Consider the following 57519-nt stretch of genomic DNA (forward strand, 5'->3'; position numbering starts at 1 on the left):
CATGGCCTTCGCGCGGCTCTTCGTGAGCCGCGGAGCTGACCAGCCAGCGCTTGAGGTAGAACAGCGGCAGCGCCTTGTCCCGCACGATCACCACTTCCTGGCCGTCCACCACGTTGGTGGTCGACAGGTCGAGGTGGAAGATTTCGTTGACGTTCACCAGCGGGAACGCGAACGCCTGGTTGCCGAGCATCACCATCAGGGTCGGCATGATCGCCAGGGTCAGCGGCACCTTGATGACGATCTTCGAGCCCTGGCCCTTGGTCGAGTAGATGTTGATCGAACCGTTGAGCTGGGAAATCTTGGTCTTCACCACGTCCATGCCCACGCCGCGGCCGGACACGTCGGAGATCTCGGTCTTGGTCGAGAAGCCCGGGGCGAAGATCAGGTTGTAGCACTCGGTGTCGCTCAGGCGGTCCGCCGCATCCTTGTCCATCACGCCGCGTTTCACGGCAATGGAACGCAGGACGTTCGGGTCCATGCCCTTACCGTCGTCGGAGATCGACAGCAGGATGTGGTCGCCTTCCTGCTCGGCCGCCAGGATCACCTTGCCGCCGCGGGGCTTGCCCGACTCTTCGCGCTCTTCCGGCGACTCGATGCCGTGGTCGACCGCGTTGCGCACCAAGTGCACCAGCGGGTCGGCCAGCGCCTCGACGAGGTTCTTGTCCAGGTCGGTCTCTTCGCCGACCAGCTCCAGGTTGATCTCTTTCTTGAGCTGGCGCGCCAGGTCGCGGACCAGGCGCGGGAAGCGGCCGAACACTTTCTTGATCGGCTGCATCCGGGTCTTCATCACGGCGGTCTGCAGGTCCGCGGTGACCACGTCGAGGTTCGACACGGCCTTGGACATGGCTTCGTCGCCGCTGTTGAGGCCCAGGCGCACCAGACGGTTACGCACCAGCACCAGCTCGCCGACCATGTTCATGATCTCGTCGAGGCGCGCGGTGTCGACCCGCACGGTGGTCTCGGCTTCGCTCGTCGGTTTTTCCGGCGGCGGAGCGGCCGGGGCACGGGCCGGCGCAGGCGCGGCGGCAGCAGCCGGCTTCGGCGTTTCGGCCTTGGCCTCAGGCGCCTTGGCGGCCGGTTTCGGTGCCGCTGCCGGGGCCGGGGCCTTGGCAGCCGGCGCGGCAACCGCAGCCGCGCTGCCCGCCGTCACCGGCGCACCGGTGTTGACGTCGGTGAACTTGCCTTTGCCGTGCAGCTCGTCGAGCAGCGACTCGAACTCGTGGTCGCTGATCAGGTCGCTGCCGGCGGCAGCGGCGGCCGGGGCCGCAGCAGCCGGGGCCGGAGCCGACGCGATCGCCGATTCCAGCGCTTCGACGGCGAAGTTGCCCTTGCCGTGCAACTGGTCGAGCAAGGCTTCGAATTCGTCGTCGGTGATGTCCGAGCTGTCGCCCGCCGCCGGGGCCGCCGCAGCGGGGGCCGCCGGGGTGACCGCGTCCGGCGCGAACTGGCCTTTGCCGTGCAACTGGTCGAGCAGCGACTCGAACTCGGCGTCGGTGATTTCGTCGCTGGCCGCCTCGTCGCCCGCAGGCGCAGGCGCGGCGGCAGCCGCCGGGGCCTCGGCTTCGGCCTTGACGGCGCTCAGCGAGTCCAGCAGTTGTTCGAATTCGTTGTCGGTGATGTCGCCCGAACTGTCTTCGACGACCAGTTCTTCGATCATCTCGGCCACCGGCGATGCCGGCGCCTCATCGGCCGACTGCGGCTCGGCCAGGCGGGCCAGGGCCGCCAGCAGTTCCGGGGTGGCGGCGGTGATCGGGCTGCGGTCGCGGACTTCGCCGAACATGCTGTTCACCGAATCCAGCGCCTCAAGCACCACGTCCATCAGTTCCGCATCAACGCGACGCTCACCCTTGCGCAGGATGTCGAACACGTTTTCGGCGATGTGGCAGCACTCCACCAGCTCGTTGAGCTGAAGGAAGCCGGCGCCCCCTTTTACAGTGTGGAAACCGCGAAAAATTGCGTTGAGCAGATCTGCGTCGTCCGGCCGGCTTTCCAGCTCGACCAGTTGTTCGGACAGTTGCTCAAGAATCTCGCCGGCCTCAACCAGGAAATCCTGAAGGATCTCTTCATCGGCGCCGAAGCTCATTAAGGGGTGCTCCTAGGTCTAAAAACCCAAAAAAACTCAAAATCCAAGGCTGGATAACAAATCGTCCACATCGTCCTGACCGGACACAACGTCTTCTCGTTTATCGGCATGAATCTGCGGACCTTCACCCTGCGAGAGATGTTTTTGTGGATCTTTTTCGGCAAGCATCGCCGCACGGTCATGTTCGATGCCCGCAAAGCGGTCCACCTGACTGGCCATGAGCACGAGCTTGAGCAGATTGCTTTCGACTTCGGTGACCAGTTGGGTCACGCGCTTGATCACCTGACCGGTCAGATCCTGGTAGTCCTGGGCCAGCAGGATGTCGTTCAGGTTGCCCGACACCGCCCGGCTGTCCGCGCTGCTGCGCGCCAGAAAACCGTCGACCCGGCGGGCCAGTTCGCGGAACTCTTCGGCCCCGACCTCGCGACGCATGAACCGGCCCCAGTCGGCGCTCAGCGCCTGGGCTTCGTCGGCCAACGCGTTGACCACCGGCGTTGCGCTCTCCACCAGATCCATGGTGCGGTTGGCGGCGCTCTCGGTCAGCTTGACCACATAACCGAGACGCTCGGTCGCATCGGTGATCTGCGACACCTCTTCGGCCTGGGGCATGTGCGGATCGATATGGAAATTGACGATCGCACTGTGCAGCTCGCGTGTGAGCTTGCCCACTTCCTGGTACAGGCCGCGATCACGGGTCTGATTGAGCTCATGGATCAGTTGCACGGCCTCGCCGAACTTGCCCTTTTCAAGGCTGTCGACCAACTCGACCGCGTGTTTTTTCAGCGTCGACTCGAAGTCGCCCTGTGAAGACTCTTTATGCTCCATAGCTCCCCCGCGCGTTCATCAGCCGATGCGTTCGAAAATCTTCTCGATCTTTTCTTTCAGCGCCTGGGCCGTGAATGGTTTGACCACGTAGCCGTTGACGCCGGCCTGGGCCGCTTCGATGATCTGCTCACGCTTGGCTTCCGCCGTCACCATCAGGACCGGCAGGTGCTTGAGGCGCTCGTCGGCGCGCACCTTGCGCAGCAAGTCGATGCCGGTCATGCCGGGCATGTTCCAGTCGGTGACCAGAAAATCGAAGTGCCCGCTTTCCAGCATCGGCAACGCGGTGTTGCCGTCGTCGGCCTCGGCGGTGTTGGTGAACCCCAGGTCACGCAGCAGGTTCTTGATGATCCGCCGCATCGTTGAGAAATCGTCAACGATGAGGATTTTCATGTCTTTGTTCAATTCGACCTCCAAGCAGTCTTAAACGCGCCCGGCAACGGGACGCGCCATTTCATTCAATCCGGCAAGGCACTCTCGATGACTGTCTGGAGCACAACGGATCGAGACCGGTGCCGCTCACCACCGCACCAGCCTCGTTCGCAGTGTCCCCACACTGCCTTCAGCGCGCTCGCCACTCCCCCAAACGCCCCCGCAAACGGGCCGCGCACTGGCTGTGCAACTGGCTGACCCGCGATTCGCTGACGCCAAGGACCTCACCGATTTCCTTGAGGTTCAGTTCCTCGTCGTAGTACAGCGCCAACACCAGTCGCTCGCGCTCCGGCAAATTGGCAATCGCGTCCGCCAGCGCTGCCTGGAAGCGTTCGTCTTCCAGATCGCGCGACGGCTCAAGATGAGCACTGGCGCCATCCTCATGCAGCCCTTCGTGTTCGCCGTCCTGCAGCAGGTCGTCGAAACTGAACAGCCGGCTGCCCAGGGTGTCGTTCAAAATCCCGTAGTAATCGTCGAGACTCAATTGGAGTTCGGCCGCAACCTCGTGATCTTTAGCGTCACGGCCGGTTTTAGCTTCAATCGCGCGAATCGCGTCGCTGACCATGCGGGTATTGCGGTGAACCGAGCGCGGTGCCCAGTCCCCTTTGCGCACTTCATCAAGCATCGCGCCGCGGATCCGGATGCCCGCGTAGGTCTCGAAACTGGCGCCCTTGCTGGCGTCGTATTTGTTCGAGACTTCGAGCAGGCCGATCATCCCGGCCTGGATCAGGTCTTCGACCTGCACGCTGGCCGGCAGCCGCGCCAGCAAGTGGTAGGCGATGCGCTTGACCAGCGGCGCATAACGCTCGATCAGTTCGTACTGCGCATCACGCGCCGACTTCTTGTACAGGTTCATACCGCTGGCGGTCATAGCACAGGCCCTGCCGTTTGCTGCACGAGGCGCTCGACGAAAAACTCGAGGTGACCGCGCGGGTTGGCGGGCAGCGGCCAGGTGTCGACCTTTTGAGCGATCGCCTTGAAGGCCAGGGCGCACTTGGAACGCGGAAAGGCTTCATAGACCGCACGCTGCTTCTGCACCGCCTTGCGCACGCTTTCGTCGTAAGGCACCGCGCCGACGTATTGTAGGGCGACGTCCAGGAAGCGATCCGTGACCTTGGTCAACTTGGCGAACAGGTTGCGCCCTTCCTGCGGGCTCTGGGCCATGTTCGCCAGCACGCGGAAGCGGTTCATGCCGTAATCGCGATTGAGCAGCTTGATCAGCGCGTAGGCGTCGGTGATGGAGGTCGGCTCGTCGCAGACCACCAGCAGCACTTCCTGGGCGGCGCGCACGAAACTGACCACCGAGTCACCGATACCCGCAGCGGTGTCGATCACCAGCACGTCGAGGTTGTCGCCGATGTCGCTGAACGCCTGGATCAGGCCGGCATGCTGGGCCGGGCTCAGGTGCACCATGCTCTGGGTGCCCGAGGCGGCCGGCACGATGCGGATCCCGCCCGGGCCCTGCAGCAGCACGTCGCGCAGCTCGCAGCGGCCTTCGATCACGTCGGCCAGGGTGCGTTTGGGTGTGAGGCCCAGCAGAACGTCGACGTTCGCCAGACCCAGGTCGGCGTCCAGCAGCATGACCCGACGGCCAAGCTCTGCCAGCGCCAGGGACAAGTTCACTGACACGTTAGTCTTGCCGACGCCACCTTTGCCGCCGGTCACCGCGATCACCTGTACGGGATGCATGCTGCCCATGTTATTTCTTTACCTTGTCTTGCATAGACGGAGGCCACATTACTGGCTGCGCGTTCACAACCGGAACAATGCGTGGCAGGCCATCGATGTAGGTACAAAAACTGTTCATTACCTCAGCCGACCTGCTTGGTCGGGCTGTGGTAGATATCAGCGAACATGTCAGCCATGGCTTCTTCGCTGGGTTCTTCCTGCATTTGCACGCTGACGGCGCGGCTGACCAGTTGGTGACGGCGCGGCAGATGCAGGTCATCCGGGATCCGCGGGCCGTCGGTCAGGTAGGCGACCGGCAGTTCGTGGCTGATCGCCAGGCTCAGCACTTCGCCGAGACTGGCCGTCTCATCCAGTTTAGTCAGGATGCAACCGGCGAGCCCGCAACGCTTGTAACTGTGATAAGCGGCGGTCAGCACCTGTTTCTGGCTGGTGGTGGCCAGAACCAGATAGTTCTTGGAGCGGATGCCGCGGCCGGCCAGGCTTTCCAGCTGCATACGCAGCGCCGGATCGCTGGCCTGAAGGCCGGCGGTGTCGATCAGCACCACGCGCTTGCGCAGCAGCGGATCCAGCGCCTGCACCAGGGACTGGCCCGGATCGACGTGGGTCACCGACACATTGAGGATCCGGCCCAGGGTCTTGAGCTGTTCCTGGGCGCCGATGCGGAAACTGTCCATGCTCACCAGCGCGATGTTCTGCGCGCCGTACTTGAGCACGTAACGCGCCGCGAGCTTGGCCAGGGTGGTGGTCTTGCCCATGCCGGCCGGGCCGACCATGGCGATCACCCCGCCCTCTTCCAGCGGCTCGACCTCCGGCACGCCGATCATCCGGGCCAGGTGCGCCAGCAGCATGCGCCATGCCTGACGCGGCTCCTCGACGTCGCTGATCATCGCCAGCAGGTCGCGCGACAGCGGGCCCGACAGGCCGATGCGCTGCAGTCGGCGGTACAGGTTGGCCTGGGCTGGACGGTTGCCCTGCAACTGGTTCCACGCCAGGGTGCCGAGCTGGACTTCCATCAGCTCGCGCAGGCTGTTGAGCTCCGAACGCATCGAGTCGAGGGCGCGCGGATCGACACCGGCCGGGGCCGGCGCAGGCGCCGGTGCGGGACGGGCCGGCGCGGCGTAGGTCGGTTCCGACAGCGGTTCGGCGGCGGTCAGCGGCAGGCCCGCGGTCAACGGCAGCCCGGCGAACAGCTGGCGGTTGGTGTTGCCGTCGGCTTCGCCGCGCAGGCTCAGCTCGGCCTGGGCGGTGACGATGCGCGACTGGGTCTTGCGCAGCTCGTCTTCGAGCTCCATGTTCGGCACGCGCGGGGCCAGCGCCGACAGTTTGTAATCCAGCGCCGCAGTCAGCTCGACACCGCCGGCGATGCGGCGGTTGCCGATGATGGCGGCATCAGCGCCCAGCTCATCACGAACCAGCTTCATGGCCTGACGCATATCGGCGGCGAAAAAACGCTTAACTTGCATAAACCACTACCTCAGCCGTTGGGCCCTACTGTCGCAACGATGGTCACTTGCTTGTTGTCCGGAATTTCCTGGTAGGCCAGCACATGCAGTCCGGGAACTGCCAGGCGACCGAAGCGCGAGAGCATCGCGCGAACCGGGCCTGCCACCAGCAGGATCACCGGTTGGCCTTGCATTTCCTGACGCTGGGCCGCTTCGATCAGCGAGCGCTGCAGCTTCTCGGCCATGCTCGGCTCCAGCAGAACGCCCTCTTCCGAGCCTTGTCCTGCCTTTTGCAGACTATTGAGCAAAATTTGTTCCAACCTTGGTTCCAAGGTGATCACAGGCAGCTCGGACTCAGTGCCTACAATGCTTTGGACGATGGCGCGGGATACGCCGACCCGCACGGCCGCCACCAGCGCGGCGGTATCTTGACTCTTGGCGGCGTTGTTGGCGATCGCTTCGGCGATGCTGCGGATGTCGCGCACCGGCACGTGTTCGGCCAGCAGCGCCTGCAGCACCTTGAGCAACTGCGACAGGGTGACGACCCCCGGCACCAGCTCTTCGGCCAGTTTCGGCGAGCTCTTGGCCAGCAGGGTCATCAGTTGCTGCACTTCCTCGTGGCCGATCAGCTCGCTGGAGTGCTTGTACAGAATCTGGTTCAGGTGGGTCGCCACCACGGTGCTGGCGTCGACCACGGTGTAGCCGAGCGATTGCGCCTGGGCGCGCTGGCTGACTTCGATCCACACCGCCTCAAGGCCGAAAGCCGGATCTTTGGCGGTGATACCGTTGAGCGAGCCGTAGACCTGGCCCGGGTTGATCGCCAGTTCGCGCTCCGGGTAGATCTCCGCCTCGGCGAGGATCACGCCCATCAGGGTCAGGCGGTAGGCGCTCGGCGCCAGGTCGAGGTTGTCGCGGATGTGCACGGTGGGCATCAGGAAGCCCAGGTCCTGGGAAAGCTTCTTGCGCACGCCCTTGATCCGCGCCAGCAGTTGCCCGCCCTGGTTGCGGTCCACCAGCGGGATCAGGCGGTAGCCGACTTCCAGGCCGATCATGTCGATCGGCGTCACGTCGTCCCAGCCCAGTTCCTTGGTCTCCATGGCGCGGGCCGGCGACGGCAGCAGCTCCTGCTGACGCTTGACCTCTTCCAGCGCCTGCACCTTGGCCACGTTCTGCTTCTTCCAGAACAGGTAGGCGCCGCCGGCCGCCAGGGCCGCCATGGTCAGGAAGGAGAAGTGCGGCATGCCCGGCACCAGGCCCATGATGGCCATCAGGCCGGCCGCGACGGCCAGCGCCTTGGGCGAGGCGAACATCTGGCGGTTGATCTGCTTGCCCATGTCTTCGGAGCCCGAGGCACGGGTCACCATGATCGCAGCGGCGGTGGACAGCAGCAGTGATGGCAATTGCGCCACCAAACCGTCACCGATGGTCAGCAGGGCGTACACCTTGCCGGCGTCAGCGAAGGTCATGTTGTGCTGGAAGATGCCGACGGCCATGCCGCCGATCAGGTTGATGAACAGGATCAGCAGGCCGGCGATGGCGTCGCCGCGCACGAACTTGCTGGCACCGTCCATCGAACCGTAGAACTCCGCCTCCTGGGCCACTTCCGCCCGGCGGGCCTTGGCCTGGGTCTGGTCGATCAGGCCGGCGTTGAGGTCGGCGTCGATCGCCATCTGCTTGCCGGGCATCGCATCGAGGGTGAAACGCGCGCTCACCTCGGAGATCCGCCCGGCACCCTTGGTCACCACGACGAAGTTGATGATCATCAAGATGGCGAACACCACGATGCCGACCACGTAGTTGCCGCCGATCACCACCTCGCCGAAGGCCTGGATCACCTTGCCGGCGGCGGCATGGCCGTCCTGGCCGTGGAGCATCACCACCCGCGTCGACGCCACGTTCAGCGCCAGGCGCAGCAGCGTCGCCACCAGCAGGATCGTCGGGAACACGGCGAAATCCAGCGGCCGCAAGGCGTACACGCACACCAGCAGCACGACGATGGACAGGGCGATGTTGAAGGTGAAGAACACGTCCAGCAGGAACGGCGGCACCGGCAACATCATCATCGCCAACATGACCAGCAGCAACAGCGGCACACCCAGATTGCCCCGGCTGAGCTCCGACAGGTTGCTGCGGGCACTGTTGATTAACTGAGAGCGATCCACCGGTTTTCCCCGTTCCTTTCAAGCAAACTTTTGACGCCCGAAGCGGGCGCACGGCGGCTACTGCAAGAAGCCTTCCAACTTTTGCACGGGACTGAAACAGAAGGGTTTATCAGGTGATTTTCCGCATGCCCCGCGGCCTATGGCGATCCGCCTGACACCCGGAGGCCGAACACGCCACCGCCATCGCGAGCAGGCTCGCTCCCACAAGATCCTGCGGGGAACACCCATCGCGGGCGCCAGCCCGCTGGCGATGGCGCCCGTCAAGGCGCCGCAGAGCCGGCTCAGGAATCGCGCCGCAGGTCCGGCGGAATCGGCAGGTCGTCCTTGAGCGGCTCCGGCGGCTTGCCCTTGCCTGCGCGGTACTGGCGAATCTGGTAGACGTAGGCCAGCACCTGGGCGACCGCCAGGTACAACCCACCCGGGATTTCTTCTTCCAGTTCGGTGGAGTGGTAGATCGAACGCGCCAGGGCCGGCGATTCGAGCAGCATGATCTCGTTGGCCGTGGCGATCTCGCGGATCTTCAACGCCAGGAAGTCAGTCCCCTTGGCCAGCAGCACCGGCGCGCCGCCCTTGTCGGCGTCGTACTTGAGCGCCACGGCGTAGTGGGTCGGGTTGGTGATGACCACGTCGGCCTGGGGAATGGCCGCCATCATCCGCCGCTGGGACATCTCGCGCTGCACCTGGCGGATGCGCTGCTTGACCTCCGGCCGACCCTCCTGGTCCTTGTGCTCGTCGCGCACTTCCTGCTTGGTCATCTTGAGCTTCTTGATGCTCTCCCAGATCTGCACCGGCACGTCGACCGCCGCAATGACGATCAGCCCGCAGGCCATCCACAAGGTGCTCCAGCCCACCAGCAGCACGCTATGGATGATCGCCTTCTCGAGCGGCTCGTGAGCGATGCGCAACAGGTCGTCGACGTCGCCGGACAGCACCACCAACGCCACCGCCAGGGTGATCAGGAACTTGGCCAGCGCCTTGAGCAGCTCGACCACCGACTTGGCCGAGAACATGCGCTTGATCCCGGACAGCGGATTCATCCGGCTGAACTTGGGCGCCATGGAGCCGGCGGCGAACAGCCAGCCGCCGAGCGCGATCGGCCCCAGCAGCGCGGCGAGCAGCAAGGTGATCATGATCGGCTGGATCGCCAGCAGGGCCATCAGCCCCGAACTCATCAGGAACCGACCCATGGAACCCTGATCCATGATCACTTCCCGCGAGAGCGTGAAGTTCACCCGCATCAGTTCCATCAAGTCCTCGGCCAGCATGCCGCCGAAGATCAGCAGCGCGGCGGAGCCGGCGAGCATGATCGCCAGGGTGTTGAGCTCCTTGGAGCGCGCGATCTCACCCTTCTCACGGGAATCCTTCTTGCGTTTCTCCGTGGGGTCTTCTGTCTTGTCCTGACCGCTCTCGCTCTCAGCCATGGCTCAGCGTGCCCGTGCCAGTTCGCGCAGCAACTGCAAGGACTCGGCGGCCAGCGGTTGATACTGATTGAGAATGTCCGCAAGACCCACCCAGACGATGAACAGGCCGAGCACCAGGGTCAGCGGAAAGCCGATGGAGAAGATGTTCAGCTGCGGCGCCGCCCGGGTCATGATGCCGAACGCAATGTTGACCACCAACAGCGCCGTGACCGCCGGCAGCACCAGCAGCAGCGCCGCCCCGAGCACCCAGCCGAGCTTGCCGGCCAGCTCCCAGTAGTGGGCGGTCATCAGGCCGCCGCCGACCGGCAGCGTGGTGAAGCTTTCCGTCAGGACCTCGAACACCACCAGGTGGCCGCTCATCGCCAGGAACAGCAACGTCACCAGCATGGTGAAGAACTGCCCGATCACCGCCACCGACACGCCGTTGGTGGGATCGATCATCGAGGCGAAGCCCATGCCCATCTGAATGGCGACGATCTGCCCCGCCACCACGAACGCCTGAAAGAACAATTGCAGGGAGAAGCCCAGCACCGCACCGACCAGGATCTGCTCGGCGATCATCAGCAGACCGCCAAGGTCCAGCGGGCTGACCGCCGGCATGGGCGGCAGGTTGGGCGAGATCACCACGGTGATCGCCAACGCCAGGTAGAGACGGATGCGCCTGGGCACGAGGGTGGTGCCGAACACCGGCATCACCATCAGCATCGAACCGATGCGAAACAGCGGCAGCATGAACGTCGCCACCCAGGTGCTGATCTGGGTGTCCGTCAACTGAAGCAGCGACGACATGGCTCAGCCGATGACCAGCGGAATGTTTTTGTACAGCTGAGTGATGTATTCCATGAACGTCTGCACCAGCCAAGGCCCGGCGACGATCAGGGTGACCAGCATCACCAGCAGGCGCGGCAGGAAGCTGAGCGTCTGTTCGTTGATCTGCGTCGCCGCCTGGAACATCGACACCAGAAGCCCCACCAGCAGGCTCGGCACCACCAGGATCGCGACCATCATGGTGGTCAGCCACAGGGCCTCGCGAAAGATGTCGACCGCAACTTCAGGCGTCATGGCGATACACCTCCGAAACTGCTGGCCAGGGTGCCGATGATCAGCGCCCAGCCATCGACCAGCACGAACAGCATGATTTTGAACGGCAGGGAAATGATCAGCGGCGACAGCATCATCATGCCCATCGCCATCAGCACGCTCGCGACCACCAGGTCGATGATCAGGAACGGGATGAAGATCATGAAGCCGATCTGGAACGCGGTCTTGAGCTCGGACGTCACGAAGGCCGGCACCAGGATCGTCAGCGGCGCCTGCTCCGGCGTCGCGATGTCGGTGCGCTTGGACAGGCGCATGAACAGCTCAAGGTCCGTGGAGCGGGTCTGGGCCAGCATGAAGTCCTTGATCGGCACCTGGGCCTTTTCCACCGCCTGCTGGGCGGTCAACTTCTCCGCCAGGTAAGGCTGCAGCGCGTCGTTGTTCACCCGGTCGAACACCGGCGCCATGATGAACAGGGTCAGGAACAGCGCCATGCCGGTGAGGATCTGGTTCGACGGCGTCTGCTGCAGGCCCAGGGCCTGACGCAGGATCGAGAAGACGATGATGATCCGGGTGAAGCTGGTCATCAGGATGACGAACGCCGGAATGAAGCTCAGCGCCGTCATGATCAGCAGGATCTGCAGGCTGACCGAATACTCCTGTGCGCCCTCGGAGTTGGTGCCCAGCGTGATCGCCGGGATCGACAGCGGATCGGCGGCAAACGCCAGCGGCGCGGCCAGCATCAGGGCCAGGGTCAAGACGATGCGCAACGCACCCATTACTTCTTATCCTTCTGATCCTTGCCGAGCACCTTCAACAGATGCTGGGCAAACTCCGGAGTGGCCTTTTCGGCGGCGGCCGGCACGTCGACCGGCTCCTTGAGCACATGCAGCGCGGTGATGGTGCCGGGGCTCAGGCCAAGCAGGATCTGCTCGTTGCCGACCTGCACCAGCACCAGACGGTCGCGGGGGCCGAGCGCGCGGGAGCCGATCAGCTCGATCACCTGACCCTTGCCGGCGGGACCGGCCTGCTGCACCCGGCGCAGCAGCCAGGCGAGAAAGAAGATCAGGCCGAGCACCAGCAGCAGGCCGAGCACCAGTTGCGTCAGCTGGCCGGCGACGCCGCCGCTGACCGCAGGCGCGGCCGCCGTGGCGGCAGTCGCCGCCGGCTCGACCGCCAGCGCCGCGACCGGCAACGCCATTGCCAACAAGAAACCGAGCGCCTTGTTCACTCAGCGCAGCTTCTTGATGCGTTCGCTTGGGCTGATCACGTCGGTCAGGCGGATGCCGAACTTTTCGTTGACCACCACCACCTCGCCGTGGGCGATCAGGGTGCCGTTGACCAGCACGTCCAGCGGCTCGCCGGCCAGACGGTCCAGTTCGATCACCGAGCCTTGGTTGAGCTGCAGCAGGTTGCGGATGTTGATGTCGGTGCTGCCCACTTCCATCGAGATCGACACCGGGATGTCGAGGATCACGTCCAGGTTGGGGCCGTCCAGCGACACCGGCTCATTGTTCTTCGGGTGGCTGCCGAACTCTTCCATCGGCACACGGTTGGAGCTGGACACACCGGCGTCGGCCGCCAGCAGCGCGTCGATGTCGGCCTGGCCGCCCTCGCCGGTCTCTTCCAGGGCCGCAGCCCACTCGTCGGCCAGCGCCTGGTCGTCCTGGGTGTTCATATCGTCGTTCATCATTTGTCCTCGGCGGGCAAAAAAACCGGTAAAAACCAAAAGGGAGTGGAGGCGCGGCTCAGCGCCGCTCGATCGGCTCGATCACTTGCAACGCGAGGTTGCCCTTGTGCGAGCCCATCTTGACCTTGAAGGCCGGCACGCCGTTGGCGCGCATGATCATGTCTTCCGGCATCTCGACCGGGATCACGTCGCCCGGCTGCATGTGCAGGATGTCGCGCAGCTTCAACTGGCGGCGGGCGACGGTGGCGCCGATCGGCACCGCCACGTCGAGCACGTCCTGACGCAGGGCGTTGACCCAGCGCTCGTCCTGGTCGTCCAGGTCCGACTGGAAGCCGGCGTCGAGCATCTCGCGCACCGGTTCGATCATCGAGTACGGCATGGTCACGTGCAGGTCGCCGCCGCCGCCGTCCAGCTCGATGTGGAACGTGGACACCACGATGGCTTCGCTGGGACCTACGATGTTGGCCATGGCCGGGTTCACTTCCGAGTTGATGTACTCGAAGTTGACTTCCATGATCGCCTGCCAGGCTTCCTTCAGGTCGACGAAGGCCTGCTCCAGCACCATGCGCACCACGCGCAACTCGGTGGGGGTGAACTCACGCCCCTCGATCTTGGCGTGACGGCCGTCGCCGCCGAAGAAGTTGTCCACCAGCTTGAACACCAGCTTGGCGTCCAAGATGAACAGCGCGGTGCCGCGCAACGGTTTGATCTTGACCAGATTGAGGCTGGTCGGCACGTACAGCGAGTGTACGTACTCGCCGAACTTCATCACCTGCACGCCGCCCACGGCAACGTCCGCCGAACGGCGCAGCATGTTGAACATGCTGATGCGGGTGTAGCGGGCAAAACGCTCGTTGATCATCTCCAGGGTCGGCATGCGTCCGCGGACGATGCGATCCTGGCTGGTCAGGTCGTAGCTTTTGACGCTGCCAGGCTCGGCGGCGTTATCGGTCTGTACCAGACCGTCGTCGACGCCATGCAACAGCGCGTCGATCTCATCCTGGGACAGCAGATCCTGCACGGCCATGTCGTGTTCCTACTGCAATACGAAATTAGTGAAAAGCAACTGTTCGATCACCACTTTGCCCAGTTCCTTCTGCGCCACTTCCTGCACGCTGGCGGTGGCCTTCTGACGCAGCATTTCCTGACCGACCGGCGTCGCCAGGGTGGCGAAGTCCTGACCGGAGAAGAGCATCACCAGGTTGTTGCGGATCACCGGCATGTGCACCTTGAGCGCGTCCAGGTCCGCCTGGTTGCGCGCCAGCATGGTGATGCTCACCTGCATGTAGCGCTGACGGCCGTTCTGGTTGTAGTTGGCCACGAAGGCCGGCGCCATCGGCTCGAAGATCGCCGGCTGCTTGCCCGCCGGAGCCGCTTCGGCCGCCGGGGCAGGCTTGCTCTGCGCGCTGTGCATGAAGTACCAGGTCGCGCCCACGGAGGCACCGATCGCCAGCAGCAGCGCCACCACGATCAGGATGATCAGCTTGAGTTTGCCTTTGGTTGCGGGGTCTTTTACAGCTGCTGCTTCGCTCTTCGCCATGCCAATAATCCGTCATTAATCGGGTTTTCACAGTCGCACGGCAAGGCAAGAGCAAGTGTTATGCCAGAAGTGTCGGAGGGGAGAACGAGAGGGAATCGCGAGCCGATGCAAAACCCTGTGGGAGCTGGCTTGCCAGCGATGGCGATTTATCTGACACATTGGTTTTGAATGTGCCGCCGCTATCGCTGGCAAGCCAGCTCCCACAGGTCTCAGGGTGTTGCGTCAGGCGTAGTAGTCCACGGCGCTGGAGCCGATCACGTGAGTGGCCGTGGCCGCCGCTTCAGCGACGGTCGCCGGCGTCAACTCTTCTTCGGCCGAATCCAGACGCCCGCCGGCGGCGTTGGTACGACCGCCCTGCCCCTGCTGCGCCTGTTCCTGACCCTGCCAGCCACGGTTCTGGTCGGACACATTGACGTCGACCTGCCCCATCCCGTGCTGGGTGAACATCTCGCGCAGGCGGTGCATCTGACCGTCCAGCGCTTCGCGCACGCTCGGGTGAGCGCTCATGAACGTCACCTGGGTCTGCTGGTCCGGCACCATGTTCACCCGGATGTCGAGGCGGCCGAGCTCGGCCGGCTGCAGCTGGATGTCGGCCGCCTTGAGGTTGGCGCTCGACAGGTACATGACGCGGTTCACCACTTCCTCGGTCCAGCCGCTCTGGTGCATGGCGATCGGCTGGTTCACCGGCAAGGCGTTGGCGGTCTTCGGCGTGGCGGCCTGCGTCAGCGCCGCCAGACGGTTGGCGAAATCATCGACGCGGGTGTCGCTGCTGGCGGATTTCAGATCCTTGAGACCCTCGTCGAGCAGGCCGCTGAAGGCCTTCTCGCCGCCCTGGCTGGTGCTGTCCTTGTCCGCCTGCACATCGAGCATGTTGGCCATGCCGGCGGCGAAGTTCTGCGCGGCAGTCAATTCGCCGTCGGCCTGAGCCTGTGCCGGGGTCGGCGCAGCCTTGGGCTGGCTGGACGCGGAAATGTGGCCGCTCTGCTCCATCGCCAGGCGCACGGCCGGCAGGTTGTCGAGCGGATCGGCTTCCGGGTCGAAACCGCTGTCGGCGATCGGCGCCGGGGCCGGCGTCGGCAGCGCTGCCACCGCCGGGGTTTCGGCCTTGGCGGGTGCGGGCGTCTCCACTACGGGCGCAGGCTCGACCGGTACGGTCACGGGCGGCTGCACCGCCTCGACCAGGGCCGGATCCAGCGTCGGATCCACCGGCGGCGCATCCGCCACAGGCGTTTGAGGGGTTTGCGTCGAATCGTCGTCGCTGGCGCTGCGCTCGTCCGTCGCGCCGGAAGCCGGCTTGTCGGCGGGCAAGGGTTTGCCGCTATCGGCAACCGCAGGTTCGGGAGCGGCAGACTGATCCTTGCCGACGTCCTTTTTGCCGCCGCTGTCCGCGCCGCTGTCGCGCGCAGGTTTCACCGGCGCGGCGCTGGCGGCCGAAGCCTTTGCCGGCCCCTGGTCGGCAAACACTTGGGCGAAGCTGGAGGCCTTGTCCCCGGGCTCTGCGGCCAGGGCCGGCGCTTTGGCGGAGGCGGCTTGCGCCTTGGCCTGGGCGGCAGCCTGAAGAAGGATGTTGGGGGTTGCAGGCATGGTACGGTCTCCGCTGCACTGGGATCGTAGGTACAGTTGAGCGAGATGACTGCAAGTGCCGGGCCAGCTTTAGCCGCAGGGGCGAAAAAGCGCCGGACGGCAGGCTCAATGGGTCAGGGAACGCTGTCGTTCGGCTTCGTAGACGGGGCGCACATCGGCGAACTCGCTGTTGATGTCCGCCACCAGCTTGCTGATTTCGGCAGGGCTCTTGTTCTTGGCCTGCTGTTCGAGCTCACTGCAGAGCTCCGCGAGGCGGGTCGCGCCCATGTTGCTGCTGCTGCCCTTGAAGCTGTGGGCCACAACCGACAGCACTTCGGCGTCGACGGTCTTTTGCAGCTCCCGCAGCCGGTTCTCGGAATCCGCCAGGAAGATGTCCAGCAATTCCGGATAGCTGGCCTCCATGACTTCGGCCATCGAGTTCAGTACGTCGCGATCTACATGTTTGTCAGCCACTTGTTCACTCCTTGATCAAGAATGCGCGGATTATGCCAGAGCCTCCCAGGAAAACTCCACGCGGACACTGCGGCCGTCGTCCGACCAATGGGCGCTGCGCGTCAGCTGACGGACCAGGCTGACCCCACGCCCGGACAGGCGGATCCCGTCCGGGGGCCGGTCCATCACCCGCGCCACGTCGAACCCGTTGCCGCTGTCCTCGACCCGGATCACCAGGGTTCCGCCCGAGCCCTGCGGCACCACGTCGAAATGCACCCGCACATGGCCGTCCCGCAGGGCGTCGAGCCGGGCGTTGCGCAGCTCATAGTAACGCGCAAACCCGCTGGCATCGCGCTTGAGGCTGGAGTCGAGCCCCAGGACGCCGTGCTCCAGGGCATTGGAGTACAGCTCGGCCAGCACACTGTACAGCGCCCCGCTCTGCGCCCGCAGCCCGTGCACCTCCAGCAGCAGTTGCAGCAGGTAGGGCAACGGGTTGAAGCGTTTGAGTGTCGCGCCCCGGAACTCGAAGCTCGCCGACCAGTCGAGCGGACAGGACTGGCCGCTGTCGGAGTACACCGGCACCGGCGCATGCACCTGCGCCGCCTCCAGCAGGCTGATCTCGACCATGCTGACATCGTCCCGGGCCTCGCCACGGAATGCCTGGAGCGCTTGCTCGATGTCCTCGAAGAGCCGGTCCGGCTCACGGTTGGCCGCAAACACTTGCCGCAGCCGCTCGACGCCGAACAACTGATCATTGGCGTCGCAGGTGTCGATCACCCCGTCGGAGAGCAGGAACACCCGGTCCCCCACCGCCATCGGCAGCACCTCGGTGCAGTCGTCGAACGCTTGCGGGCTGAGCACGCCCAACGGCAGATGCCGTGCCGCCAGCGGCGTACGCTCCCCCGTGGCGATGCGGTGCAGGTAGCCGTCGGGCAGGCCGCCGTTCCAGTACTCCACCGAACGGCGCTGTGCGCTCAGGCACAGCAGGGTCGCGCAGCAGAACATATCCACCGGCAGGATGCGCTTGAGCTTGGCGTTCATTTCCCGCAGGGTCTCGGCCAGCCCGTAGCCCTTGGCGGTCATACCGTAGAACACCTCAGCCAGCGGCATGGCGCCGACCGCCGCCGGCAAGCCGTGACCGGTGAAATCCCCGAGCAGCACATGCATGTCGCCGGCCGGCGTGTACGCCGCCAGCAGCAAGTCGCCGTTGAACAGGGCGTAGGGAGATTGCAGGTAGCGGATGTTCGGCGCATTCAGGCAGCCGGAATGGGCGACCTTGTCGAACACCGCCTTGGCGACCCGTTGCTCGTTGATCAGGTAATCGTGATGCCGGGCGATCAGGTCGCGCTGCTCCAGCACCGTGGCCTGCAGCCGTCGCAGGCGATCCATCGCCTTGATTTTGGCGGAGAGGATCACCGGGTTGTAGGGTTTCGCCAGAAAATCGTCGCCACCGGCATCCAGACAGCGTGCCAGCGCCTCGCTTTCGGTGAGCGACGTGAGGAAGATGATCGGCACCAGGGTTTCCCCCGCCAGCGCCTTAATCCGGCGCGCCGCCTCGAAGCCGTCCATCACCGGCATCATCGCGTCCATCAGCACCAGTTGCGGATGATCGCGGCGGAACACCTCCAGCGCTTCCTCGCCGTTGCCGGCGGTCAGCACCTCATGCCCCTGGCGGCGGACGATGGTCGAGAGCAGCAGGCGGTCGGCGGCGCTGTCCTCGGCGATCAGGATGGTCAACGGCTCCTGCGGCTGCATGGCCGTCAAGCGATGTCGAACAACTTGTCGAAATTGGAAATGGCGAGGATCTTGCGCACGTCCGAATTGCTGTTGATCACCCGCACGTCGGAATGATCGCCGCCGGCGTGGTCGCGCAGCAACAGCAGCATGCCCAGGGCCGAGCTGTCGAGGTACGTGGCTTCTTTGAGATCCACCACAATGGAATCGGGTTTCTTATCGAGTCGCTCATAGGACTCGCGAAACTCCTGATGGCGACCGAAATCGAACCGACCCTTGATCGAGATCGTCAGCTTTTGCCCATCCGGAGAGAGATCTGTAACGACTGACATGCGCTGGCTTCCTTGTCATTGACGAACCTGTACAAGGTTTAGCACTTGCCGGGGGCGGCGGCAAGGCATGATGCCGCCGGCCGCTGTCAGCGATCGCCCCGTCAAAAGGCCTCGTGCCGCGGCAAACGCTGGGACAGTTCGTCCAGGAGCTTCTGCTCGCGCTTGTCTTCGGCCCGCTGCGCCTCGTCGCGGTAGCGCTGTACAAGCTTGCGCAGGCCTTCGACCCGCGCAAAGGCCTCTTGCCAGGTCTCGCGGGCCTTGTTCAGGTTGTTCTGATGCCAGTTCAGGCTCTGGCGCTGCTGGTCGACCGCGGTGTCGAGCTGGGCCAGGAAGCCCTGGAAGCCCAGCAGCCACTGCCCGGTCACGCCAGTGCTGCCCCGCACGATCCATTGCTCGGAATAGTCCAGGCGAAACGCCTGAAGGTCGGCGAGCTTGCTTTCGGCGACCTTGACCTGCCCCTGAAAGTAGCCCAGGCGCTGCACGGCGGTCTTCTCGGCCTTCTCGGCCATGTCCACCACCGGCGCCAGGCGCGCGGCTCGACTCAGGGCCATGACCGGTTACCCGCCGGCCGCCGGGGCGAACAGGGTTTCGAGGTAGGCTTCGCTTTCGCCCAGGCTGATGCTGTCGTTCAGGCCCTGACGCAAGTACCTGACCATTTGCGGCTGCAGCGAAATCGCAAGGTCGGTCTCGCGGTCGCCGCCGGCCACGTAGGCGCCGACGCTGATCAGGTCGCGGCTCTGCTGATAGCGCGACCACAGTTGCTTGAAGTACTGCGCACGGGTCATGTGCTCCGGCGACACCACCGCAGGCATCACCCGGCTGATCGAGGCTTCGATGTCGATGGCCGGGTAATGGCCTTCCTCGGCCAGGCGCCGGGACAGCACAATATGCCCGTCCAGCACGCCCCGCGCCGAGTCGGCGATCGGATCCTGCTGGTCGTCACCCTCGGACAGCACGGTGTAGAACGCCGTGATCGAACCGCCGCCCTTCTCCGCGTTGCCGGCGCGCTCCACCAGCTTCGGCAGCTTGGCGAACACCGACGGCGGATAGCCCTTGGTCGCCGGCGGCTCGCCGATGGCCAGGGCGATTTCCCGCTGGGCCTGGGCGAAACGGGTCAGCGAGTCCATCAGCAGCAGGACGTTCTTGCCCTTGTCGCGGAAATACTCGGCGATGCGCGTGCAATACATGGCGGCGCGCATGCGCATCAGCGGCGCATCGTCCGCCGGGGACGCCACCACCACCGAACGCTTGAGGCCTTCTTCGCCGAGGATGTGCTCGATGAATTCCTTCACCTCGCGGCCCCGCTCGCCGATCAGGCCGACGACGATGATGTCCGCTTCGGTGAAGCGGGTCATCATGCCCAGCAGCACCGACTTACCGACGCCGGTACCGGCGAACAGGCCCAGACGCTGGCCGCGGCCCACCGTCAGCATTCCGTTGATGCAACGGATGCCCACGTCCAGCGGCACGCTGATCGGGTCGCGGTTGAGCGGGTTGATCGTCGGGCCGTCCATCGGCACCCAGTCTTCGGCCTTCATGCCGCCCTTGCCGTCCAGCGCGCGGCCGGCGCCGTCCAGCACCCGGCCGAGCATGCTCATGCCCATCGGCAAGCGGCCGGCATCGGCCAGCGGCACCACCCGGGCGCCCGGCGCAATGCCGGCCACGCTGCCGACCGGCATCAGAAAGACCTTGTTGCCGGAAAAGCCCATGACTTCGGCTTCGACCTGGGACGGATGGTAGGTGTCGTCGTTGATCACCATGCAGCGGGTGCCCATGGCGGCCCGCAGCCCCTCGGCTTCGAGGGTGAGGCCGACCATGCGCAGCAGGCGCCCTTCGAGGATCGGCGCACCGGCAAGCTCGGTGGCCTCGGCGTAGGTGCTCAGGCGCTTGGCGAAACTGGTGCGTTCAAGGCGCATCGGGGGCGTCCGCGGACGGCTCGGCGGCGGGCGCCGGCTTGGCGTCTTCCGGCAGGTCCAGGCTCAAGTCCGGCGCGGCCGGATGCAGGGCCTGCTCGTGCAGTTGGTCGAACAGTTTGTCCATGACCTGGGCGATGCGGGTCTCGATGCTGGCGTCGATGCGACTGTGATCGGTCTCGACCCGGCAGCCGCCCGGCAGCAAGGTCTCGTCCTCGACGATGCGCCAGGTCTCTTCGTGGCGCTCGCGCAACGCTTTGACCTGGGCGAAATCTTGCGGATTGACGTACAGCCGCACATTGCCGACGCCCAGCGGCAGCAGCTTGAGGGCGTCGCGCATGACGCGTTCGATCTGCGTCGAGTCGATGGCCAGTTCGCGCTGGATCACCTGTTTGGCGATGTGCCGCACGAGGTCGACCAGCGACTTCTCGATCTGGGTGTCCTGCTCGGCGATCGGCTCGAACAGATGGCCCATCAGTTGCTCGAGGCTGGCGACTTTCGCCGCCAACGCCACCTCGGCCTCCTGACGCACCTTGAGGGTCGTGCTGTGGAAGCCTTCCTTCTCGCCGATGGCGAAGCCCTCGTTGTAGGCTTCCTGACGGATGCTTTCGAGCTCTTCCAGGGTCAGCGGCTGGACTTCCTCCAGCGGCACTTCCTCGATTTCCGGCGGTTCAGGCTCCGGCTCCGGCTCAGGTTCCGGCGGCGGCGGATCGAAGCTGGGCAGCGCCCAGGTATCGAAACCGCGGACATCCCGGGCGCGGATCAGATCCGTCACGTCGTCGTCATGCTTGTCCATGGGCTTAGATCATTTCCTCGCCGCCCTTGCCGCCGAGCACGATCTCTCCGGCTTCGGCCATACGGCGGGCGATGGTGAGGATTTCCTTCTGCGCGGTCTCCACGTCGCTGACGCGCACCGGGCCCTTGGCCTCGAGGTCGTCGCGCAGCAGTTCGGCGGCACGCTTGGACATGTTCTTGAAGATCTTTTCCTTGACGCTTTCGTCCGAACCCTTGAGGGCCAGCACCAGCACGTCGGAAGACACTTCGCGCAGCAGCGCCTGGATGCCGCGGTCGTCGACGTCGGCCAGGTTGTTGAACACGAACATGAGGTCTTCGATCTGCGTGGACAGGTCTTCGTCGACCTCGCGGATCGAGTCCATGAGCTGGCCTTCGATCGAGCTGTCGAGGAAGTTCATGATGTCCGCCGCACGCTTGATACCGCCCAGGGTGGTGCGCGAAGCGTTGGAGTTGCCGGAGAACTGCTTCTCCAGGATCTGGTTCAGTTCCTTCAGCGCCGCCGGCTGCACGGTGTTCAGCGACGAGACGCGCAGGATGATGTCCAGGCGCACCTTATGGTCGAAGTTGCCCAGCACCTCGCCGGCCTGGTCCGGATCCAGGTACGCCACCACGATCGCCTGGATCTGCGGGTGTTCGTAACGGATCACGTCGGCGACGGCGCGCGGCTCCATCCACTTGAGGCTGTCCAGGCCGCTGGTGTTGCCGCCCAGCAGGATGCGGTCGATCAGGCCGTTGGCCTTGTCCTCGCCCAGGGCCTGGGTGAGCATCTTGCGCACGTAGTCGTCGGAGCCCACGCCCAGGCTGGTCTGGTCGCCGACGATGTCGACGAACTCGCTCATCACCTGCTCGACCTGCTCACGGTGGACGTTGCCCATCTGGGCCATGGCCACACCGACCCGCTGAACCTCCTTGGGGCCCATGTGGCGCAGCACTTGTGCAGCATCGGTGGAGCCCAGGGACAGCAGCAGGATCGCGGCTTTATCGACCCGGGACAGTTTGGCGACGGCGGCTCGGTTATCACTCATCTGCGTTAATCCACTCTTTCACGACCTGGGCCACACGGCCCGGGTCTTCTGCCACCAGACTCTTGATTGCGTTCAACTGGGCGTCATAGCCTTCGCTCGGGCTCGGCAGCAGAATGCTCTGCGGACCGCCGAGGCTCACGCGGTCGTTGGCCAGCTCGCCGTCCAGACCGCCCATGCCGCCCAGCTCCACGTCGCCCAGGGCCGCCAGTTCTTTGCTCTTGCCGCCGCCGGTGATGTTGTTGAGCACCGGACGCAGCACGCCGAACACCAGCACCAGGATGAACAGCACGCCCAGCACTTGCTTGACGATGTCCCAGAACCACGGTTGCGAGTAGAACGGAATATCGGCGACCACTTCACCGCGGTCGGCGGAGAACGGCATGTTGATCACGCTGACGCTGTCGCCGCGGCTGGCGTCGAAGCCGACGGCGTCCTGCACCAGGCGGGTGAAACGCGCCAATTCGTCGGCGCTCCACGGCGCACGGGTGGTTTCGCCGTTGGCCGGATTGACCTTGACCTGATCATCCACCACCACCGACACCGACAGGCGGTTCAGGCGACCCTGCTGCTGCTTGGTGTGGCTGATGGAACGGTCGAGCTCGAAGTTCTTGGTGGATTGCTGACGCTTGTCCGCCGGGTACGGTGCGAGCATCGGCTGGCCGGTGGCCGGATCCATGATCTGCTGGCCGTTGGCGTCGACCAATGGCTGGCCCGGCTGCACCATGCCGGCGGCCGCTTGGGCGCCGCCGGTGGTCTGCGGCGCCGAGGCCGGCGACGGCGGCTGGTTGCTCAGGGCACCCGGCACGCCTTGCGGGCCGTTGCTGGCGGTGCGCTGTTCGTTGACCGACTGCTCGCTGCGCAGCGCCGGCTGATCCGGGTTGAACTGTTCGGCGGTGGACTCGACGGCGCTGAAGTCGATGTCGGCCGACACTTCGGCCTTGTAGCGGTCGTTGCCCAGCACCGGCTGCAGGATGTTGTGCACGCGCTGGGTGAGCATGCTTTCCATGCGGCGGCTGTAGTCGAACTGCTTGCCGGCCATGGTCATTTCGGAGTTTTCCGCCTGGTCCGACAGCAGGTTGCCCTTCTGGTCGACGACGGTGATCTGCGACTTGCTCAGCTCAGGAACGGAGGTCGCCACCAGATTGACGATGGCCACCACCTGGCCCGGCTCCAGGGAGCGGCCGGAATACAGCTCGACCAGCACCGAGGCGCTCGGCTTGCGGTCGTCGCGCACGAACACGGAGCTTTTCGGGATCGCCAGGTGAACACGTGCGCCCTTGACGTTGTTCAGGCTGGAGATGGTGCGTGCCAGCTCGCCTTCCAGGCCGCGACGGTAGCGGGTCGCTTCCATGAACTGGCTGGTGCCCAGACCCTGTTCCTTGTCCAGGATCTCGAAACCGATGTTGCCGTCGCTGGGAGTGACACCAGCGGCCGCGAGCTTGAGCCGCGCACGGGACAGGTCATCGGCCTTGACCAGCAAGGCGCCGGAGTTCGGCTCGACGGTGTAGGGAATGTCGGCGGAGGCCAGGGTGTCCATGACCTGCTTGGCGTCCATGCCGGCGAGGCTGCCGTACAGCGGCCGGTAGTCCGGCTGCTGCGACCACAGCACCACGGCGAAGCCGATCGCCACGCTCGCGGCCAGGCCGACCAACAGGCCCACCTGACGCAGCATGGTCATCTCGGAGAGGTTTTCCAGGAAGGACAGGCCGAACAGCGGCGGTTTGCCGTCTATCGGGGTGGCCTTGGCCGGAACGTTATCGGCGACTGCTTCTGCCATGACTCAATCTCGTCCTTAAACCGGCATCTGCATGATGTCTTGATAGGCCTGAACCAGCTTGTTGCGCACCTGGGTCAGAGCCTGGAACGACACGCTGGCCTTCTGCGAGGCAATCATCACGTCCGTCAGGTCGACGCCGCTCTTGCCGATCTCGAACGCATTGGCCAACTGGGTCGAGGCCTGCTGGGTGTCGCTCACTTTATTGATGGCCTGACCGAGCATGTCGGAAAAGCTGCTGCCCGCCATTTCAGGGACGGCGGCAGTCGATTTCGGCGCAGACATGGCGTCCATTTGCATGGCGCGCATATCCAGCATCAACCGATTAAATTCAATACCTTGGCTCATGGTCTACTCTCTTGGGCGGCCCGCAATTTTTTGACGCTCACTCGGCGGGTACACAGGTATTAGCAACAAGGGTGCCAGCTCACGGGCACCCTCTTCAGAAACCTTGCTTCAGACAAACGCAGCGCCGCTCACGTGGCGAACAGATACCCTTCGACATCCATACCCGCGTCACGCATCTGCGCCAGTTTGTAGCGCAGGGTGCGGGGGCTGATGCCGAGCTTTTCCGCCGCCTCCTTGCGCCGGCCGCGCTCGGCCCGCAGGGTGTCGATGATCATCTGGAATTCGTGGCGGCGCAGGTCGTCGCCCAGGGCGCCGGCCGAATCCGCCTCGATCTCGACGTCGCGCACCACAGGAGTCGCCACGGCAGCCGCCGGCGACGGGGCGAACGTCACGGGACCGGCCAGGCAGAAATCCTGCGGCTGGATCAGGCCGCCCTGCTGCAGGATCAACGCACGCTGGATCGCGTTGTCCAGTTCCCGCACATTGCCCGGCCACGGATAGGCGACCAGGCACGCCCGAGCCTCAGCCGAGAACTTCGCCGTGGCGTGTTTCATTTTATTGACGTGCTTGGCCAGCAGACGCTCGGCCAGCGGCAGGATATCGGCGGTGCGCTCGCGCAGCGGACGCCAGGCCAGCGGAAAAACCGACAGGCGGTAATAGAGGTCTTCGCGGAAACGCCCGGCAGCCACCTCCCCCGCCAGGTCGCGGTTGGTGGTCGCCACCACCCGGATGTCGAGGCTGATCGGCTTGCGCGCCCCGACCCGCTCCACTTCCCGCTCCTGCAGGACCCGCAGCAGCTTGGCCTGCAAGCCCATGGGCATCTCGGAAATCTCATCCAGCAGAATGGTGCCACCGTCCGCCTGCTCGAACTTGCCGGCCTGGGCCGCGATGGCGCCGGTGAACGAGCCTTTCTCGTGGCCGAACAGCGTGGCCTCCAGCATGTTGTCGGGAATCGCCGCGCAGTTGATCGCAATGAACGGCTGGCTGGCGCGGTGCGACTGCTGGTGAATGTAACGCGCCAGCACTTCCTTGCCGGTGCCGGACTCGCCGGAGATCAACACCGTGGAATCGCTGCGCGCCACCCGCGCCGCCAGGTCGAGCAATTGCGCGCTGGCCGGCTCGACCGCCACCGGGCCTTCGTCGTCCGCAGCCTCCAGCGCACCCGACGCATGCCGCGCCACCAGCGCCAGCAAGGCACCGGGCTCGAACGGCTTGACCAGGTAGTCCGCCGCGCCTTGGCGCATGGCGTCCACGGCCCGCTCGACCGCGCCGTGCGCCGTCATCAGCAGCACCGGCAGTTGCGGCTGACGGACGCGCAACAGACTCAGCAACTGGTGGCCATCCATGCCCGGCATGTTGACGTCGCTGACCACCAGACTGAACGGCTCGCGCTCAACGGCTTTCAGCGCTTCTTCGGCCGAACCCACCGCATGATGGTCGTGACCGGCAAGCAGCAGCGTGTCGGCCAGCGCTTCGCGCAACGAGCGGTCATCCTCGACCAGCAAAACCTTGATGCCCATGTCCTTCACTCAGCTCCTTGTCCTGCGGAAAACAACGGCAGGATCACCTGCGCGCACGTGCCGCGCCCGATGCGCGAGCGCAGCCGCAATTCTCCCTGATGCGCCCGGGCGACCGCCTTGACCACCGTCAGCCCCAACCCCGTGCCGGTGACCTTGGTGGTGAAGAACGGCTCGCCCAAGCGCTCCAGCACCGCCGGCTCGATGCCGCTGCCGCTGTCGCTGACGCACAGGCGCAATGTGTTGTCACGGGTGTAGCCGTGCACTTTCAGGCGCACGTCGCCGCCGCTGGCCTGAACCGCGTTTTCGATGAGATTGAGGATGGCCCCGACCAGGGTGTCGCGGTTGCACAGCAATTCGCCGGCATGGCTGTCGCACTGCCAGCGGATCGGCAAGTCCTGCACATGGGTCAGCGCCGCCGCCTGCAACGACTGCATCAAGGCATGGGGCGTGACCCGGTCGGTCAGCGGCAGCTCGCCGCGGGCGAACACCAGCATGTCGCGCACCTGGTGCTCCAGCTCATGCAGGCGCTCCTTGAGGCGCCCGGCGAAGCGCTGCTGGGTGGCGACCGGCAGTTCCTGTTCGGTCAGATGACTGGCGTAAAGCAAGGCGGCGGACAGCGGCGTGCGGATCTGATGGGCCAGCGACGCCACCATGCGCCCCAGGGAGGACAAGCGCTCGTGGCGCGCCAGCTGATCCTGCAGGTGACGGGTTTCAGTCAGGTCGTTGAGCAGCACCAACTGCCCCGGCTCGGCATCCAGCGAGCGGGTGGCGATCGACAGGCGCCGACCGTTCTTCAGGGAGATTTCGTGGCCGTCGTCTTCACGCGGCGCAAAGCAACGGGCAATGACATGGCGCCACAGCTCGCCTTCCAGCGGCAGCCCCAGCAGCTCGGTGGCCGCCGGGTTGGCTTCGCAGACAATGCCGTGGCCGTCGATGACGATCACGCCGCCGGGCAACAGGTCGAGGAGGTTCTGCAGACGGTTGGCCAGACGCTCCTTCTCCGCCAGCTCCTGCATGCGCTGGGCGCTGACCACCGCCAGCTCGCCCTTGAGCTCGGTGACCCGGGCTTCGAGCATGCTGTAGGAATCGGTCAGTTGGCTCGACATCTGATTGAACAGCGCAAACGCCTGCTCAAGCCCCTGCCGGCTCGCCTGCTCTACGGACGACGGTTGCCCCGAAGCGTTGGGGGCAGAAGACATCTGGGCGGCTTGGGGCATTGTGCTCTCTCGCATGGCTGACCGTCAGTTAAACGGAACGTTGCGAGGGCTGTAGCAATACCCGTGCCTAAAAAAAACCGCCTACAAATGAAGCACTTGAAAAACAGGCGTCAATCATCCGCCTGTTCGTCTCCGTCACGCCGGCTCATGCCGTACTTGCGCATCTTCTCCACCAGGGTGGTGCGACGGATGCGCAGACGCTCGGCGGCACGGGCGACGATGCCGTTGGCGTCATCCAGCGCCTGCTGGATCAGGCCCTGCTCCAGGCCACCGAGGTAGTCCTTCAGGTCCAGGCCTTCCGGCGGCAGCATGGCGTTGGCGGTGAAGTCCGGCGTGTGGCCGTTGATCGCGACGCGCTCTTCCAGGTCGCTGCGCAGGCTGTCGACCATCTGCTCGTCTTCGTCGTCGACGTAGCGGAATTTCTTCGGCAGCTCGGCCACGCCGATCACCCCGTACGGGTGCATGATCGCCATGCGCTCGACCAGGTTGGCCAGTTCGCGGACGTTGCCCGGCCAGCCGTGACGGCACAGCGACATGATCGCCGCCGAGTTGAAGCGGATCGAACCGCGCTTCTCGTGCTCCATGCGCGAGATCAGCTCGTTCATCAGCAGCGGGATGTCCTCGACGCGCTCGCGCAGCGGCGCCATCTCGATCGGGAACACGTTCAGGCGATAGTAGAGGTCTTCGCGGAAGGTGCCGATCTCGATCATGCTTTCAAGGTTCTTGTGGGTCGCGGCGATGATGCGCACGTCGATGCTTTGGGTCTTGTTGCTGCCCACGCGCTCGAAGGTGCGCTCCTGCAGCACGCGCAGCAGCTTGACCTGCATCGGCAGCGGCATGTCGCCGATCTCGTCGAGGAACAGCGTACCGCCGTTGGCCAGCTCGAAGCGGCCGGCACGGCTGGTGATCGCGCCGGTGAAGGCGCCCTTCTCGTGGCCGAACAGTTCGCTTTCCAGCAGCTCGGCCGGAATCGCGCCGCAGTTGACCGGCACGAACGGCGCGTCGCGGCGCTTGGAATGGTAATGCAGGTTGCGCGCGACCACTTCCTTGCCGGTGCCGGACTCGCCGAGGATCAGCACGCTGGCGTCGGTGTCGGCCACCTGCTGCATCATCTGGCGCACATGCTGGATCGCCCGGCTGGTGCCGACGAGGCTGCGGAACAGGTTGGGTTCGCGGTGACGGCCGCGCTCGCGGGCCTGGTCGTACATCTCGCGGTAGACCTGGGCACGGTGCAGGGAGTCGAGCAGCTTGCTGTAGCTGGGCGGCATTTCAAGGGTGGACAGCACGCGGCGGCGCTGGTCTTCCGGAAGGTCCACGGAAGAATTTTCGCCCATCAGCAAAACCGGAAGGAACTCATCCCAGGTTGAGAGTGTCTTTAACAAGCCCATCAGCGCACCCGGAGCATTGACCGTCCCGATCAGCACGCAAATGACCTCACGGCTCGACGACAAAGAGCCGACAGCCTGCTGCCAGTCATGGCTGCCGCAGGGCAAATTTTCTTCGCCGAGAAAATTCAAGATCACCGCCAAATCGCGGCGGCGGACGCTATCGTCATCGATCAGCAGAATTTTGGTTTCACGCCACATGCAATAGCAACTTCCCTAGTCAACTCAATGCCCGAAACGAGGGGCAAGCGAGACGCTTGCAGGACACCTTGTGCCCGTAGACGTCCGAAATCTGAAAACAGCCACTAGTTAAGTCAAAAAACCGTGCACAGTCAAATTTATGGCGCACACATCTGGATTAACTGAGGGTTAATTAACCAAACAGATGGTAAACCTTTGCCGCGTTCTTGGCTTGGTTGATCTGCGTCATCTCGTCGACTATAGCCTGACGCTCCCCCATCGCCACCTCCAGCAGATCCTTGTACACGTGCAGCAGTTGCTCAAGGTTGCTGCGCAACTCTTCCTCGTCCAGCGACGCTTCGCTCAAGACATCTTCCATGCAGGACCGGCAATCGAGGTCCAATTGCCCGATGGCCTCCCAGTTGCGCTCGGCCAGCGCGCTGACGAGCGCCATGCGGGTATCTTCGATTCGCTGCAACACAGGGCTCATGATGGCCTCCTCAGGGCTGCGCACCGGGCGCAGGCGCAATGGCGTCCCAGCCTTCCTTGACGGTGGTCAGCAGGCCTGCCACTTCGTCCAGGATGCGCGGATCGCTGCTGATGTTCGCCTCGGCCAGACGCTTCATCATGTAGATGTAAAGACCGTCCAGGTCGGCCAGCGCCTCGGCGCTGTTCTCAAGGTCCAGGCCTTCGCGCAGGCCGCTGACGATGCCGATCGCCTTGCTGATCGCCGTGCACTTGGCCGGGATGTCCTTGCGCTCGATGGCGCCCTTGGCCTGGGCGATGCGCGACAGGCCGCCTTCCATCAGCATCTGCACCAGACGGTGCGGGCTGGCTTCGGACGTCTGGGCGTGGGAGCCGACCTTCTGGTACTGCCGAAGGGCTAACATCGGATTCATGTTCTACCTCATTTGCCACAATGACTCGTATGGCCAATATATCGCCAGCGAGCCGGGAAACTTTAGACCATAAGACAAAAACCCGGCGCACGCTCAAGTGCGTAGCCGGGTTTTTGTCATTCTTGCGCGTTACTTCGCAGATTGCTGAGCGGTCAGCGACGTGAAGAACGACGTGATGTTGCTCGCCGTGGCTTTCATTTGCCCTACGAGCAAGTCCATGGCGTTGTATTTTGCGGTCAGCGTCTTGGTCAGGGCGGCCACCCGGATATCCAACGCTTTCTGCTGGTCGGAGATGTCCCGGGTATTGTTGTTCAGGATCGCGAGCCGCTGATCCAGCAAGCCCTTGGTCTTACCGTCGGCCGAAGCCTTGAGGTACGGATCCACGGACTTGCTCACCCGCGCCAGCAGACCGTTGGTGTCGTCGGTGCCGGTGAACAATAGCTGCACCTGGCCGGACGCCCCCGGAACCGCCATCGCCTTGTTGAAGGCGGTGGTGTCGAGCTTCAGGTTACCGGTGAGGGGATCGGTATTCACGCCGATTTCCGACAGGAACGAAATCTTGCCGTTGGTCTTCGTGTTGGTGAACTCGGCACGGATGCCGGCGATCAGCGAGCGCGGCAAGGAGTCGCCCGTGAAGGCGGCCTGCACGGTCAGTTTGCCGTCTTCGTCCGGCGTCGCCTTGGACAGGCTGTCGACAGTGCTCTTGAGCGTGTTGTAGGCGTCGATGAAGGTCTGGAGCGACGTCTGCAGGCCCTTGGTGTTGTTGTCGACGGTGATCGTGGTCGGCGTCGCGTTGGCGGCCACCAGGTTCAGGGTCATGCCGCTGATCGCACCGGAAACCGTGTTGCTCTTGCTGGTCACCGGCAGACCGTCGATGGTCAGCGACGCATCCTTGGCGAGACCGCCGACAGAGCCCGAGTCACCGGCCGCCGGAGTGGCCGACATGACCTTGGTGCCGTCGATTTCCAGGCCGGCGATGCCGCTGACACTCAGGTCGGAGCCCGCACCGGTCTTGTTCGAGCTGATCACCAGGCGCGAGGCGCCGCTGGCGTCGGTCACGATGTTGGCGGAAATGCCATTGCTGCCCTGGGCCGTGTTGATGGCGTCGCGGGTGCTCTGCAAGGTGGCGTTGGCCGGAATGGTGACATTGTAATCAGTGCCATTCTGACTGATTTTCAGGGTACCACTCGGAATGGCACTGGACGCACCGCCGGCGAAGGCCGCGCTGGCGACTTTCGAACCTGTGGCCAGATTGTTCACGACGACGCTGTAGGAGCCGGACACCGCGGTGTTGTCGGAGGTGACGGTCAGCGTTTCAGGCTTGCTCGACGTGGCCGTGTAACCGGCGAACGCAGGGTTGGTCTTGCTGCCCAGGGTGGCCAGCGTCGACTGGAATGTGGTCAGCGCGCTCTTGAGCGTGCCCACACCCGAAATCTTCAGGGTGTTGTTTTTTGTCTGGGTATCGAGCTGCGTCTGCTTCGCTGCCTTGTCGGCATTGACCAGCGCGGTGACGATCGCACCGATGTCCAGGCCGGAACCCAGGCCGGTACCCGGTAGAATTGGACTTGCCATGTGCATCTCCCTTCAGTTTGCTGCCGGTCTTTTGACCTTTGCCAGCGCCTAAGACACTTCAAACACTATTCATGCCAGTTGTCAGACTTTGGCGTCGAACAACACGTGGCTCGCGTTGGCTAGGCTGTCTGCCAGCTTGAGCGCCTCCGCGGAGGGGATCTGTCGAACGACCTCGCCCGTCTCGCTCGCGATCACCTTGACGATGACCTTCCCGGAGTTCTCGTCGATCGAAAACTCGAGGTTGCGCTTGATCGACTGCACGAACTTCTCGATCTCCTGCACGGCCAGCTTCAACTTGGTCTCCTCGGTTTCACGGGTCTTCTTGTCCGCGACGGGGGTGACTTCAGCCGCCTTGGCAGGCTCGGACGATTTTTCAGCAACGGTATTCGCTGGCTTGGGAGCCGGATAAGACACGTTAAGCTTGACGCTCATGTCCATGTCCATCACCTCCTAACGTGAAAAAGCGAGAGAGCACGACCAGCGCACTCCCCCGCCTAAACTCATTCCGAAATTACTGAAGCAGCTTCAGTACGGCGGAAGGCAGTTGGTTGGCTTGAGCCAGAACGGAGGTCGAAGCCTGCTGCAGAGTCTGCTGCTTGGTCAGGTTAGCAGTTTCCGCGGCGAAGTCGGTGTCTTGTACGCGACCTTGTGCAGCGGTGGTGTTTTCGTTGATGTTCTGCAGGTTCTGGATGGTGCTGGTCAGACGGTTCTGCGAAGCACCCAGGTTTGCACGGGTTGCACCGATGGTGGCGATAGCGGCGTCGATAGCGGTGATCGCGTTGTCGATGTTCTGTGCAGCGCCAGTTACGGTAGCACCGGTCAGAACCACAGTACCGCTGCCTACGGACAGGCTGGCGGCGTCGAACTTGGCGCTCAGCACCAGGTCGATGTGGTTGGCGGAGCCAGTGTTCGCGCCCACTTGCAGGGTCACAGTACCAGCCGAACCGTCCAGCAGGAACTTGCCGTTCAGGTTGGTGGACTGAGCGATACGGGTCAGTTCGTCAGACATCTGAGCGAATTCGGCGTTGGTCGCGGTCTGGTCAGCGGTGCCGTTGGTTCCGTTACGGGCTTTAACAGCCAGTTCACGCATACGCTGCAGGATGTCGGTCGAAGCTTGCAGAGCGCCTTCAGCGGTCTGGGCAACGGAGATACCGTCGTTGGCGTTCTGGATGGCCTGGGTGTTACCGCGGATCTGCGAAGACATGCGGTTGGAGATTTGCAGGCCAGCGGCGTCGTCTTTGGCGCTGTTGATTTTCAGGCCGGAAGACAGGCGCTGCATCGAAGTCGACAGAGCGTCGGAAGCGCGGTTCAGGTTTTTCTGAACGTTCAGCGACGTGGTGTTGGTGTTTACAGTTAAAGCCATGACGAATTCCTCGTTGGTTGGGTACTGCGGCTTCCGGCCCTGGCAACCGCCGGGTATGGCCTAGAGAACCTTCGTAATAGTTATCGTCGGGATCGCAGGTTGCTTGAGGGCTTTTTTCAAAAAATTTGCCATCAACCTGCCACCCCTCAGAAAACAAGGACTTAGCCGTCCTTTACCCACGAAAAAATGACGTCATAAAACCGTCCGCGGCGCAAACCTGCGGGCTAGCGCCTCCGCTGCCGTTCAGCCCGGCAGGTTTTGCAGAAGGTCGACCAGTTCACATTCCATGTAATCGGCCAGCCCCAGCCAATCCTGGCGCTCCTGGCACGCCAGGATGCGCGTCAGCACCTGCATCCACCCCTGCTGGTTTTCTGCCGTTGCGCCGACCATCAACCGCTGCGCTTTCTCGAACACATCGACCATCTCCAGCGCCGCTTCGACATCCCGCCCCAACCGGAACAGCCCGGCACATTGTCGACACTCGTCGACGCACTGCTGCAACGCACTCATTGCACGAACTCCTGGTTGAACCCCGTTCCGGCGATCCTCGCCCCCGCCCGGCTGCTGTTGAGGAATGTCACCTGCGGGTGTCGGGCGATGTAGCGCTCCAGCACACAGAGGTAGCCGCGGAAGTTGAGCTGGGTCTTGACCCGCTCGCCGTTGCCGTCATGCACCCAGTGCCGCGCCTGGTTGACCGACGGCCCCAGGTCGCCGTCGCCCCAACCGGCGTGGGTCTTGTTCATCGGAAAGGCGAAGTCGGCGCCGAACAGCGTGATGCTCGCCGCGCCCATCTTCACCGCCAGGTCCACGGCGGGATGGATCACGCTGCCGCCCACATGCAGCAAGGCCCGCGGGTGCCGCTCGCGCAGCTCGGCATAGACCGGGCTGAGCGAGTAGCCGCCGTAGCGCTTGCCCTTCCACGCCTTCAACACCTGCGGATCGCTCATCGGCAGGTACACCAGCGCAATGCCGTCGGAGCCTTCGAACGGCAAATGCCGGAAGCTGATGCGCTGATCGATGCTCACCACGAGATCCGGCACGATCCCGTGCTCGCGCAGCGGCCGGTAAGCGGTGTCGACGCAAATGAACAGTGGGCGCTCGACCCGTGCGCGAATCTGCGCCAACTGCTTAAAGTGTCCCTCCAGGGTCGGCCCGGTGGCGATCACATAGACCTCACGGCCGGCGCAGGTGCCGAACAGTTGCGCCACATCGTCGTCCGCCAGCAGCACCGGCAGACAATCCTGCAAGCGCTGGACAATGAACGGCGACTGCGGGTCGAACTCGCGGTTGTTGAAGCTCAGGTGCACTTCGCTGACCAGCCGATCGCGGATCTTCGCGTTGAAGTCGTCGGCCAGCAGCATTTCCGCGGGCAGGGCAAAGAACGGCGTGCAGATGTCGGAGAGATCCCCGGCGTACAACAGTTCCACCCGGGCATCGTCCAGCCAGTGGCGCTGATCGAGCAGTTGCAGCACCAGCGAGAACAGCGCGCCGTTGAGGATGTGCACGTACAGCCGCTCAAGCCCCGGGCGCTCCAGCAGCACCGCCGGCAAGTCCCCCAGGCCCGTGCCGTAGACATGCAGTTGCGCCTTGTCGGCCGGCAGGCTCGCCGCCTGGATCCGGGCCTCGTGCACGCGGTCGTGGCGGCTGGTGAGCTGGATGCCGGCCACGCTCAGTGTCGACCCCAGCCCCTGCGTCAACTCTGCCTGGATCGCTGAGCTGTCCTCGGCCATCAACCGCGCGGACAGCGCCGGCCAACGGCGTTCGATGACCTCGGCGTTATCCCGGAAAAACTCGCTCACTGGCACCTCGCATTTCGTTCAGGCAAAAAAATGGCGTTCAAGGTTAACCCTTGAACGCCATTTTTGTATCCGTTGTTTCCGGCCGGGCTCAGGGACGGTAGATGATCGCCGAACCCCACGACAGCCCGACGCCGAAACCGCTGAGCGCCACACGCTGCCACGACGAGTCCAGCGCATGCTTCTCCAGCAGCAGCGGAATGCTCGACGACACGGTGTTGCCGGTCTCGACCATGTCCTTGACGAACTTCTCCGGATCGCCCTCGAAGCGCCGCGCCACGGCATCGACGATGGCCGCGCTGCCCTGGTGGATGCAGAACGCGTCGATGTCGTCGGCCTTGAGGCCCGAATCGTCGAGCAGCTCATGCAGGTGCGCCGGCACCTTGAGCAGCGCGAAGTTGAACACCTGGCGACCGTTCATGAAGAACACGCCGTCGGTGACCTTCAGGTGCGGCGCGCCGGAACCGTCGGTGCCGAACTTGGCCTTGCCCAACGCCCAGGTCGGGTCTTCGCCCATCCAGGTGGCGGTGGCGGCGTCGCCGAACAGCATGGTGGTGTTTCGGTCTTCCGGGTCGACGATCTTGGAGTACGGGTCGGCGGTGATCAGCAGGCCGTTCTTCAGGCCGGCGGCTTCCATGAAGCCCTTGATCGCATAGATTCCGTAGACGTAGCCCGAGCAGCCCAGGGAAATGTCGAACGCCGCGACGTGGGTCGGCAGGCCCAGTTTGTCCTGGACGATGGCCGCGGTGTGCGGCAGGCCTTCTTCGTCGCCGTTCTGGGTGACGACGATCAGGGCGTCGATGGATTCGCGTTTCAGGTCAGGGTTGCCGGCAAACAGCGCATTGGCCGCTTCGACGCACAGGTCGGAGGTTTCCTGTTCTGCGTCCTTGCGCGGCAGGAAGGCCGAACCGATCTTGCCGAGGATGAACTCTTCATCCTTCTCGAATTTTGCACCTTGTGCGTAATTGTCCACGCCGGCTACAGGAACGTAGCTCGCAATGCTTTTTATGCCAATCATTACGGCTTCCCAATAATAAACAGCCCAATACCACCGCTCGCAAGGATTTCGAGGGGCGCCGACAAACAAAAAACGGCCGCCGCAAAGGGCAGCCACGGGGAGCGCAAAGGGCTATCACTGGAACCGAATCACGGGCCAGGCGCCATCTCCCCGGTCAATACAATACAGTGAAGATGCGCGTTATGACTCGCAGGTCACGCTATTTTGCCGAATCGGTGCGGATCAGGTCATTCGACCAAGGACCAGTCCAGCGGCGTGCCGCGTTTGATCGGCTGGCGCGCACGGCGCCCGAGGACGTTTTCGGCGTGCTTGGGCGCCAGGCCCAGGCCGGGACGGATGGCGCGCAGGTTGGCCGCCGTGAAGGGTTCGCCGGCCGCCATGTCGGCGGTGACGTACAGCGAGCGGCGATAGACCAGCGACTTGCGCTCGGCCTCGGTGACGCCGTAATGCACCTGGCCCAGGGCCTGCCAGGCGCGCTCGGTCTCCACCACCAGGCTGGCCAGTTCGGCCGGCTCCAGCGAGAAGCTGGCGTCCACCCCGCCGGCCGAGCGGTCGAGGGTGAAATGCTTCTCCACCACCGTCGCCCCCAGCGCCACGGCGGCGACGGACACGCCGACGCCCATGGAATGGTCGGACAGCCCCACCTCGCAGCCGAACAGTTCGCGCAGATGGGGAATGGTGCGCACGTTGCTGTTGAGCGGCGTCGCCGGGTACGTGCTGGTGCACTTGAGCAGCACCAGATCCTTGCAGCCGGCCTCGCGGGCGGCGCGCACGGTCTCGTCCAGCTCGGCGAGGCTGGCCATGCCGGTGGAGATGATCAGCGGCTTGCCGGTGGCCGCCACCCGGCGGATCAGCGGCAGGTCGGTGTTCTCGAAACTGGCGATCTTGTAGGCCGGCACATCGAGGCTTTCCAGGAAGTCCACCGCCGTGTCGTCGAACGGCGTCGAGAACGCGAGCATGCCCAGCTCCTTGGCCCGGGCGAAGATCGGCGCATGCCATTCCCACGGGGTATGGGCCTTTTCGTACAGGTCGTACAGCGAGGTGCCGGCCCACAGGCTGCCGGGATCCTTGATGAAGAACTCGCCTTCGGCCAGGTCCAGCGTCATGGTCTGGGCGGTGTAGGTCTGCAGTTTCAAGGCGTGGGCGCCGGCCTTGGCCGCCGCTTCGACGATCTGCAAGGCCACGTCCAGCGACTGGTTATGGTTGCCGCTCATCTCGGCAATGATGAACGGCGGCGCGTCGGCACCGATCAGGCGGTCACCGATCTTGAAACGGCTCATGGGCGGGATTCCTTCAGGACACGGGTGAACGCACAGGCACTCTGGGTGAACCCGGCGTCGCGAAACACATTCAATGAGGCCTGGTTGGCAGGCAGCACCTGGGCGGTGACGGCGGTCAGCTGCGGCCAGTGTGCGGTGACGAACGCTTCGCCCCGCTCCAGCAGCGCCCGCCCCCAGCCGAGACCGAAACGCCCCTCCAGCAGGTAGATCGACACTTCGGCCTCGAAACCGCGCAAATCATAGCGCAGCACGCCGACCGGGCCGTCGTCGGCCTCGGCGATCAGCAACAGACGCCGGGGATTGCTCAAGCTCGCCGTCAGCCAGTTCAGGTGCTGCGGCCATTCGATCACGCCGGACTCCAGCGACCAGCGCCGCACCGGCTCGGCATTGCGTCCGTCGAACAGCAATTGCGCATCGTCCGTCGTCGCCGGCCGCACCTTGAGCACCGCGCCGGCCAGCGCGGCCGCGACCCGCAGGGCACCGCGCCCGTCCACCAGTGTGCGCGAACGCTCGGCCAGGCTCTGGCGCAGGTAAGGGTTGTTCACCACAAAGCCGACCGCCTGGCGCAGCTGCTCGACGCTGACTTGCTCGCGGGCGCCCATGAACACATGCGCGCCCGCCGCCGCCATCACTTCGCCGTTGGCCTGCTGGTTGTTCGACACCGCGATGCAGATCGTCGGCAGGCCCAGGGCCGCCCGCTCCCAGCTGGTGCCGCCGCCGGCGCCGATGAACAGGTCGGCCTCGGTCATGCGTCGGTGGAAGTCACTGACGAAACTGTGCAGGCGCCAGTTCGGCCGCATCTCGGCCAATGCCTGCATCTGCGCCCAGGCCGGGTTGTCGGCGCCGGCGACGAAGTCCACGTCCAGCTCGGGAAAGTCCGCCAGCGCCAGCATCGCGTGATGGGTCTGCCGGGCCGCATCGAAGCCGCCGAAGTTCACCAGCACACGCTTGGCCACAGGCTTGATGGCGATGGGCGGGCAACTGAATTCCTCGCGCAGCATGGCGTAGCGTGGGCCGAGCAGCGTGCGGCAGTGCGCGGGCAGCAGCGGCCGGTAGTCTTCGTGCAGGCCGGAGAGGTTCTGGTTGAGCAGCAGGTCGACGCTGTAGCGGCGGGTCGCCAGGTCGTCCACCGCCGCGATCCGGTGCGCCCAGCGGCGGGCGGCGGTCTGCCAATGGTGGTCGAGGCCGTAATGGTCGGCGATGATCCAGTCGAACCCGGCCTGGCCTTCCAGCTGCGCGGCCAGCGCGTCGATGTCCGCCTGCCACGGCAGCATCGATTCGATGGCCTGGTGCGGGTCTTCGTCAGGGTAGCGCTCCGGCAGCTCGAAGGTTTCGAAACCCTCGGCCTGCAGAGCCTCCAGCCGATGGCCCGGCAACCGGCGGCAGGCGAACGCCACATGGCTGCCCTGAGCGCGCAGCACCCGGGCCAGCGGCAGGCAGCGGGCGATGTGGCCGCTGCCGATGGTCGGCGAGGCGTCGGCGCGGATCAGGACTCTCATGTCAGTTCTCCGCCGGCCTTGAGCGCGGCGTAGAGGTACTCGGCCCGCATCCAGTCTTCCGGGGTGTCGATGTCCTGCACCAGGTGCCGGGGCAGGATCACCGGCAGGCTGGCCGGCGAATACAGCACCTCGCCACGCAGCCAGGCCTCACGGCGGCCCCAATAGAACTGGCCGGCATCCTGAAACGCCTCGGGCAGATCCTGCGAACGGGTGTTGCGAAACTCAGGGTACAACGCCGTCAGGGCGCCCTGCCCGTCGAGGGTCAGCGCGCGCTGCACCGGAAAGCCGAAACCGCACACGGAAAAAGCAAACGACTTGTCCGGATGACGCTCCAGCGCCTCGAACCCTTCGCGCAGATAGCGCGCCTGCAACAGCGGCGCGGTGGCGTATACGCAGCAGGCGTAATCGAACGCCGGCAGTTGCCGCAACGCGTGTTCGATCACCGCAGCGGTGCCGGTGAAGTCATCGGCCAGGCTCGCCGGGCGCAAGAACGGCACCTGCGCGCCATGGGACTGTGCGACTTCGGCGATCTCCTGATCGTCGGTGCTGACGACGACCTGGTCGAACAGCCCCGATTCGAGCGCCGTGCGGATCGAACGGACGATCATCGGCACGCCGTCGAACGGCTTGAGGTTCTTGCGCGGGATGCGCTTGCTGCCGCCCCGGGCCGGGATGATCGCCACGTTGCTCAAGGGCGTTTTTCCAGCAGGAACCAGGTGATGTCATCCACCGGGAACTGCGGGTCGCGGTGGTAGGCAAAGCCGTAGTCCAGCAGGTGCAGGTCGGCGTAGCGGTCGAGCATTTCGCCGGCGAAGTCGCGCTTGAACAGCTTGCCGCTGTTGCCGCGGTAGGGCACCTCCACCGGCGCCGGGTTGTAGTACTCGGCGATCAGGATGTAGCGACGGCTCAGCCGATACAGCTGTTCGTAGGCATTCGCCAGCAATTCGGGCGCCAGATGGATCAGCACGCCCTTGCTCAGGGTCAGGTCGTAGCTGCGCTCGCAGGGGAAGTCGAACAGCGAGCCGTGCCAGATCTGCGCGATGTCCAGCGCCCTCGCCTGCTCGCAGGCGCTGGCGTTGATCTCGACGCCGAACAGCTCGCACCCCGGCAGCAACTGGCGCAATGCCTGCAGGTTGTTGCCGGCGTTGGTGCCCAGCTCCACCAGGCTGTCGATGCGCCCGGCGCGGGCCAGCGCCTTGGCGAACAGCGCCAGGTTGGCCGCCACCAGCGGCTGGCCGACGTTGCGACCAACATACTGGTTGCCGAACTCGCCCTGCCAGAACTTTTCCTGTTCGCTCAAATCACGCATTTCAGATACCCGTCCGCCGCAGCGGCATTCATTCGGTCAGGCGGCGCAACTGCTCGACCACATGGTCCTGCTGCGCGTCGGTCAGCAACGGGAACATCGGCAGGCTGATGGCCTCGGTGTAATAGCGCTCGGCCTCGGGGAAATCCCCTTCGGCGAATCCGAGCTCACGGTAATACGGCTGCAGGTGCACCGGAATGTAGTGCAGGTTCGCGCCGATCCCGGCCGCCCGCAAGCCTTCGAACACCTCGCGGTGGCTGCGGCCGATGCGCTCGGTCTGCAGGCGCACCACGTACAGGTGCCAGGCGGATTCAGCTTCGGCCTGGGCACTGGGCAACGTCAGCGGCAGGTACGCCAGCAGACGGTCGTAGCGCGCCGCCAGCTCGCGGCGGCGGGCGACGAAGGCGTCCAGCTTGCCCAGTTGCGACAGCCCCAAGGCGGCCTGCAAGTCGGTGATGCGGTAGTTGAAGCCCAGCTCCACCTGCTGGTAGTACCAGGGGCCGTGGCTGGGTTCGGTCATCTGCTGCGGGTCGCGGGTCATGCCATGGCTGCGCAGGCGTTGCAGGCGCTCGGCCAGTTCCCTACGGTTGGTCAGCACCATGCCGCCCTCGGCGCTGGTGATGATCTTCACCGGGTGGAAGCTGAACACGGTCATGGCGGCGAACTCGCCGCAGCCGACCGGCCGCCCGGCGTAGCTCGCCCCCACCGCGTGGGAGGCGTCTTCGATCACGGTGAAGCCGTAGCGCTCGGCCAGCCCGGCGATGCGCCGCATGTCGCAGCTCTGCCCGGAGAACGCCACCGCCACCAGCACCTTGGGCAGCGTGCCGTTGCCTTCGGCCTCATCCAGCTTGGCGGCCAGCACCTCGGCGTCGAGGTTCCAGGTCAGCGGATCGATGTCGACGAAATCGACCTCGGCGCCGCAGTAGCGCCCGCAGTTGGCCGACGCCAGAAAGGTGTTCGGCGTCGTCCACAGGCGGTCGCCCGGCCCCAGCCCCGCCGCCACGCAGGCGATGTGCAGCGCCGCCGTGGCGTTGCTCACCGCCACGGCGAAATCGGCCTGGCAACGCTCGGCCACGGCCTGCTCGAAGCGCTCGATGGTCGGCCCTTGGGTCAGCCAGTCCGAACGCAGCACCTCCACCACCGCATCGATGTCCGCCTGGTCGAGGCTCTGCCGGCCGTACGGGATCATGCCGAGAGCTTCGCGTGCAGGTCGGCGATCTGGCCCACCGACAGGAAGTGCGGGTTGGTGTCGGACCGGTACTCGAAGTCCTCGCCCACCGGCCGGCCGCGCTCGCCGAGCTTGTCCACGGAGAAGTCCACGTCGACGCTGGTGAAGCGGATCGACGGCTGGATCGTGTAGTGGTCGTCGAACTCCAGGGTCATCCGCGCATCGTCCAGCGGCACCATCAGCTCATGCAGCTTTTCCCCCGGACGGATGCCGACGTGCTTGTGCGGCAGGTGCTCGGCCATGCCCAGGGCCAGGTCGACGATGCGGATCGACGGGATCTTCGGCACGAACACTTCGCCGCCGTGCATCCGCGCAAAGCTGTCGAGGACGAACTGCACGCCGTGGTCGAGGGTGATCCAGAAGCGGGTCATACGCTCGTCGGTGATCGGCAGCTCCCGGGCGCCCTCGGCGATCAGTTTGCTGAAGAACGGCACCACCGAGCCCCGCGAGCCGGCCACGTTGCCGTAGCGCACCACGGCGAAACGGGTCTGCTGCTCGCCGGCGATGTTGTTGGCGGCGACGAACAGCTTGTCCGACAGCAGCTTGGTCGCGCCGTACAGGTTGATCGGGCTGGCGGCCTTGTCGGTGGACAGCGCCACGACTTTCTTCACACCGTTGTCGATGGCCGCGGCGATGATGTTCTCCGCGCCGTTGACGTTGGTGCGGATGCATTCGGTGGGGTTGTACTCCGCCGCCGGCACCTGCTTGAGCGCCGCGGCGTGCACCACGTAGTCGATGCCGCGCATGGCCTGGCGCAGGCGGTCGGCGTCGCGCACGTCGCCCAGGAAGTAGCGCATGCACGGCGCGTTGAACGTCTGCTGCATTTCGTATTGCTTGAGCTCATCCCGGGAGAACACCACCACCCGCTTGGGCTGGTACTGCTCCAGCAGGCGGCGGATGAACTGGCGGCCGAACGAGCCGGTGCCGCCGGAGATGAAGATCGATTTACCGTTGAACATGTCTTGAGTCCCGTCCCCTGCGCGAAGGCTTAGGCAAGCAGTTGCGCCCAGTCCAGCGAAGCGCTTTCGTTGAGGGTGTAGCCTTTGCCGGTCAGGCTCAGGTTCGCGTTGTAGGCCTGATCCCCGGCGAAGGCCGCGGCCCATTTTTCCCGCAGCGCCTCAAGCGCTTGCGGCGCCTGCGGCAGTTGGCCCGGATGCAGCACCTGCACCGACGGCGTCCACACGGTGAGGTAGCCGGCCTGCCCGGCTTTCAGGCACAGGTCGACGTCGCTGAAGCCGTCGGCGAAGGTGCTGTCGTCCAGACCGTCCAGACCATCGAACAGCGCCTTGCGCACCATCAGGCAGACGCCCGACACCGCCGAATAGCCGTGCTCCACCGAGAGGCGGTACAGGTAACCGTCAGCGTCGTGCTTCTCGCCGATGAAGGCCGAACCGACCCCGCCGTTCAGGCCCAGGATCAGGCCGGCCTGGCTGACCTTGCCGTCGCGGTCGACCAGTTTCGGGCCGACCACGCCGACTTCCGGACGCAGCGCGTGGTTGAGCAGCGAGTCGAGCCAGTTCGGGTTGACCACCTCCGCGTCGGCGGCGAGCAGCACCAGGTACTCACCCTGGGCCTGCCGGCTGGCGGCATTGATCAGCGCCGGTTCGCTCAACGGCTGCTCGGCGCGCAGCACCTGAACCTTCGGATGCTGATAGGCGCCCAGCCAGTCGTTGACCTCGGCCGACTGCTGCGGCGTCGCGGCCACCAGGATCTCGTAATGGTGATAGCGGGTGCGCAGCAGCACGCCTTCCAGGCAGCGCTGCAGGGCGGGCAGGTCGTTGCCGGCCGGCACGATCACCGACACCAGAGGACGCTCGCTGTGGTGGTAGTCGATCTGGTAGATCCCCGGCGTCGAGGACGTGACCTTGGCCTTGTAGCCGCGGGTGCCCAGGTGACGCAGCAGGGCCAGGCGCTCGTGAGGGTTCTCCTCAAGCTTCGGCGCGCGGGCGATCAGCAGCGGCTCGTCGAGGTGGGCCAGGCTGTTGAGGCCGTCCTGTTCGAGGATGCGCAGCAGCAAGTCGAACTCCAACGCCTTGCTGAAGTCCGCCCGATAGCCGCCGACCGCGACCAGCGCCTCGCGGCGGATCAGCCAGTGGCGCGCCATCATGCCCGGCAGGCTCAGCAGCAAGTCCAGGTTGAAGCCCGGACGGAACACATCCGCCAGTGCGCCGCTGTCCTGACGCTGAATCTCGTCGGTGGACACCGCGCTGCAGCCGTCAGCGGCCATCAGTTCCAGGCTGGCGCGCAGCAGGCCGCCGGCGGTGAACTCGTCGCCCGCTTCGGCCAGCAGCACCCAGTCGCACGGCGACTGGCGAGCGCTCTGGTTGAGCTTCTCGACCAGGTTGCCCGGCGTGACGCGGACAAAGTGCAGGGTGTTCTGCGCCGTGGTGGCGGCCGGCGGCTCACCGGTGGTGAACACGACGATCCGGAACGCCTTGCACTGGCCTTCGAGCAGGCTGTCGAGGGTGACTTGCACCTTGTCGATGTCGTTGTCCAGGTCCAGCAGGAACACGCCGAACTGCGGGCCGCCGCCGTTGACCGCCAGGTGCCCGGCAATCGCTTCGCGTTGCTGCGCATCCGGCTGACGCGCGGCCAGCCACTTGAGCAGCTTGCCGGACTGCATCTTCCCGAACGTCTGACGGTGATCCTCCAGGGTCACAGCCTCCAGGCGCGCGAGCCAGTCGCGGGTCTTCTGCGCCTCTTCGTCTTCGCCCGCCTGCTCCAGCTGCGCCAGCAGGCGCTTGAGCACTTCACGGTTGAAGGCGTTGAGGTCGTGGGCCTGCCACAGACGGTCCAGCACGCTCTCGGCGGTGTCGTTGTTGCGCGCCTGCAGCAGGTGCGCCTGACGGGTCCACACGCCCTCCAGCCCGTTCAGCTGAACGCGGCCGGCCGGCATGGTGTGGAGCATGAATTCGATCTGCTCCAGGCGATCGAAGAAGGCCTGGTTGTAGAACGGCATTTCCACATACTGCAACGGTCCGAACCGACGATCCGGACGCTTGAGCGCCTGGTGCCAGGTGGATTGGAAAATCAGCTCGGCGGTCAGTGCGCGCCCCGATTGCAGGCTGTCGACCATCGCCTCGAAACTCTCCAGGGCGAAGGCCTTGCCCTGCTCGGCGTCCAGTCCCTGGATGCCGGTGGGCAACGATGCCAGGAACTCGGCGAACGCCTCGCGCTCGGCCACCGACTTGGCGTCCATGTACGTCAGCGAGTGGTACACCTCGGTGCTGTGCTCGGAGTTGCCGTAGTTGATTTCGCGCACCACGTAAGGGATCGGCAGGATCCGTGCCTTGGCGCAGGCCAGCATGTAGTACACATGGCCGATCTCCTGCCACTGGAAGCTGGTGCCGGCCGGCATCGCCGCGTGCCAGGACTTCATCAGGTCGGTGCGGGTCACCGCGTAGAACGGCGGGATGTACTGGCTCATGTAATCGATGACGCGGTCCTGGGCCCGCTCGGAGCCGTAGTCCTCGCAGACCTTCTTGTCGCGGCGGTAGTAGCTCACGTCGCCGGCCAGGGTCAGGTACATCAGGCAGTAGCCGTGGCACATGCCGTAGTCGGGATGGTCTTGCAGGAAGCCCACGGACTCGGCCAGCGAATCGTGCAGGATGAAGTCGTCGTCCGCCGCCAGCACGGTGTACGGCGTGGTCACGCGCTCCACGCCATAGGCCAGCTTGGCCTGCATGCCCCAGTAGGCGAACTGCGGCACGTGGTGATAGTCGACGGCGGAAAAGTCGCCTTCGGGCAGTTCCGGACTGGAGTCCAGCACCATGATCCTGCAAGGCAAGGCGCTGTAATACTTCACCGCCCGGCGCAGGAACGCCGGACGATTATGGGTAAACAGCACCACGGTCAACAGCTCATTGAGCACCGGCGCCTGTTCCGAACCGTACTTGCCTTGCATAACCTCTCCCCACTACCGGCGAATCGCCAAATCTACGCTTTGATGATGTTTCGATTAACGCACGCGACGCAGGTAGCCGTCCGGCGCCACGGTGATCAGCAGCTTGTTCTGCAGCTGAACGTCGATCTCGAAATCCTTGTTCTCTTCCAGGTACTTCCACACGGCGGTCTTCGGGTTGTCGCCCGGGCCCCACGGACGGTCCGGGAAGAAGTCGGCCGGCATGTCTTCGACCACGGTGTCCATCACCACGCAGTAGCTGTCCACCGACACCAGCGGCGCGTACAGGCGCAGCTCTTCGAGCACATGGTCGTGGGTGTGGTTGGAGTCCAGCACCAGGATGACCTTCTTGCCTTCGGCGGCGGCGCGCACCTTGGCGGCGATCTCAGGGTCGATGCTCGAACCTTCGATCATGGAGATGCGCTTGCTCATCGGGTGGCTCTCGATGGCTTCGCGGTTGTGCGGGCGGATGTCCAGGTCGATGCCCAGCACTTCGCCGTGGCCTTGCAGCTCCAGCAGCGAGGCGTAGTAGATGATCGAACCGCCGTGGGCGATGCCGCACTCGATGACCAGGTCCGGCTTGACCTGCCAGATGATCTCCTGCATCGCCATCATGTCTTGCGGCAGCTGGATGATCGGACGGCCCATCCACGAGAAGTGGTAGCTGTACTTGTGCTTGGCCGATTCGTTGAAGAAGTCCCGGGCCAGGCCAGTGAGCTTCTGGTCGTCACCCTGCTGGGCGATCTGCTCGCGGCACTCGGCTTCGAAGGCTTTGTTGATGCTGTTGTCGGTCATGTTCACGATCTCGGTAGTCACTGGAACGAAGCGCTGTCAACGGCGTGATAGACGTAGCGTCCATCGGTCATCCGCTTGATCTCTTCGAGGTAATTGGAATTCATCACAAACAGGTTGGCGCCTTCGGGCAAGGCGTCCATCGCCTCTTGCGGCGAGGACACCCGCGCGCCGCTCAGGGGCAGGAAGCGCCCCTGCTTGGCCGGGTTGATGTCCACCACGCGGTCCACCGCCACGCCCGCCCGTTGCAGGAACAGCGAATAGATCACGCCCTTGGAGGACGCGCCCCAGATCGCCGAACCCTGGCCGGGCGCGGCCTGGATGATCTGCACCGCCCGTTCGAGGCTGGCGGTGAAGCCGTCCGGCAGGGCCAGGCGCGGCACCGGTTGCTCCGGGGCCAGGCGCAGCGTGGCCAGGTCGGCGACGATGTACAGGTATTGGCCGCCGAACAGGTGGCCGGCCTCGTGCACGGTGCCGAACATCCGGCGCAGGTCGTCGAGGCGGAAATAGTTGACGTGCTCGTAGAACAGGTCGAACCAAGCGCGGTGTTCGAGGATCCAGTCGAAGCACGGCACTTCGATGTAGATCTGCCCGCCCTGGTTGGCTTCGGCGATCACCGCCAGAAAGTTCACCGGATCCTGGATGTGCTCCAGCACATGGCGCAGCACCACGGCGTCCGCCGCCAGGCCCAGGCCACGGGTGAACGGGGCCTTGATCACGTCGGCGTTGTCGCCTTCGTAGGCCGGGTCGATGCCGGTGATGCGGTAGCCCAGGCCCTTGAGCAGCTCAAGGAAGTAGCCCTTGCCGCAGCCGACCTCGATCAGTTCCCGGCCCTTGAAGTGCTTGGCGATGATGCCTTCGACGTCGTGCAGGTGCTTCTGGAACTGGCCGGAGTGGGCCTGCTCGTTCTGGTAGTCGGCGTCGTAGCTGAGCTTGTCGGCGTCGAACGCCGCGTTGAAGATCAGGCCGCTGCGCTCGTCCTGGACCAGCAGCATGTCGGCGCGGGCCGACGCCTTCGCCGACTCGGGATCGGCGAAGGTGCGGTTCTGCAGCACCGGCAGGTCGGTGGCGCGGTACAACTCATGCCTCATGGCGGTCTCCCAGTAACTGTTGCAGACGCTCGGTCACCGCCCAGAACGCCATCGGCTCGTGGGTCGGGTACGGGTAGTGGCCCAGGTTCAGGTCCAGTCGGGCGCCGCGCTCGCGCAGGCGTTGCTCGACCAGCGAACGCACCGACACCGGCCGGCCGCTGGCGCAGTTGACCGCGCCGTCGAAACCGCGCCGCTGGAGGATCGCGGCGAGGTGCCCGGCGGCCGTCTCGATCGCCAGGAAATCCCGCAGTTGCTCACCCGCCGACATGTCGAACGACGGCGCCCCGGCCTCGATGGCCCGATCCAGCGCCGCCAGCAGGCTATTGGGGTTCTGCCCTTCGCCGTGCAAGTAGAACAGCCGCGCCCATTGCAGGGTGAACGGCAGCTCTTGCTGCAGGTTGCGCAGGAACAGATGCAGCGTGTGCTTGGCCAGGCCGTACGGGTTGGCCGGCTGCGGCGCGGTCGCTTCGCTGAGAGGCCCGCTCTGCATGCCGTACTCGAAGCAGGTGCCGGTCACCAGCACTTGCTTCACGCCCGCCTCCACCACGCTTTTGACGAAGCGGTAGTCGGCCATCAGGTTGTGTTCGAAATGGAACAGCGCGCGGTAGTTCGGCAACCCCGGCCAGGCCAGGTGCGCGAGGGCGTCGACGCCGTCGGTCAAGGCCACGGCATCCAGGTCCGGCGCGTGAATATCCGCCGCCACGAACTCGACGTCGTTGATCCACGGCATGCCTTGCGCAGTCTGCGCATTGCGCGCCACCGCCCGCACCGTGCAGCCGCGGGCAAGCAGCGCCGCGACCAGGTGGCGACCGACGAAGCCGGTGGCTCCGGTGACCAGGACCTTCACAGGACTTTCATCTCCGGCACGGCGATCACGAAGCGCCCGTCCCACTGACGCACGTGCGCCAGCTGCTGGCTGACTTCGTGCAGCAGGTTCCACGGCAGCACCAGCACGTAGTCCGGTTTCTCCAGGTCGATGCGTTCAGGCGCCACGATCGGAATGCGGCTGCCCGGCAACAGCTTGCCCTGCTTGTGCGGGTTGGCGTCGGCCACCCACGCCAGCAGGTCCGGCTTGACCCCGGCGTAGTTGAGCAGCGTGTTGCCCTTGGCGGCGGCGCCGTAGCCGACCACGCGCTTGCCGTCGGCCTTGGCCTTAAGCAGGAAGCGCAACAGGTCATGCTTGATGCGTTCGGCGGCGGGCGCCAGCGTCGCGTAGTAGCCGGCGGTCTTCACCCCGGCGTCGAGCTCGGCCTGCAACTGCTGCTGCACGGCCGGCTGCACGGCGCGGCGCTCGCCGTCCCGGCGCTGAACGAACACCCGCAGCGAACCGCCATGGGTGCTCAACTGGCTGACGTCGAACACTTCCAGGCCGTTGCGCTCGCACAGGGTCTGCACGGCGGTCAGGGACAGGTAGGAATAGTGCTCGTGGTACAGCGTGTCGAACTGCGCGCCGGCCATCAGCGTCAGCAGTTGCGGGAATTCGAACGTGGCCACGCCGGTGGGCTTGAGCAACGCGGCGAAACCGCCGAGGAAATCGTTGATGTCCGGCACGTGGGCCAGCACGTTGTTGGCGGCCATCAGGTCGGCGGCCCAGCCGTCGGCCTTCAGTTGCGCGGCGGTGTCGCGGCCGAAGAACAGCTCACGGATCTCCAGGCCCTTTTCCCGTGCCGCCTGAGCGGTGCTGCGGGTCGGCTCGACGCCCAGGCACGGGATGCCGCGACCGGCCACGTACTGCAGCAGGTAGCCGTCGTTGGCGGCCACCTCCACCACACGGCTGTCGGCGTTCAGGCCGAAGCGTTCGGCCATCTCGGCCACATAGCGCTCGGCATGGGCCAGCCAGGTGCTGGAGAACGAGCTGAAATAGGCGTACTCGGCGTCGAACAGGCTGTCGGCGCGGGTGTAGTCCTCGGTCTGCACCAGCCAGCATTGCTGGCACACGGCGACCTTCAGCGGCACCCATTGCTCGGCCTGCTCCAGGCGGTCGGCATGCACGTAGGCGTTGGACGGCGGCGAGGTGCCGAGGTCGATCAGCGGCAGGCTCAGCGGTGCGGCGCACCCACGGCAATTCATAGACGCACTCCAGCGAAGTGTTGATCGAGCGCGGGATGGCTGGAGTCCCGCGCCGACAAATTATTGACAGGCAGCGGCCAGGCGATGGCCAGCCGCGGATCGTTCACCGACAGCCCGCCCTCGTGCTCCGGCGCGTAGTCGGCGCTGTGCAGGTAAAGCAGTTCGGCGTCGTCGGTCAGGGTCTGGAAACCGTGGGCGAAGCCGGCCGGGATCAGCAGGCTGCGGCCGTCGCCGGCCTTCAGGTGTTCGGCGTGCCAATGCAGGAAGGTCTCGGAGTCCGGGCGCAGGTCCACCGCCACGTCCCACACCTCACCGCGCAGGCAGGTGATCAGCTTGGCTTCCGGCGCATTGGCGTTCTGGTAATGCAGGCCGCGCACGCTGCCCTTTTCGCGGGTGCAGGAATGGTTGATCTGACGGATGTGGAACTCGCGGCCGAACGCACTCAGGCTGCCCTCGCAGAACAGCCGGGCGAAGTGCCCGCGCTGGTCTTCGAAGCGCTTGTGGCTGACGTTGAACAGCCCGGCCAGCGGCAGGGCCTGCAAGGAGAATTCACTCACAGCGCGCCCCGGTACAGGTTCAGTTGGCCGAGGGAGACCCGGCGCATGTCATCGCCGTTCTGCCAGGCCAGGTGCCAGTCGAGGGTCTGGGTCAGGCATTGCTGCAAGGTCCAGCGCGGCTGCCAGCCCAGCACCTGACGGGCGCGGCTGCTGTCCAGGCGCAACAGGCCGGCCTCGTGCAGCTCGCTCGGCTCGATGCGCAGGCCACGGGCCTGGGGCCAGCGGTTGGCGAGCAGTTCGACCACTTCGCCGACGCTGCACATGTCCGCCTCGCCCGGGCCGAAGTTCCACGCACCGGCGTACTCCGGGCCCTCTTCGTAGAGGCCGGCCGCCAGTTGCAGGTAGCCGGCCAGCGGCTCCAGCGCGTGCTGCCACGGGCGCACGGCCTGCGGGTAGCGCAGGGTCACCGGCTCGTCCGCCGTCCAGGCCTTGAGCACATCGGGAATCAGGCGCTCCGGGGCAAAGTCGCCGCCGCCCAGCACGTTGCCGGCGCGGGCGGTGGCCAGCGCCAGGCCGTGTTCGGCGTACTTGTCCGCCGGAAAGAACGACGCCGCGTAAGACTGTGCCAACAGTTCGCAGCAGGCCTTGCTGCTGCTGTAAGGGTCGTGGCCGCCGAGGGCTTCATCCTCGCGGTAAGGCCACAGCCATTCCTTGTTGGCGTAGACCTTGTCGGTGGTCACCAGCACGCAGGCGCGCACGCAGCCGACCTGACGGATCGCTTCGAGCAGATTGAGGGTGCCCATGACGTTGCTGGAGTAGGTGCCCAGCGGATCGCGGTAGCCTTCGCGCACCAACGGCTGGGCCGCCAGGTGCAGGACGATCTCAGGCTCGGTGTCGGCGATGACTTCCAGCAAGGCGCCCAGGTCGCGCAGGTCGCCGCGCTGATCGTTGATGCCTTCGTGCACCCGCGCCAGTCCGAACAGGTTCGGCTCGGTCGCCGGATCGAGGGCGAAGCCGCTGACCTGTGCGCCCAGGTTCTGCAGCCACAGGGTCAGCCAGCTGCCCTTGAAACCGGTGTGGCCGGTGACCAGGACCCGCTTGCCACGCCAGAACTCCGGACTCAGGCCCATTGCTTCCATGGGGCCTCCCCGCTGTGCCACAGCGCTTCGAGGTGGTTCTTGTCGCGCAGGGTGTCCATCGGGTGCCAGAAGCCTTCGTGCTGGAACGCCTGCAACTGCTCTTCGGCGGCGAGGTCGGCCAGCGGCTCGGCCTCCCAGGAAGTCTGATCGTCAGCGATGTAAGGCAGCACCTTGGGCGACAGCACGAAGAAGCCGCCATTGATCCAGCCACCGTCGCCCCTGGGCTTTTCGGTGAAGCCCAGCACGCGGTCGCCGTCGCGCTCCAGCGCGCCGTAGCGGCCCGGCGGCTGCACGGCGGTGACGGTGGCCAGCTTGCCGTGGCTCAGGTGGAAGTCCACCAGCTCGCCGATGTTGAGGTCCGACACACCGTCGCCGTAGGTGAAGCAGAACGCCTCTTCGTCTTCCAGGTAGCGCGCGGCGCGGCGCAGGCGGCCGCCGGTCATGGTGTCTTCGCCGGTGTCCACCAGCGTCACGCGCCATGGTTCGCTGTAGTTCTGGTGCACGTCCATGCGGTTGTTGCGCATGTCGAAGGTGACGTCGGAGGTGTGCAGGAAGTAGTTGGCGAAGAAGTCCTTGATCGCGTAGCCCTTGTAGCCGAGGCAGATCACGAAGTCGTGGATCCCGTGGGCGGAATACTGCTTCATGATGTGCCAGAGAATTGGCTTGCCGCCGATCTCGATCATCGGCTTGGGCTTGAGGTGCGACTCCTCGCTGATGCGCGTACCGAGCCCACCCGCCAAAATAACTGCCTTCATCGTCTCCCCTCTCGTTCGTCACAGGGCTGCGCGCGGCGTTCTTGAGCCTGGCGGGCCTTCTGGCTAAACCTTTTTGCCGGTGCGGGCGCTTGGGCAATGGCCGCGAGCGCTCGTTTTATGGCGATTTGAGGGGGACTTGCAGGAAACGCGCCAGCTCTGCGGGCGTTGCGTCGGCGGGGACGGCGGGCATGAAAAAGGGATGGATCCGTCGCCGGGGCCATCCCTTTCGTGTGGCTGCATCAATGCATCGGTGGATCAGCCGAAAAGCGCGAACCCGTCGACAGTGGCACGCAGGTCGTAAGACTGGCCGTCGGCGGTCTGCAGGATCTCGATGTTGTCATTCCCGGCATACCAACCCTGCAGCTTGACGCCGCTGTCCGGAACACCGGCGCTGCCATCATTGACGCTGTGCAGGTACGCGTCGTCGCCGACACGGGTGACGTTCAACTGGCTGATGTTGGCAATGGTATTGAGGATCAGGGTGTCGTTGATCTCCCAGCCGGGCTGGTCCTGAATCGTCACCAGACCGGTCGTGTTGACGATGTAGGTATCATCCCCGCTGCCGCCCATCGCGACGCCGCCGCTGTTCGACTGCCCGGCAAGGTTGAGCACCAGCACGTCGTTGCCGCCGCCACCGGACAACAGGTAATGGCTGCCGGTACCGGTGAGCAGGTCAAAGCCCTCCTCACCAAAGGCACTGCCACTGCCGACCGTGATGGTGTCATTGCCATCGCCACCGTAGGCGAGGGTGCCCAAGTCATTTTTGGCGCCGACGATCACGTCGTCGCCGGCACCGCCATTGAGGATGTCAGCCTGCGCGACATCGCTGTCGAGCCCCGACTTCAGACCGCCATAGAGGTAGTCGTTGCCGTAGTCGCCGTTCAGCGTGTCGTTGCCGTCGCTGCCTTCGAAGATATCGTCGCCCATGCTGCCCGTCATGACGTCGTCGAAGTGACTGCCACGCAGCGCCTCGATGTTCAGATACATGTCGCCCTGGGCCGTGCCGTTCTGGCCCAGTTGCCACATCCCGACCGCCACACCGACATCGCTGTCCTCATAGCTGACGGTATCCATCCCCTCGCCGCCGTCGAAGACATCCTGACCGAGACCACCGTAGAACACGTCATTACCGACGCCGCCGACGATGATGTTGGCACCGTCATTGCCATAACCTGTGAAATCGGCAGTGCCGGTGTAGGTCATTTTTTCGATGAACGGATCCATCTTCATCAGCGACAGGTTGGTGTACAGCTCGTCAAAGCCATCAGTCTCGCCCTCGATGATGCTCACGCCAATGCTGTTGACCGTGTAGATGTCACCGCCTCGGCCACCTTCGAAGGTGATGCCCGCCGAATTGGCAGTGAAGCGGTCGGCCAGATCCGAACCGACGATTTTTTCCACGTTGACCAGCGTGTCGCCTTCGGCGTAGCCACCCGTTCCAAAGGCCTTGCCATCGTGAAATTCGAAGGTGACCGCATCGTTCGAACGGCTGTAGTCGGCAGCGTCGAAACCATCGGCGCCGTCCATGACCATGGCGCTCTCGCCGGCAAAGATCACATCGTTGAAATTCGAACCCTGCACGCCCTCGATACTCGAGTAGGTATCGCCGAAAGCGAAACCGGTGGCGCCCCAGATGCTGGACAACTCAATACTGAGCCCTTCAGGGCTGTCGGTGTAGCTGACAGTATCGAAGCCTTCACCGCCCACGAACTGATCGCCGCCATCGCCGCCACACAGCACGTCATTGCCGGCACCGCCAACAATCACGTTCATCTGGGCATTGCCGTAACCCTTGAAGTCGCCCGTGCCGGTGAAAGTGAGTTTCTCCAGGAACGGATCAAGCTTCATGGTGTTGACGCTGGTGCGCAGCTCGTCATAGCCGCCCCGTTCCTCTTCAATGATCGTCACGCCTTCGCTGTCGATAATGTAGATATCGTCACCGCCAGCACCCTCCAGCGTCACCCCGGCAACCGAACTGGCCAGCGTGTCGTTGTTGGAGCTGCCGATGACTTTCTCGATATTGACCAGCGTATCGACGGATCCATCCGCCTTGGTGACCGTCGCCAGCGTTTCGCGCAGATCGACACTGACACCCGCCTGCATCAGCCCATAGTCCGCTGCATCGAACCCTTCCCCGCCATCCAGAAGATCCGAGCCGGCGCTGGCCCAAAGCCGATCGTCCGACTCCAGTCCGTAGAGTTCGTCATTGTCTTGAGTGCCGCCCATGAAATCCGCATCACTCGTTCCATTTATCACTGCCATGTGTTTCTTCCTTGCGTGGTTGTTGAATCCTGAACCGGTGGCGCAGACCTCTCTCCCAGGCCTGCCACCTGATCACCTAAACGGCGAATACGAAGCTATCGATTCGACAAAACCAAAGCTTGAGACCTACCGCGAAAAAGACCTTGCGGTGGCCGTCTGGATCTGTTCGATGGTGGCGGAGCCGGCGAACCAGTCCTTGAGCAGCACACCCTCCTGCGGCGTCTGCCCGGCCACGAACTTCGACTCGTGCAGATAGAGGTCGTCGCCGACGCGGTCAGCAAGCAAGTCCGTACTGCGGATGAACGACAGGACCACTGTGTCGCCACGGCTGGCGCCGTCATCCTGGATCGAGACCAACGCCCGGGTGTTGACGGTATAGGTGTCGTCACCTTCACCGCCGTTGGCCCAGCCGGTGCCCGTGCCGGTCAGCAGGTCATTGCCCTCGCCGCCGTCGGCCATGCCGTAGGTCACGGTGATGAGATCGTCTGAAGGGAGTGCCTCATGCACCTGGAGAAAAAGCATCCCCCTGAACCCCAAACAAAAACAGGCGACATAAAGTCGCCTGCCTCAAATGGCCGATGCCTTTCAAAAACGGCCTGAAAGGCATCGCACCCGGGTATCAGCCGAATACGCTGAACGCATCACCATTGATCGGCAGAACGTCGCCGTTGGCGGCCTTGAAGTGCTCGATGGTGTTGTGGCCGGCGAACCAGTCCTGAAGCTTCACGCCCCGATCGGCCCGGTCCCCGGTTTCATTGAGGAGCAGGTCATCGCCGATCCGCGTCAGTTGCAGCGACGCAGCCGAGTGGACGTTGTTCAGGATCAGCGTGTCGTTGGTGCTGCTTCCGTCATCCCGCAAGGTCACCAGTTTGCTGGTGTTGATGATGTAGGTGTCGTCACCCTCACCGCCGTTGGCGAAACTTCCGGACAGGAGCTGGCCCGAACTGCCGTTCTGCGACCCCAAGATCAACTTGTCGTTGCCCGCACCGCCCAGCAGCACGAAGTTGTCGCCGGTTCCGGTCAAGGTGTCGGCTCCGTCACCGCCGTCGGCGGTGCCGCTGACCACTGTGATGGTGTCATTGCCGGCCTCGCCGAAAGCCATGGTTCCGCGGTCGTCCGGAGCGCTGACGATGATGTCGTTCCCGTTGCCGCCGTACAGCATATCGGCTTGCGGCCCGCCGGCAGCGACGTCAACGGCGAACGGCCCGAGCGGGCTGTACAGGCTGCCGTAGAGTGTGTCGTTGCCGTCGCCGCCATAAATCACATCGTTGCCGAGGCCACCTTCAAAACCGTTGTCCCCTGCATTGCCGACCAGCGTGTCGTTGAAGCGGCTGCCGATGACACTCTCGATGTTGATCAGCACATCGCCCTCGGCATCCCCGCCCTGATTGACGCCGGTCAGCAGGTTGATGTTCACGGCCGTGGCGCTGTTGACGTACCAGGCCGAATCGTTCCCTTCCCGGCCGTCGATCACATCGGCACCCGCTCCGCCGATGAAGATGTCGTTGACGGTCGAACCCGAAAGCGTGTCGGCAAAGCGGCTGCCCTGGAACAGCTCGATCCCTGTGTAGGTATCGCCGGAGGCGTCGCCGGTGTTGTTGGCATAGTTTTTCAGATCGATGGATACGGCACTGTCAGATGACTCGTAACTGACCAGATCCATGCCGCCCATGCCGTCAAAGGCCATGGGCGCGCTCGCGCCTACGAAAATGTCACCGAAACCTGTGCCGCGCAGGCCTTCGATACCGATGTAGGTATCCCCGGCCGCGATGCCGGAATTGACGCCGGTCTTCAGATTGATGCTGACCCCTACCGGACTGTCGATGTAGCCGACGGTGTCTGTGCCTGCACCACCGATGAACTGGTCGGCACCCGCACCGCCATACAGGATGTCGTTGCCGACCCCGCCGGTGATGATATTGTCGTCCGCATTCCCCCAACCGGTGAAAGACCCGGTGCCGGTATAGGTCAGACGTTCAACATTGGCGCTCAAGAATATCTGGCCGAAGTTGGAGCGCACCTCATCATTGCCTCCGCCAGCCTGCTCGATGACGGTGCCCCCGCTGCCGTTGAGAATGTAGACATCGTCACCAAGACCGCCCTCGAACGTCGCAGTGGCCGTATCGAGATTGAACGTGTCATTGAACGCCGTACCGATGACTTTCTCGATGTTGGCTAACGTATCGCCTTGAGCATCCCCTCCGATACCGGCCCGCCCCGGACCGGTGGCGCGGATATCGACGTTGATGGCCTCTGACGAGCCCGAGTAGTCCATCACGTCACCGGTTCCGCCACCGCCGTCGAAGGCAAATGCACGGCTGTCGGCGACGAAGATATCGTTGACGTTCGAACCGAGGATTCTTTCGATGCCGGTGTAGGTGTCCCCTGCCGCGATGCCGGAGTTGACGCCGGTCTTGAAGTTCAGCGTCACGCCGACGGCGCTGTCCGTGTAGCCGACGGTGTCCATGCCGGCTCCGCCGATGAACTGGTCGGCACCCGCGCCGCCAAACAGCATGTCGTTGCCGGCCCCGCCCGTGATGACGTTGTCGCTGGCGTTGCCGTAGCCGGTGAACGCTCCGCTGCCGGTGTAGGTCAGGCGTTCGATGTTGTCCCGAAGCGACTGGATGTCGAAGCTCGTGCGCACCTCGTCGTTGCCGCCGCCGGCCAGCTCGATCACGTTGGTGAGGTTGCTCCCGTTGATGATGTACACGTCGTCGCCTGCGCCGCCCTCAAAGGTCGCGGTGCCCTTGTCGACGCTGAACGTGTCGTTGAACGCGGTGCCGATCACCTTTTCGATGTTGGTCAGCGTGTCGCCCTCGGCATCGCCTCCGATGCCGGCCCGCCCCGTTCCGCCGCCCTGGATCAGATCGACGTTGATGGCTTGCGACGAGCCCGAGTAGTCCACCACGTCACCGGTTCCATCACCGCCATTGATCTTGTCGGCGCCGGCGCTGCCCTTGATCACATCGTTGCCGCCCAGGGCATTGATTTCGTCGTCCCCGTCCGTACCTGTCAGCGTGTCCGCGCCGTTTGTTCCGTTGATGACTGCCATGTGTTTCTTCCTTGCCTTTTGATTGATCCGGTACTCGCCGGCGGGACGTTCCAGCCGTCCATTCCGAACGAACGATTGAGGTGTTATCGACAGGAAAATCCCAAACCTTGAACCGACGCCCCATCGATAACCCCGAAATAGAGAGGTTTGTCACAGCAAAAAAAAGGCGACCCCAAAAGGTCGCCTCTTTTTGACAGCATGCCGTCTCGAACCGGTCAGTCCGCCAGCCAGCCGTTCTCCCAGTAACGCAGGTTCTCGTCGCGCAGCACGTAGTCGCGCAGCACGACCTCGCGCAACTCGTCGCCCATGCGGTAGCTGGCGTCAGGGTCGGCCAGGTGCATGCGGATGGCTTGCAGCCATTCGTCGGTGGTGTTGGTCTTGACCCGGGTGCACGGCAGGTAACCGCGGTAGGCCTCGGTGTCGGTGCAGATCACCGGGTAACCGCAGGCGCCGTACTCCAGTAGGCGCAGGTTGCTCTTGCAGTCGTTGAAGATGTGGAACTCCAGCGGCGCCAGGGCCAGGTCCAGGTTGAGGCTGGCCAGTTTCGCCGGGTACACGTCCAGCCCGATCACGCCGTGGAACTCGTGCATGTACGGCAGCAGGTCGTCCGGGCACATGCCGAAGAACACCCAGTCGACCTCGTTGGCCAGCTCGCGCACCACGTCGGCGATCACCGCCAGGTCGCCGTGGTGGCTGGTGCCGCCGCCCCAGCCGACCCGCGGCTTCTTCGAGGTGCGGCGCTGGCTGCGCAGGCCGGTCCACAGGTGCCGGGACAGCATGTTGGGCACGACGCGGATGTCGTGGTGCATGTCCGACAGGACGTTGGCCAAAGGCGCGGTGGACACGACCACCCGGTCGCAGTAGCCGATGGCACGGCGCACCAGTTGCTCCATTTCATCGCGCTTGGGCATGTTGCGGATGTGCGCATTGCGCTGAGGCACGTCGATGACGTTGTCGTCGAGTTCGAAGATCCTCCGCGCATTGGAGAATTGCTTCAGCGGCGGGATCTCATCGATGGCGTGTTTCGAGTAACGCCCTTGCAGCACGATCACGTCGGGGGATTGGCGTTCGATCTCAATGATCGACGGCAAGCCGTAGCAAATGCGCCCTTCGGCCCGGTTCGCCGCTTCCAGCTCGATCATCGGCTGGCTGATGCGGTAGTGGCCGATGGCGGACGCGTTGATCGGCACGGCCAGCACATTGGGCAGCAGTTTCCTGGAGAACGGCGTCCAGCCGGTGCGCAGGCCCGGCTCCAGGCTGAAACTGGTCGCCCCGACGCCCTGCAGCGCCAGGTTGACGTTGAAGGCCGGGTCGCGCGCGATGACCGGCAACCAGCGCTGGTAGAACGTTTCGTGCTCTTGCACGTGCAGTTGCTGCTCTTGCTCCGTCGCCTCCACGGTAGGACGCGCGCCCAACGCCAGCTTGGCGTAAGGGTTCCAGA

Annotated in this window: 54 protein-coding genes (2 of these 54 cut by a window edge); all 54 read right to left on the bottom strand. The window is 64.5% G+C overall.

Annotated elements, in window-relative coordinates; genetic code table 11:
- Nucleotides 1–2083, bottom strand: the 5' portion of a protein-coding gene (locus tag CAG31_RS02000) for a chemotaxis protein CheA (protein WP_085577791.1). The gene continues 206 nt to the left of window position 1, outside the view; the window shows 2083 of its 2289 coding nt (coding positions 1–2083); it begins with the start codon at nt 2081–2083; its stop codon lies off the left edge, out of view.
- Nucleotides 2084–2119: 36 nt separating this feature from the next.
- A complete protein-coding gene (locus CAG31_RS02005; protein WP_085577792.1) occupies nt 2120–2908 on the bottom strand; it encodes a protein phosphatase CheZ in 789 nt (262 codons plus the stop codon).
- An 18-nt stretch (nt 2909–2926) separates the two neighbouring features.
- Nucleotides 2927–3298 (bottom strand): chemotaxis response regulator CheY, encoded by a 372-nt coding sequence (locus CAG31_RS02010; RefSeq protein ID WP_085577793.1) that lies wholly within the window; start codon nt 3296–3298, stop codon nt 2927–2929.
- Between the two features lie 169 nt (nt 3299–3467).
- The gene (fliA, locus tag CAG31_RS02015; protein ID WP_085577794.1) at nt 3468–4208 is read right to left on the bottom strand and encodes an RNA polymerase sigma factor FliA; all 741 of its coding nucleotides are present in this window, start codon (nt 4206–4208) and stop codon (nt 3468–3470) included.
- Nucleotides 4205–5035 carry a flagellar synthesis regulator FleN gene (gene fleN / locus CAG31_RS02020; protein ID WP_003222917.1) on the bottom strand — a complete coding sequence of 277 codons (831 nt, stop codon included), beginning with the start codon at nt 5033–5035 and terminating at the stop codon, nt 4205–4207. The genes fliA and fleN overlap by 4 nt, the downstream gene beginning before the upstream one ends.
- Nucleotides 5036–5148: 113 nt before the next feature.
- Complete coding sequence (gene flhF, locus CAG31_RS02025; protein WP_085577795.1) at nt 5149–6489, bottom strand: flagellar biosynthesis protein FlhF; 1341 nt, start codon at nt 6487–6489, stop codon at nt 5149–5151.
- A gap of 11 nt (nt 6490–6500) precedes the next feature.
- Nucleotides 6501–8630 (bottom strand): flagellar biosynthesis protein FlhA, encoded by a 2130-nt coding sequence (flhA, locus tag CAG31_RS02030; RefSeq protein WP_085577796.1) that lies wholly within the window; start codon nt 8628–8630, stop codon nt 6501–6503.
- A 281-nt stretch (nt 8631–8911) separates the two neighbouring features.
- On the bottom strand, nt 8912–10051 hold the full coding sequence (flhB, locus tag CAG31_RS02035; RefSeq protein ID WP_085577797.1) for a flagellar biosynthesis protein FlhB: 1140 nt from the start codon (nt 10049–10051) through the stop codon (nt 8912–8914).
- Nucleotides 10052–10054: 3 nt separating this feature from the next.
- Entirely contained in the window at nt 10055–10840 is a 786-nt protein-coding gene (gene fliR / locus CAG31_RS02040; protein ID WP_085577798.1) for a flagellar biosynthetic protein FliR, read from the bottom strand.
- 3 nt (nt 10841–10843) lie between these two features.
- Nucleotides 10844–11113: a flagellar biosynthesis protein FliQ gene (fliQ, locus tag CAG31_RS02045; RefSeq protein WP_085577799.1), complete on the bottom strand. Its 270-nt coding sequence runs from the start codon at nt 11111–11113 to the stop codon at nt 10844–10846.
- Nucleotides 11110–11868: a flagellar type III secretion system pore protein FliP gene (gene fliP, locus CAG31_RS02050; RefSeq protein ID WP_085577800.1), complete on the bottom strand. Its 759-nt coding sequence runs from the start codon at nt 11866–11868 to the stop codon at nt 11110–11112. Before fliP ends, fliQ begins: the two co-directional genes overlap by 4 nt.
- A complete protein-coding gene (fliO, locus tag CAG31_RS02055; RefSeq protein ID WP_085577801.1) occupies nt 11868–12320 on the bottom strand; it encodes a flagellar biosynthetic protein FliO in 453 nt (150 codons plus the stop codon). The genes fliP and fliO overlap by 1 nt, the downstream gene beginning before the upstream one ends.
- Nucleotides 12321–12779 carry a flagellar motor switch protein FliN gene (gene fliN / locus CAG31_RS02060; RefSeq protein WP_085577802.1) on the bottom strand — a complete coding sequence of 153 codons (459 nt, stop codon included), beginning with the start codon at nt 12777–12779 and terminating at the stop codon, nt 12321–12323.
- Nucleotides 12780–12837: 58 nt separating this feature from the next.
- Complete coding sequence (gene fliM, locus CAG31_RS02065; RefSeq protein WP_085577803.1) at nt 12838–13806, bottom strand: flagellar motor switch protein FliM; 969 nt, start codon at nt 13804–13806, stop codon at nt 12838–12840.
- Between the two features lie 9 nt (nt 13807–13815).
- Nucleotides 13816–14319 (bottom strand): flagellar basal body-associated protein FliL, encoded by a 504-nt coding sequence (gene fliL, locus CAG31_RS02070; protein ID WP_085577804.1) that lies wholly within the window; start codon nt 14317–14319, stop codon nt 13816–13818.
- Nucleotides 14320–14541: 222 nt separating this feature from the next.
- Nucleotides 14542–15903, bottom strand: coding sequence for a flagellar hook-length control protein FliK (locus CAG31_RS02075; RefSeq protein WP_085577805.1), 1362 nt, complete (start codon nt 15901–15903; stop codon nt 14542–14544).
- 105 nt (nt 15904–16008) lie between these two features.
- Nucleotides 16009–16356 carry an Hpt domain-containing protein gene (locus tag CAG31_RS02080; RefSeq protein WP_085577806.1) on the bottom strand — a complete coding sequence of 116 codons (348 nt, stop codon included), beginning with the start codon at nt 16354–16356 and terminating at the stop codon, nt 16009–16011.
- A 30-nt stretch (nt 16357–16386) separates the two neighbouring features.
- Entirely contained in the window at nt 16387–18090 is a 1704-nt protein-coding gene (locus CAG31_RS02085) for a fused response regulator/phosphatase (protein WP_085577807.1), read from the bottom strand.
- A gap of 5 nt (nt 18091–18095) precedes the next feature.
- Nucleotides 18096–18401 (bottom strand): STAS domain-containing protein, encoded by a 306-nt coding sequence (locus CAG31_RS02090; protein ID WP_085577808.1) that lies wholly within the window; start codon nt 18399–18401, stop codon nt 18096–18098.
- 101 nt (nt 18402–18502) lie between these two features.
- Entirely contained in the window at nt 18503–18952 is a 450-nt protein-coding gene (fliJ, locus tag CAG31_RS02095; protein ID WP_085577809.1) for a flagellar export protein FliJ, read from the bottom strand.
- Nucleotides 18953–18958: 6 nt separating this feature from the next.
- Nucleotides 18959–20317 carry a flagellar protein export ATPase FliI gene (gene fliI, locus CAG31_RS02100; RefSeq protein ID WP_085577810.1) on the bottom strand — a complete coding sequence of 453 codons (1359 nt, stop codon included), beginning with the start codon at nt 20315–20317 and terminating at the stop codon, nt 18959–18961.
- Entirely contained in the window at nt 20307–21110 is an 804-nt protein-coding gene (gene fliH / locus CAG31_RS02105; RefSeq protein ID WP_085577811.1) for a flagellar assembly protein FliH, read from the bottom strand. Before fliH ends, fliI begins: the two co-directional genes overlap by 11 nt.
- A 4-nt stretch (nt 21111–21114) precedes the next feature.
- Nucleotides 21115–22134: a flagellar motor switch protein FliG gene (fliG, locus tag CAG31_RS02110; RefSeq protein WP_085577812.1), complete on the bottom strand. Its 1020-nt coding sequence runs from the start codon at nt 22132–22134 to the stop codon at nt 21115–21117.
- Entirely contained in the window at nt 22127–23911 is a 1785-nt protein-coding gene (gene fliF, locus CAG31_RS02115; RefSeq protein WP_085577813.1) for a flagellar basal-body MS-ring/collar protein FliF, read from the bottom strand. The genes fliG and fliF overlap by 8 nt, the downstream gene beginning before the upstream one ends.
- A gap of 15 nt (nt 23912–23926) precedes the next feature.
- The gene (gene fliE, locus CAG31_RS02120; protein ID WP_085577814.1) at nt 23927–24256 is read right to left on the bottom strand and encodes a flagellar hook-basal body complex protein FliE; all 330 of its coding nucleotides are present in this window, start codon (nt 24254–24256) and stop codon (nt 23927–23929) included.
- A gap of 128 nt (nt 24257–24384) precedes the next feature.
- Entirely contained in the window at nt 24385–25776 is a 1392-nt protein-coding gene (locus CAG31_RS02125) for a sigma-54 dependent transcriptional regulator (RefSeq protein ID WP_085577888.1), read from the bottom strand.
- Nucleotides 25777–25781: 5 nt separating this feature from the next.
- Nucleotides 25782–26975 carry a PAS domain-containing sensor histidine kinase gene (locus CAG31_RS02130; RefSeq protein WP_170930048.1) on the bottom strand — a complete coding sequence of 398 codons (1194 nt, stop codon included), beginning with the start codon at nt 26973–26975 and terminating at the stop codon, nt 25782–25784.
- Nucleotides 26976–27103: 128 nt separating this feature from the next.
- On the bottom strand, nt 27104–28579 hold the full coding sequence (locus tag CAG31_RS02135) for a sigma-54 dependent transcriptional regulator (protein WP_085577816.1): 1476 nt from the start codon (nt 28577–28579) through the stop codon (nt 27104–27106).
- A gap of 172 nt (nt 28580–28751) precedes the next feature.
- Entirely contained in the window at nt 28752–29048 is a 297-nt protein-coding gene (locus tag CAG31_RS02140) for a flagellar protein FliT (protein ID WP_085577889.1), read from the bottom strand.
- Nucleotides 29049–29058: 10 nt separating this feature from the next.
- Nucleotides 29059–29457 (bottom strand): flagellar export chaperone FliS, encoded by a 399-nt coding sequence (fliS, locus tag CAG31_RS02145; protein ID WP_085577817.1) that lies wholly within the window; start codon nt 29455–29457, stop codon nt 29059–29061.
- 129 nt (nt 29458–29586) lie between these two features.
- The gene (gene fliD / locus CAG31_RS02150; protein ID WP_085577890.1) at nt 29587–31029 is read right to left on the bottom strand and encodes a flagellar filament capping protein FliD; all 1443 of its coding nucleotides are present in this window, start codon (nt 31027–31029) and stop codon (nt 29587–29589) included.
- An 81-nt stretch (nt 31030–31110) separates the two neighbouring features.
- Nucleotides 31111–31467, bottom strand: a complete 357-nt coding sequence (locus CAG31_RS02155) for a flagellar protein FlaG (RefSeq protein ID WP_085577891.1) — start codon at nt 31465–31467, stop codon at nt 31111–31113.
- 73 nt (nt 31468–31540) lie between these two features.
- On the bottom strand, nt 31541–32392 hold the full coding sequence (locus CAG31_RS02160; protein ID WP_085577818.1) for a flagellin domain-containing protein: 852 nt from the start codon (nt 32390–32392) through the stop codon (nt 31541–31543).
- Between the two features lie 243 nt (nt 32393–32635).
- Entirely contained in the window at nt 32636–32902 is a 267-nt protein-coding gene (locus CAG31_RS02165) for a hypothetical protein (protein ID WP_085577819.1), read from the bottom strand.
- Complete coding sequence (locus CAG31_RS02170) at nt 32899–34191, bottom strand: motility associated factor glycosyltransferase family protein (RefSeq protein ID WP_085577820.1); 1293 nt, start codon at nt 34189–34191, stop codon at nt 32899–32901. Before CAG31_RS02170 ends, CAG31_RS02165 begins: the two co-directional genes overlap by 4 nt.
- An 88-nt stretch (nt 34192–34279) precedes the next feature.
- A complete protein-coding gene (locus CAG31_RS02175; RefSeq protein WP_085577821.1) occupies nt 34280–35206 on the bottom strand; it encodes a ketoacyl-ACP synthase III in 927 nt (308 codons plus the stop codon).
- 227 nt (nt 35207–35433) lie between these two features.
- Nucleotides 35434–36486, bottom strand: coding sequence for a pseudaminic acid synthase (gene pseI, locus CAG31_RS02180; protein ID WP_085577822.1), 1053 nt, complete (start codon nt 36484–36486; stop codon nt 35434–35436).
- Nucleotides 36483–37985 (bottom strand): UDP-2,4-diacetamido-2,4,6-trideoxy-beta-L-altropyranose hydrolase, encoded by a 1503-nt coding sequence (gene pseG / locus CAG31_RS02185; RefSeq protein WP_085577823.1) that lies wholly within the window; start codon nt 37983–37985, stop codon nt 36483–36485. Before pseG ends, pseI begins: the two co-directional genes overlap by 4 nt.
- Nucleotides 37982–38677 (bottom strand): pseudaminic acid cytidylyltransferase, encoded by a 696-nt coding sequence (gene pseF / locus CAG31_RS02190; RefSeq protein ID WP_085577824.1) that lies wholly within the window; start codon nt 38675–38677, stop codon nt 37982–37984. The genes pseG and pseF overlap by 4 nt, the downstream gene beginning before the upstream one ends.
- On the bottom strand, nt 38674–39294 hold the full coding sequence (locus tag CAG31_RS02195; protein ID WP_085577825.1) for a pseudaminic acid biosynthesis-associated methylase: 621 nt from the start codon (nt 39292–39294) through the stop codon (nt 38674–38676). Before CAG31_RS02195 ends, pseF begins: the two co-directional genes overlap by 4 nt.
- Before the next feature lie 28 nt (nt 39295–39322).
- Complete coding sequence (gene pseC, locus CAG31_RS02200) at nt 39323–40480, bottom strand: UDP-4-amino-4,6-dideoxy-N-acetyl-beta-L-altrosamine transaminase (protein WP_085577826.1); 1158 nt, start codon at nt 40478–40480, stop codon at nt 39323–39325.
- Nucleotides 40477–41478: a UDP-N-acetylglucosamine 4,6-dehydratase (inverting) gene (gene pseB / locus CAG31_RS02205; RefSeq protein WP_085577827.1), complete on the bottom strand. Its 1002-nt coding sequence runs from the start codon at nt 41476–41478 to the stop codon at nt 40477–40479. The genes pseC and pseB overlap by 4 nt, the downstream gene beginning before the upstream one ends.
- Nucleotides 41479–41507: 29 nt before the next feature.
- Entirely contained in the window at nt 41508–44423 is a 2916-nt protein-coding gene (locus CAG31_RS02210; RefSeq protein WP_085577828.1) for a TIGR00180 family glycosyltransferase, read from the bottom strand.
- A gap of 54 nt (nt 44424–44477) precedes the next feature.
- A complete protein-coding gene (locus CAG31_RS02215) occupies nt 44478–45215 on the bottom strand; it encodes a cephalosporin hydroxylase family protein (protein ID WP_085577829.1) in 738 nt (245 codons plus the stop codon).
- A 17-nt stretch (nt 45216–45232) separates the two neighbouring features.
- Nucleotides 45233–46303, bottom strand: coding sequence for a class I SAM-dependent methyltransferase (locus tag CAG31_RS02220; RefSeq protein WP_085577830.1), 1071 nt, complete (start codon nt 46301–46303; stop codon nt 45233–45235).
- Nucleotides 46293–47150, bottom strand: a complete 858-nt coding sequence (locus tag CAG31_RS02225; protein WP_085577831.1) for an NAD(P)-dependent oxidoreductase — start codon at nt 47148–47150, stop codon at nt 46293–46295. Before CAG31_RS02225 ends, CAG31_RS02220 begins: the two co-directional genes overlap by 11 nt.
- Entirely contained in the window at nt 47147–48373 is a 1227-nt protein-coding gene (locus CAG31_RS02230; RefSeq protein WP_085577832.1) for a class I SAM-dependent methyltransferase, read from the bottom strand. The genes CAG31_RS02225 and CAG31_RS02230 overlap by 4 nt, the downstream gene beginning before the upstream one ends.
- Nucleotides 48370–48930, bottom strand: a complete 561-nt coding sequence (locus CAG31_RS02235) for a dTDP-4-dehydrorhamnose 3,5-epimerase family protein (protein ID WP_085577833.1) — start codon at nt 48928–48930, stop codon at nt 48370–48372. Before CAG31_RS02235 ends, CAG31_RS02230 begins: the two co-directional genes overlap by 4 nt.
- Entirely contained in the window at nt 48927–50009 is a 1083-nt protein-coding gene (rfbG, locus tag CAG31_RS02240; RefSeq protein WP_085577834.1) for a CDP-glucose 4,6-dehydratase, read from the bottom strand. Before rfbG ends, CAG31_RS02235 begins: the two co-directional genes overlap by 4 nt.
- A complete protein-coding gene (gene rfbF / locus CAG31_RS02245; protein WP_085577835.1) occupies nt 49991–50764 on the bottom strand; it encodes a glucose-1-phosphate cytidylyltransferase in 774 nt (257 codons plus the stop codon). Before rfbF ends, rfbG begins: the two co-directional genes overlap by 19 nt.
- A 255-nt stretch (nt 50765–51019) precedes the next feature.
- Nucleotides 51020–53026, bottom strand: a complete 2007-nt coding sequence (locus CAG31_RS02250) for a calcium-binding protein (RefSeq protein ID WP_085577836.1) — start codon at nt 53024–53026, stop codon at nt 51020–51022.
- Between the two features lie 126 nt (nt 53027–53152).
- Nucleotides 53153–53548 carry a hypothetical protein gene (locus CAG31_RS02255; RefSeq protein ID WP_256575452.1) on the bottom strand — a complete coding sequence of 132 codons (396 nt, stop codon included), beginning with the start codon at nt 53546–53548 and terminating at the stop codon, nt 53153–53155.
- Nucleotides 53549–53645: 97 nt separating this feature from the next.
- Nucleotides 53646–56078 (bottom strand): calcium-binding protein, encoded by a 2433-nt coding sequence (locus CAG31_RS02260; protein ID WP_085577838.1) that lies wholly within the window; start codon nt 56076–56078, stop codon nt 53646–53648.
- Nucleotides 56079–56293: 215 nt separating this feature from the next.
- A protein-coding gene (locus CAG31_RS02265; protein ID WP_085577839.1) for a glycosyltransferase crosses the window boundary here: on the bottom strand, nt 56294–57519 show its final stretch. 2368 nt of this gene lie beyond the right edge of the window; the window shows 1226 of its 3594 coding nt (coding positions 2369–3594); the start codon falls outside the window, past its right edge; its stop codon occupies nt 56294–56296.

Origin of the sequence: Pseudomonas sp. R25(2017), from assembly GCF_002112565.1 — a bacterium.
Lineage (GTDB): Bacteria > Pseudomonadota > Gammaproteobacteria > Pseudomonadales > Pseudomonadaceae > Aquipseudomonas > Aquipseudomonas ekonensis.

Bases quoted from the DNA above. Each gene is read 5' to 3' on its own strand.
- CAG31_RS02005 (WP_085577792.1), bottom strand. From the start codon at position 2,908: ATGGAGCATAAAGAGTCTTCACAGGGCGACTTCGAGTCGACGCTGAAA.
- CAG31_RS02010 (WP_085577793.1), bottom strand. From the start codon at position 3,298: ATGAAAATCCTCATCGTTGACGATTTCTCAACGATGCGGCGGATCATC.
- fliA (WP_085577794.1), bottom strand. From the start codon at position 4,208: ATGACCGCCAGCGGTATGAACCTGTACAAGAAGTCGGCGCGTGATGCG.
- fleN (WP_003222917.1), bottom strand. From the start codon at position 5,035: ATGGGCAGCATGCATCCCGTACAGGTGATCGCGGTGACCGGCGGCAAA.
- flhF (WP_085577795.1), bottom strand. From the start codon at position 6,489: ATGCAAGTTAAGCGTTTTTTCGCCGCCGATATGCGTCAGGCCATGAAG.
- flhB (WP_085577797.1), bottom strand. From the start codon at position 10,051: ATGGCTGAGAGCGAGAGCGGTCAGGACAAGACAGAAGACCCCACGGAG.
- fliR (WP_085577798.1), bottom strand. From the start codon at position 10,840: ATGTCGTCGCTGCTTCAGTTGACGGACACCCAGATCAGCACCTGGGTG.
- fliQ (WP_085577799.1), bottom strand. From the start codon at position 11,113: ATGACGCCTGAAGTTGCGGTCGACATCTTTCGCGAGGCCCTGTGGCTG.
- fliP (WP_085577800.1), bottom strand. From the start codon at position 11,868: ATGGGTGCGTTGCGCATCGTCTTGACCCTGGCCCTGATGCTGGCCGCG.
- fliN (WP_085577802.1), bottom strand. From the start codon at position 12,779: ATGAACGACGATATGAACACCCAGGACGACCAGGCGCTGGCCGACGAG.
- fliM (WP_085577803.1), bottom strand. From the start codon at position 13,806: ATGGCCGTGCAGGATCTGCTGTCCCAGGATGAGATCGACGCGCTGTTG.
- fliL (WP_085577804.1), bottom strand. From the start codon at position 14,319: ATGGCGAAGAGCGAAGCAGCAGCTGTAAAAGACCCCGCAACCAAAGGC.
- CAG31_RS02075 (WP_085577805.1), bottom strand. From the start codon at position 15,903: ATGCCTGCAACCCCCAACATCCTTCTTCAGGCTGCCGCCCAGGCCAAG.
- CAG31_RS02085 (WP_085577807.1), bottom strand. From the start codon at position 18,090: ATGCAGCCGCAGGAGCCGTTGACCATCCTGATCGCCGAGGACAGCGCC.
- CAG31_RS02090 (WP_085577808.1), bottom strand. From the start codon at position 18,401: ATGTCAGTCGTTACAGATCTCTCTCCGGATGGGCAAAAGCTGACGATC.
- fliJ (WP_085577809.1), bottom strand. From the start codon at position 18,952: ATGGCCCTGAGTCGAGCCGCGCGCCTGGCGCCGGTGGTGGACATGGCC.
- fliI (WP_085577810.1), bottom strand. From the start codon at position 20,317: ATGCGCCTTGAACGCACCAGTTTCGCCAAGCGCCTGAGCACCTACGCC.
- fliH (WP_085577811.1), bottom strand. From the start codon at position 21,110: ATGGACAAGCATGACGACGACGTGACGGATCTGATCCGCGCCCGGGAT.
- fliG (WP_085577812.1), bottom strand. From the start codon at position 22,134: ATGAGTGATAACCGAGCCGCCGTCGCCAAACTGTCCCGGGTCGATAAA.
- fliF (WP_085577813.1), bottom strand. From the start codon at position 23,911: ATGGCAGAAGCAGTCGCCGATAACGTTCCGGCCAAGGCCACCCCGATA.
- fliE (WP_085577814.1), bottom strand. From the start codon at position 24,256: ATGAGCCAAGGTATTGAATTTAATCGGTTGATGCTGGATATGCGCGCC.
- CAG31_RS02125 (WP_085577888.1), bottom strand. From the start codon at position 25,776: ATGGGCATCAAGGTTTTGCTGGTCGAGGATGACCGCTCGTTGCGCGAA.
- CAG31_RS02130 (WP_170930048.1), bottom strand. From the start codon at position 26,975: ATGTCTTCTGCCCCCAACGCTTCGGGGCAACCGTCGTCCGTAGAGCAG.
- CAG31_RS02135 (WP_085577816.1), bottom strand. From the start codon at position 28,579: ATGTGGCGTGAAACCAAAATTCTGCTGATCGATGACGATAGCGTCCGC.
- CAG31_RS02140 (WP_085577889.1), bottom strand. From the start codon at position 29,048: ATGAGCCCTGTGTTGCAGCGAATCGAAGATACCCGCATGGCGCTCGTC.
- fliS (WP_085577817.1), bottom strand. From the start codon at position 29,457: ATGAATCCGATGTTAGCCCTTCGGCAGTACCAGAAGGTCGGCTCCCAC.
- fliD (WP_085577890.1), bottom strand. From the start codon at position 31,029: ATGGCAAGTCCAATTCTACCGGGTACCGGCCTGGGTTCCGGCCTGGAC.
- CAG31_RS02155 (WP_085577891.1), bottom strand. From the start codon at position 31,467: ATGGACATGAGCGTCAAGCTTAACGTGTCTTATCCGGCTCCCAAGCCA.
- CAG31_RS02160 (WP_085577818.1), bottom strand. From the start codon at position 32,392: ATGGCTTTAACTGTAAACACCAACACCACGTCGCTGAACGTTCAGAAA.
- CAG31_RS02165 (WP_085577819.1), bottom strand. From the start codon at position 32,902: ATGAGTGCGTTGCAGCAGTGCGTCGACGAGTGTCGACAATGTGCCGGG.
- CAG31_RS02175 (WP_085577821.1), bottom strand. From the start codon at position 35,206: ATGATTGGCATAAAAAGCATTGCGAGCTACGTTCCTGTAGCCGGCGTG.
- pseI (WP_085577822.1), bottom strand. From the start codon at position 36,486: ATGAGCCGTTTCAAGATCGGTGACCGCCTGATCGGTGCCGACGCGCCG.
- pseG (WP_085577823.1), bottom strand. From the start codon at position 37,985: ATGAGAGTCCTGATCCGCGCCGACGCCTCGCCGACCATCGGCAGCGGC.
- CAG31_RS02195 (WP_085577825.1), bottom strand. From the start codon at position 39,294: ATGCGTGATTTGAGCGAACAGGAAAAGTTCTGGCAGGGCGAGTTCGGC.
- pseC (WP_085577826.1), bottom strand. From the start codon at position 40,480: ATGATCCCGTACGGCCGGCAGAGCCTCGACCAGGCGGACATCGATGCG.
- pseB (WP_085577827.1), bottom strand. From the start codon at position 41,478: ATGTTCAACGGTAAATCGATCTTCATCTCCGGCGGCACCGGCTCGTTC.
- CAG31_RS02210 (WP_085577828.1), bottom strand. From the start codon at position 44,423: ATGCAAGGCAAGTACGGTTCGGAACAGGCGCCGGTGCTCAATGAGCTG.
- CAG31_RS02215 (WP_085577829.1), bottom strand. From the start codon at position 45,215: ATGACCGACAACAGCATCAACAAAGCCTTCGAAGCCGAGTGCCGCGAG.
- CAG31_RS02220 (WP_085577830.1), bottom strand. From the start codon at position 46,303: ATGAGGCATGAGTTGTACCGCGCCACCGACCTGCCGGTGCTGCAGAAC.
- CAG31_RS02230 (WP_085577832.1), bottom strand. From the start codon at position 48,373: ATGAATTGCCGTGGGTGCGCCGCACCGCTGAGCCTGCCGCTGATCGAC.
- rfbG (WP_085577834.1), bottom strand. From the start codon at position 50,009: ATGGAAGCAATGGGCCTGAGTCCGGAGTTCTGGCGTGGCAAGCGGGTC.
- rfbF (WP_085577835.1), bottom strand. From the start codon at position 50,764: ATGAAGGCAGTTATTTTGGCGGGTGGGCTCGGTACGCGCATCAGCGAG.
- CAG31_RS02250 (WP_085577836.1), bottom strand. From the start codon at position 53,026: ATGGCAGTGATAAATGGAACGAGTGATGCGGATTTCATGGGCGGCACT.
- CAG31_RS02255 (WP_256575452.1), bottom strand. From the start codon at position 53,548: ATGCTTTTTCTCCAGGTGCATGAGGCACTCCCTTCAGACGATCTCATC.
- CAG31_RS02260 (WP_085577838.1), bottom strand. From the start codon at position 56,078: ATGGCAGTCATCAACGGAACAAACGGCGCGGACACGCTGACAGGTACG.